Annotated in this window: 40 protein-coding genes; 32 read left to right on the top strand and 8 right to left on the bottom strand. The window is 51.2% G+C overall.

The window, feature by feature from the left end; genetic code table 11:
• Positions 1-203 precede the first annotated feature (203 nt).
• Positions 204-749: an oligoribonuclease gene (gene orn, locus NHN17_RS15205; RefSeq protein ID WP_255043419.1), complete on the bottom strand. Its 546-nt coding sequence runs from the start codon at positions 747-749 to the stop codon at positions 204-206.
• 138 nt (positions 750-887) lie between these two features.
• On the opposite strand from orn, the gene rsgA reads away from it, so the two are divergent.
• From rsgA to NHN17_RS15175, 6 genes are all read left to right on the top strand, one after another.
• A complete protein-coding gene (rsgA, locus tag NHN17_RS15200; protein WP_255043418.1) occupies positions 888-1,940 on the top strand; it encodes a small ribosomal subunit biogenesis GTPase RsgA in 1,053 nt (350 codons plus the stop codon).
• 146 nt (positions 1,941-2,086) lie between these two features.
• Positions 2,087-2,968, top strand: coding sequence for an archaetidylserine decarboxylase (gene asd / locus NHN17_RS15195; RefSeq protein ID WP_255043417.1), 882 nt, complete (start codon positions 2,087-2,089; stop codon positions 2,966-2,968).
• Positions 2,969-3,102: 134 nt separating this feature from the next.
• On the top strand, positions 3,103-4,518 hold the full coding sequence (locus NHN17_RS15190) for an SLC13 family permease (RefSeq protein WP_255043416.1): 1,416 nt from the start codon (positions 3,103-3,105) through the stop codon (positions 4,516-4,518).
• A gap of 242 nt (positions 4,519-4,760) precedes the next feature.
• On the top strand, positions 4,761-6,644 hold the full coding sequence (locus tag NHN17_RS15185) for a methyl-accepting chemotaxis protein (protein WP_255043415.1): 1,884 nt from the start codon (positions 4,761-4,763) through the stop codon (positions 6,642-6,644).
• 271 nt (positions 6,645-6,915) lie between these two features.
• Positions 6,916-7,605, top strand: coding sequence for a carbonic anhydrase (locus NHN17_RS15180; RefSeq protein WP_255043427.1), 690 nt, complete (start codon positions 6,916-6,918; stop codon positions 7,603-7,605).
• A 217-nt stretch (positions 7,606-7,822) separates the two neighbouring features.
• The gene (locus NHN17_RS15175) at positions 7,823-8,719 is read left to right on the top strand and encodes a DMT family transporter (protein WP_255043414.1); all 897 of its coding nucleotides are present in this window, start codon (positions 7,823-7,825) and stop codon (positions 8,717-8,719) included.
• A gap of 269 nt (positions 8,720-8,988) precedes the next feature.
• Here NHN17_RS15175 and epmA read toward each other — a convergent pair whose 3' ends face one another.
• Positions 8,989-9,960, bottom strand: a complete 972-nt coding sequence (gene epmA / locus NHN17_RS15170) for an elongation factor P--(R)-beta-lysine ligase (RefSeq protein ID WP_255043413.1) — start codon at positions 9,958-9,960, stop codon at positions 8,989-8,991.
• Positions 9,961-10,595: 635 nt separating this feature from the next.
• On the opposite strand from epmA, the gene frdA reads away from it, so the two are divergent.
• From frdA to frdD, 4 genes are read left to right on the top strand one after another with little or no spacing between them, the layout of a single operon-like run.
• On the top strand, positions 10,596-12,410 hold the full coding sequence (gene frdA, locus NHN17_RS15165; RefSeq protein WP_255043412.1) for a fumarate reductase (quinol) flavoprotein subunit: 1,815 nt from the start codon (positions 10,596-10,598) through the stop codon (positions 12,408-12,410).
• The gene (locus NHN17_RS15160; RefSeq protein ID WP_107351012.1) at positions 12,410-13,150 is read left to right on the top strand and encodes a succinate dehydrogenase/fumarate reductase iron-sulfur subunit; all 741 of its coding nucleotides are present in this window, start codon (positions 12,410-12,412) and stop codon (positions 13,148-13,150) included. The genes frdA and NHN17_RS15160 overlap by 1 nt, the downstream gene beginning before the upstream one ends.
• 2 nt (positions 13,151-13,152) lie before the next feature.
• Positions 13,153-13,536: a fumarate reductase subunit FrdC gene (gene frdC / locus NHN17_RS15155; protein WP_107351011.1), complete on the top strand. Its 384-nt coding sequence runs from the start codon at positions 13,153-13,155 to the stop codon at positions 13,534-13,536.
• Between the two features lie 10 nt (positions 13,537-13,546).
• Entirely contained in the window at positions 13,547-13,909 is a 363-nt protein-coding gene (frdD, locus tag NHN17_RS15150) for a fumarate reductase subunit FrdD (protein ID WP_107351010.1), read from the top strand.
• A 184-nt stretch (positions 13,910-14,093) separates the two neighbouring features.
• On the opposite strand, the gene efp is transcribed toward frdD, so the two are convergent.
• Complete coding sequence (gene efp / locus NHN17_RS15145) at positions 14,094-14,660, bottom strand: elongation factor P (protein ID WP_255043411.1); 567 nt, start codon at positions 14,658-14,660, stop codon at positions 14,094-14,096.
• Between the two features lie 33 nt (positions 14,661-14,693).
• Here efp and epmB point away from each other — a divergent pair, with 33 nt between their 5' ends.
• The 3 genes from epmB (at position 14,694) to NHN17_RS15130 (ending at position 17,853) form a co-directional block, all read left to right on the top strand.
• The gene (gene epmB / locus NHN17_RS15140) at positions 14,694-15,716 is read left to right on the top strand and encodes an EF-P beta-lysylation protein EpmB (protein ID WP_255043410.1); all 1,023 of its coding nucleotides are present in this window, start codon (positions 14,694-14,696) and stop codon (positions 15,714-15,716) included.
• Between the two features lie 576 nt (positions 15,717-16,292).
• Positions 16,293-17,198 (top strand): 30S ribosomal protein S6--L-glutamate ligase, encoded by a 906-nt coding sequence (gene rimK / locus NHN17_RS15135; protein ID WP_255043409.1) that lies wholly within the window; start codon positions 16,293-16,295, stop codon positions 17,196-17,198.
• Positions 17,199-17,298: 100 nt separating this feature from the next.
• Complete coding sequence (locus tag NHN17_RS15130) at positions 17,299-17,853, top strand: MgtC/SapB family protein (protein ID WP_255043408.1); 555 nt, start codon at positions 17,299-17,301, stop codon at positions 17,851-17,853.
• Positions 17,854-18,493: 640 nt separating this feature from the next.
• Here the strand turns inward: NHN17_RS15130 and groL are convergent.
• Both groL and NHN17_RS15120 read right to left on the bottom strand, forming a co-directional pair.
• Entirely contained in the window at positions 18,494-20,140 is a 1,647-nt protein-coding gene (gene groL, locus NHN17_RS15125) for a chaperonin GroEL (protein ID WP_255043407.1), read from the bottom strand.
• Positions 20,141-20,181: 41 nt separating this feature from the next.
• A complete protein-coding gene (locus tag NHN17_RS15120; RefSeq protein WP_107351003.1) occupies positions 20,182-20,472 on the bottom strand; it encodes a co-chaperone GroES in 291 nt (96 codons plus the stop codon).
• A gap of 207 nt (positions 20,473-20,679) precedes the next feature.
• On the opposite strand from NHN17_RS15120, the gene NHN17_RS15115 reads away from it, so the two are divergent.
• Entirely contained in the window at positions 20,680-22,071 is a 1,392-nt protein-coding gene (locus NHN17_RS15115) for an MATE family efflux transporter (protein WP_255043405.1), read from the top strand.
• 144 nt (positions 22,072-22,215) lie between these two features.
• On the opposite strand, the gene NHN17_RS15110 is transcribed toward NHN17_RS15115, so the two are convergent.
• Positions 22,216-22,767, bottom strand: coding sequence for an FxsA family protein (locus NHN17_RS15110; protein WP_255043404.1), 552 nt, complete (start codon positions 22,765-22,767; stop codon positions 22,216-22,218).
• 459 nt (positions 22,768-23,226) lie between these two features.
• Here NHN17_RS15110 and aspA point away from each other — a divergent pair, with 459 nt between their 5' ends.
• The 7 genes from aspA (at position 23,227) to NHN17_RS15075 (ending at position 32,620) form a co-directional block, all read left to right on the top strand.
• Positions 23,227-24,690: an aspartate ammonia-lyase gene (gene aspA / locus NHN17_RS15105; protein WP_255043403.1), complete on the top strand. Its 1,464-nt coding sequence runs from the start codon at positions 23,227-23,229 to the stop codon at positions 24,688-24,690.
• Between the two features lie 106 nt (positions 24,691-24,796).
• Positions 24,797-26,104, top strand: coding sequence for an anaerobic C4-dicarboxylate transporter (locus NHN17_RS15100; RefSeq protein WP_255043402.1), 1,308 nt, complete (start codon positions 24,797-24,799; stop codon positions 26,102-26,104).
• A gap of 486 nt (positions 26,105-26,590) precedes the next feature.
• On the top strand, positions 26,591-27,523 hold the full coding sequence (locus NHN17_RS15095; protein WP_255043401.1) for a LysR family transcriptional regulator: 933 nt from the start codon (positions 26,591-26,593) through the stop codon (positions 27,521-27,523).
• Positions 27,524-27,690: 167 nt separating this feature from the next.
• Positions 27,691-29,556 carry a protein-disulfide reductase DsbD gene (locus NHN17_RS15090; RefSeq protein WP_255043400.1) on the top strand — a complete coding sequence of 622 codons (1,866 nt, stop codon included), beginning with the start codon at positions 27,691-27,693 and terminating at the stop codon, positions 29,554-29,556.
• A 238-nt stretch (positions 29,557-29,794) separates the two neighbouring features.
• Positions 29,795-30,430 carry a response regulator transcription factor gene (locus tag NHN17_RS15085; protein WP_255043425.1) on the top strand — a complete coding sequence of 212 codons (636 nt, stop codon included), beginning with the start codon at positions 29,795-29,797 and terminating at the stop codon, positions 30,428-30,430.
• Between the two features lie 208 nt (positions 30,431-30,638).
• Positions 30,639-30,905 (top strand): DUF4212 domain-containing protein, encoded by a 267-nt coding sequence (locus tag NHN17_RS15080; protein ID WP_255043399.1) that lies wholly within the window; start codon positions 30,639-30,641, stop codon positions 30,903-30,905.
• Positions 30,906-30,916: 11 nt separating this feature from the next.
• A complete protein-coding gene (locus NHN17_RS15075) occupies positions 30,917-32,620 on the top strand; it encodes a sodium:solute symporter family protein (protein ID WP_255043398.1) in 1,704 nt (567 codons plus the stop codon).
• Between the two features lie 97 nt (positions 32,621-32,717).
• On the opposite strand, the gene NHN17_RS15070 is transcribed toward NHN17_RS15075, so the two are convergent.
• Entirely contained in the window at positions 32,718-36,185 is a 3,468-nt protein-coding gene (locus NHN17_RS15070) for a hybrid sensor histidine kinase/response regulator (RefSeq protein ID WP_255043397.1), read from the bottom strand.
• A 140-nt stretch (positions 36,186-36,325) separates the two neighbouring features.
• A complete protein-coding gene (locus NHN17_RS15065) occupies positions 36,326-37,510 on the bottom strand; it encodes a 3-phenylpropionate MFS transporter (RefSeq protein ID WP_255043396.1) in 1,185 nt (394 codons plus the stop codon).
• Positions 37,511-37,739: 229 nt separating this feature from the next.
• On the opposite strand from NHN17_RS15065, the gene NHN17_RS15060 reads away from it, so the two are divergent.
• From NHN17_RS15060 to fis, 11 genes are all read left to right on the top strand, one after another.
• Positions 37,740-39,542 carry a putative nucleotidyltransferase substrate binding domain-containing protein gene (locus NHN17_RS15060; RefSeq protein ID WP_255043395.1) on the top strand — a complete coding sequence of 601 codons (1,803 nt, stop codon included), beginning with the start codon at positions 37,740-37,742 and terminating at the stop codon, positions 39,540-39,542.
• A 24-nt stretch (positions 39,543-39,566) separates the two neighbouring features.
• Positions 39,567-40,190, top strand: a complete 624-nt coding sequence (locus tag NHN17_RS15055; protein ID WP_255043424.1) for a 3'-5' exonuclease — start codon at positions 39,567-39,569, stop codon at positions 40,188-40,190.
• A 266-nt stretch (positions 40,191-40,456) separates the two neighbouring features.
• Positions 40,457-42,406 carry an acetate--CoA ligase gene (gene acs / locus NHN17_RS15050; RefSeq protein ID WP_255043394.1) on the top strand — a complete coding sequence of 650 codons (1,950 nt, stop codon included), beginning with the start codon at positions 40,457-40,459 and terminating at the stop codon, positions 42,404-42,406.
• Positions 42,407-42,755: 349 nt separating this feature from the next.
• The gene (gene aroQ, locus NHN17_RS15045) at positions 42,756-43,211 is read left to right on the top strand and encodes a type II 3-dehydroquinate dehydratase (RefSeq protein ID WP_107350990.1); all 456 of its coding nucleotides are present in this window, start codon (positions 42,756-42,758) and stop codon (positions 43,209-43,211) included.
• Positions 43,212-43,230: 19 nt separating this feature from the next.
• Positions 43,231-43,680: an acetyl-CoA carboxylase biotin carboxyl carrier protein gene (accB, locus tag NHN17_RS15040; RefSeq protein ID WP_255043393.1), complete on the top strand. Its 450-nt coding sequence runs from the start codon at positions 43,231-43,233 to the stop codon at positions 43,678-43,680.
• A gap of 12 nt (positions 43,681-43,692) precedes the next feature.
• Positions 43,693-45,036 (top strand): acetyl-CoA carboxylase biotin carboxylase subunit, encoded by a 1,344-nt coding sequence (accC, locus tag NHN17_RS15035; protein WP_255043392.1) that lies wholly within the window; start codon positions 43,693-43,695, stop codon positions 45,034-45,036.
• Between the two features lie 190 nt (positions 45,037-45,226).
• Positions 45,227-45,508, top strand: coding sequence for a YhdT family protein (locus tag NHN17_RS15030; protein WP_255043422.1), 282 nt, complete (start codon positions 45,227-45,229; stop codon positions 45,506-45,508).
• Positions 45,501-46,958 (top strand): sodium/pantothenate symporter, encoded by a 1,458-nt coding sequence (gene panF / locus NHN17_RS15025; RefSeq protein ID WP_255043421.1) that lies wholly within the window; start codon positions 45,501-45,503, stop codon positions 46,956-46,958. The genes NHN17_RS15030 and panF overlap by 8 nt, the downstream gene beginning before the upstream one ends.
• Before the next feature lie 106 nt (positions 46,959-47,064).
• On the top strand, positions 47,065-47,949 hold the full coding sequence (prmA, locus tag NHN17_RS15020; RefSeq protein ID WP_255043391.1) for a 50S ribosomal protein L11 methyltransferase: 885 nt from the start codon (positions 47,065-47,067) through the stop codon (positions 47,947-47,949).
• A gap of 149 nt (positions 47,950-48,098) precedes the next feature.
• Positions 48,099-49,064, top strand: coding sequence for a tRNA dihydrouridine synthase DusB (gene dusB / locus NHN17_RS15015; RefSeq protein ID WP_255043420.1), 966 nt, complete (start codon positions 48,099-48,101; stop codon positions 49,062-49,064).
• A gap of 22 nt (positions 49,065-49,086) precedes the next feature.
• Complete coding sequence (gene fis, locus NHN17_RS15010; RefSeq protein ID WP_005372656.1) at positions 49,087-49,383, top strand: DNA-binding transcriptional regulator Fis; 297 nt, start codon at positions 49,087-49,089, stop codon at positions 49,381-49,383.
• Positions 49,384-49,584: the final 201 nt, after the last annotated feature.

The following is a 49,584-nucleotide window of genomic DNA, read 5'->3' as shown; positions in this document are numbered from 1 at the left end:
CGGGGGCCGGATTTGAACCGACGACCTTCGGGTTATGAGCCCGACGAGCTACCAAGCTGCTCCACCCCGCGTCCGTATTTTATTGAAAGGCAAACTAAAGTAAGAATTGCCTTTCGAGGCTGCGCATTATACGAGGAAATGAGACGGATGCAATAGTTCTCAAAAAAAATTTGTCCTTTCCTTTCCAACCGTCTATTTACTCATCAAATTTTCATTATTTGCTCACGATAGTACCGTAATTCAGCAATCGAATCGTGAATATCATCAAGTGCCAAGTGGCTACCTTTCTTGCTAAAGCCATCAAGCACTTCCGGTTTCCAGCGACGAGTCAGCTCTTTGAGCGTACTGACATCCAAATAACGATAGTGGAAGTACTGCTCTAGTTCCGGCATATGCTTATAAAGGAAACGTCGATCCTGGCCAATACTATTGCCACAAATTGGCGATGCCCCTTTCGGTACCCACAACTCCAAGAATGCGATAGTTTGACGAATTGCCTCTTCTTCGCTCACATTGCTCTGGCGGATCCGCTCAACTAAGCCGCTGTTGGTATGAGTCGTGGTGCACCAATCATCCATCTTGGCCAGTTCAGCTTCAGGCTGGTGTATCGCAAGTACTGGCCCCTCAGCCAACACATTGAGCTGCGCATCAGTAACAACTGTCGCAATTTCAATGATTTTATGGGTTTCAGGATCCAACCCGGTCATTTCTAAGTCGATCCAAATTAGGTTCTGATCGCTGATCATCATCGGATATTGCCTATTCTATGAGTAAACCATGTATGATAATACCAAACTAGCGCCAATGCCGAGATTGCAACTGCAGGTTTTTCGGCGGACTATGCATCGGTATATTACCGTAAGCCAACTTAACTGAATGATATTCTTGTGGCAAAAAAGAAAAAGCTTACTAAAGGTCAGAGTCGCCGTGTGCGCTCAAACCAAAATAAACGCCTGAAACGCGAAAAAGATGACGTCCAGTGGGATGAAGCCCTACTGGAGTCTGCTCGTGAAGGCCTCGTAATCACCCGCTTCGGTCAGCATGCTGATGTTGAAGACCCTGAAACAGGTATTATCCACCGCTGCAATCTACGCCGTAGTATTCAGAGCCTGGTGTCTGGCGATCGCGTTGTCTGGCGACCGGGTGTTGAAGCACTCCAAGGTATTAACGGTGTCGTCGAAGCCGTCCATGAACGCGAGTCAATGCTTACTCGCCCAGACTACTATGATGGCGTCAAAGCCGTGGCAGCCAATGTCAACCAAATCATCATTGTATCGTCCGTACTGCCCGAGCTATCGCTAAACATTATTGACCGCTACCTAATCGCAGCCGAAACCGTTGGTGTTCCACCACTAATTGTTCTCAATAAAGTCGATCTGCTTGAACCAGATGAGCGCACCCATGTTGAAGAGACCCTCGCCTTGTACCAAGAGATTGGCTATCAAGTTCGTTTGGTCAGCTCGGAAACAGGCGAGGGACTTGATGGATTGCGTGATGATCTCAAAGGCCACATCAGTATTTTTGCCGGCCAATCAGGCGTGGGGAAATCAAGCTTGGTGAACGCCCTGATGCCAGAGGTGGAGGCCGAAATTGGTGATGTATCAGAAAATTCCGGCCTGGGTCAGCATACAACGACAGCAGCCCGGTTGTACCACTTCCCTGATGGCGGTGATCTTATCGACTCGCCAGGGGTACGTGAATTTGGCCTTTGGCACCTGGAAACAGACCAAGTCACCGAGGCATTCGTCGAGTTCCGCGATTACTTGGGTGGCTGCAAATTCCGCGACTGCAAACACGGTAATGATCCGGGCTGTATCATCCGTGAAGCTGTTGAAGAAGGTAAAATCCACCAAGCCCGCTATGATAGCTACCATAAGATAATCGATAGCATGTCTGAGAATGTCGCCAACCGCCAATTCTCACGCAACAAACCTGATTGATTGCTTTACCGCTCCCCGTATCGACGGGGAGCTGCAGTCTCGACAGCAAGTAACTGACTTTACTCAGCAAGTTAGGTATCATTACAGGCCAAGGTTACAGATAAGTAACTATCTTGTTGAAAAACCTATTGTTTCTGGAAGGCACCGTGCACGACAATTTCAAAATCGGCTTGCAGTACTGCGCGCCAAAGCAAACCCTGACCCAGCTAGCAGGCAAACTTGCCTCAATGAAAGCTGGCAAGTTAACGACCGCAGTTATCCGCTGGTTCATCCGCCAGTACGGCATTGATATGAATGAAGCTCGTAACCCAGATCCAGCAGCTTACGACACCTTCAATAACTTCTTTGTTCGCGAGCTGAAAGACGGTGCCCGCCCAATCAATGACGAGGCAGCGATCATCAGCCACCCTGCCGATGCTTGTGTCAGCCAACTAGGCCCCATCACTGGCGGCGAGCTGATTCAGGCCAAGGGCCACACCTATGAAGCGGTTGAACTGCTAGGTGGCGATCAAGCTCTGGCTGATCAGTTTCAAGACGGCCACTTTGCGACACTTTACCTGTCACCAAAAGATTACCACCGTGTTCATATGCCATGTGACGGCACCTTGCGCCATATGGTCTATGTGCCAGGCGAGCTATTTTCGGTTAACCCACTGACCGCGAAGAATGTACCGAATTTGTTTGCCCGCAATGAGCGCGTGGTATGTATCTTCGATACCGAGTTCGGCCCAATGGCACAGGTACTGGTTGGCGCCACAATTGTTGGCAGTATTGAAACCGTATGGGCAGGTACCATTACGCCACCGCGCAGCCCGCAAATTCATCGCTGGAATTACCCAGCCGACGGCGAGCAAGCGATTACCCTGAAAAAAGGGGATGAGATGGGCCGCTTCAAACTAGGGTCCACCGTGATCAACCTGTTCCCCAAAAATGCCATTGAGTTTGTTGATGGTTTGGAAGCCGGTATACCAACCAAGATGGGCAGTGCCTACGCAAAGCGTGTTGCAGCGGAGCAGCCAGAAGTCTAAACGGTTAACATTTTTGAACAAAAAGGGCCTTTTACGGCCCTTTTTTTATGCAAAAAATTGACCATGTCGAGGAAAAAATCAATACCCAAATAGTATGCTGGAGTCAGTCAATAATATAAGCAAACCAACATACTATGAAAAAACTCCCTATATCCCAACTAGTTAAATTACTGGTCGCGTTCGGGATCCCACTCGGGATCCTGATGCTGCCGATTGATGCTATCCCTATCGCGGAATTAACCGTTTCCCAACATCGCCTCCTTGCTATCTTTGCGCTTGCGGCCCTGCTTTGGGTACTGGAGCCCGTCCCGGTCTTCGCCACCTCGATCTTGATCATTACCTCGCAGTTAATAATGATCTCCGATAGTGGGCTACATACTTTCCGAACACCTCCAGCGGGCCATGAGATGGGGGAAGTGCTCAAATACACCGACATCCTCGGTTCATTCTCATCACCTATCATCATCCTGTTCATGGGGGGCTTTGCCCTCGCAATAGCTGCATCAAAATATGAGCTGGACAACAACTTGGCACGGGTACTGCTAAAGCCGTTTGGCACCCAGCCCAAATTCATCATGCTCGGCCTGATGTTGATCACTGCAGTGTTCTCGATGTTCATGTCCAACACCGCGACCACCGTAATGATGCTGGCCCTGCTGGCGCCCATCGTCGCTTCGGTACCCAAAGGCGATATCGGCATCAAGGCATTGGTACTGTGTATCCCTATCGCAGCCAACACCGGTGGTATTGCCACGCCAATCGGTACCCCGCCCAACGCCATTGCCTTACAGTATCTAACTGGCGAGAATGCCATCAGCTTCCTTGGCTGGATGGTGATTGGTCTGCCGTTTGTGATCCTGCAGCTGGCCTTTGCCTGGTGGCTGCTGCAGAAGATGTTCCCATCAACCCAGACCCACATGCAGCTCGATCTCAATGGCCAGTTCCAGAAAAGCTGGCAGGCTATTGTGGTGTACATTACCTTCGGCCTGACCATCCTGCTGTGGATGACCAGCTCACTGCACGGTATGAATGTCTATGTGGTGTCCATTATTCCGCTCGCCGTATTCACCCTGACCGGGATCATGGGTAAAGAAGAAATCAAGCTGATTAACTGGGAAGTGTTATGGCTGGTTGCCGGTGGTATTGCCATTGGCCTCGCGCTGGATAAAACAGGCCTTGCTAGAGCGCTGGCCCATGCTGTGGATTACGATGCCCTATCACCCATTGCTGTGGTACTGACCTTGTCGATTATCTGTTGGCTGATGGCGAACTTCATGTCCAACACAGCTACTGCCAACCTGTTGATCCCAATCGCCGCAGCTGTCGCCGCATCCATGGAAAGCCTAGCATCAATCGGCGGCCTGCAAGGCGTACTGGTCGTTGTCGCGTTCTCGGCCTCGCTCGGTATGATCCTGCCGGTTTCGACACCACCGAACTCACTGGCTTATTCAACCGGGTTAATAGAAAGTAAAGACATGGCCAAAACCGGCCTTATTATCGGTTTGGTCGGCCTCGCTGTGGTCTACACCGCCGCGCTGATAATCACCTAACGGGCACCCATCCCAAAAGTGTGAAGGCAGCTAATGCCGCCTTCACACAACCTTACTATTCCGACACTCTAGAAGCATAACTCTGTTAACTAGATCACTTTAATTATATGAATTATCGATAATTATCATTCACCTTCTGCCATGGGTCTTTTCGCTTTGCCCAAGGTACACACCGCTCCGCTAAAACACACCGGAAATGCCACTTATATAAAACCAACATCTGGCTGCCGAGAGAGATAACAATGAACCTAACGATCAAACACAAAATACAACTGGCGATTGCAGTGATTATCGCTACCGTCAGCGCCGTCCAAGCCTGGATATCCATCTCCCAGCTTCAGCAGGAGACCACCAGCGCCATCAACAATCAAATGCGCGATATTGCCCAAGGTACCAGCAGCAATATCAGTGATTGGCTCGCCATACGCAGTGATATGATGCTGGCCAACGAGAGCCTGATTGCCAACCAGAACAATGTCGACCGCGAACTGCTGCTCACCAAGCGTGCCGGGCAGTTCCTGTCGGTCTATGCCGGTTTCAATGACGGTACCATTGCCTACGGTGATAAGACCGAAGATTGGCCTGAGGGCTATGATCCCCGCACCCGCCCTTGGTATCAGGATGCGATGCGCCAAAACGGCCTGATCCTGACCGCACCCTACGAGGATTTCGATGGCAGTATGGTGGTTAGTTTTGCCAAAGCCTTTCAGGGCCAACACCGTGGGGTACTGGCGGCCGACTTAACCATTACCGATATCATCGATCAAGTACTTAACCTACAACTGGACAACAACGGCTTTGCCTTTTTGGTCGATGGTAATAACAACATCGTGGCCTACAGCGATGAGTCTCTGAGCCAGCAACCACTGACCCAACTGGATAGCGATTTATCACCGCAGCTGCTCCAGCGGTTGGTTGCCAACCCAGCAATCCACACTTTCCATCTCGATAGCGACGGTCAGGATAAGCTTATTTATGCCACGCCTATCGCAGGAACAAACTGGACACTGGCTTTGGTGGAAGACAAAGATCTGGCCTTTGCCTCTATCGGCGAGCAAATCAAATTTATCCTGCTAGCCTCTGTCGGCCTATACATTGTGATTTCGGCGATCGCCACACTGACCATCAATAATTTGCTGCGCCCGCTATCACGACTCAGCGAATCTGTAGCCCAGCTGGCCCAAGGTCAAGGTGACCTTACCCAACGCATTGATATTGAACGCATGGATGAGATCGGCATGCTGGCCGATAACATGAACCGTTTCCTCGGCCAGCTGCAGACCATGATCAAAGGCGTGGTCACCCAATCTGACCGCCTTGGCGAGCAAGCCGAGCTGTCCGCCCAGCAAACGCTGCAAGCCAACCAGAAGGTCAACGAGCAGCAAAACGACATCAACCAGATTGCTACCGCCATCCATGAAATGTCCGCCACCTCTGCCGAAGTGGCCAGCCACGCCGAAATGACCGCCGCCGCGGCACAGGCCTCAACCAGTTCCTGTGAGCAAGGCCAAGGCGTTATCAGCCAAAACCGCAATGCCATTACCTCACTGGCAACACAGGTAAGCGATGCTGCCAGCGTGATCAATAAACTGGAAAGCAATGCCCAGAACATCAATCAAATCCTGTCGACCATCCAAGGTATTGCCGAGCAAACTAACTTGCTTGCCCTCAATGCCGCCATCGAAGCAGCACGGGCAGGCGAGCAAGGCCGCGGGTTTGCGGTTGTCGCCGACGAGGTACGAGTACTGAGCAAACGTACCCATGACTCGACCGAAGAAATCCGCGCGATGATCGAAACCCTGCAGCAGAATACCCGCCAAGCGGTCGACAGCATGCAGGCGAGCACCAACCTAGCCGGTGAGAGTGTCGGCTTTGCCGAGGCCGCCAGTGACAGCCTAAGCCAAATCACCCAGGCGATCAGCGAGATCTCGGACATGGCGACTCAAATTGCCAGTGCCACCGAAGAGCAGCGGGCGGTCAGCGAAGATATCAGCCGCAATACCCAAGCAATCAAGGATGTGTCAGATCACCTGTCGGTGCAAACCGATGCGGTAACGGAGAACGCCAAGGAAATGCACAGTACCGCAGCCAGCATGTGCCGCGACGTTTCACGCTTTAAGGTCTGAGGCCCATAACCTGACAGCACCTCCTGTGCAAAGCCGCCCAACTAAGGGCGGCTTTTTTTTGGGGGGGAGGGGAAAGCCCTCGCAAAATCAATAACTAGGTTTTCAATAACGACCTGTTCTTTTATCTATAACTGGATATGGCTGCCAATTCCACTCCCTTCTTCTTCACAGCGACGTCCCACCCACTACACTAAAAAGGTTGGCTAATTAAATAAGAATAGAAAGAGGAACGAAAGTGAAATCACAATCTTTCAACGTGTTACTACTCACCATGGCGGCGGCATCCATGTCTACCGCTCAAGCGGCCGAATGGAGCTATGAAGGCGAGCATGGCGCCGATAACTGGGGCAAGAGCTTTGTCACCTGTGGCGAAGGAGTCAACCAAACTCCGATCGACATCAAGCACACCGTCAAAGCCGAGCTGACCCCACTGCAGCTCGATTACCAAGGAAAGGTCCACGAGGTAATTAACAACGGCCATACTGTGCAAGCCAATGTCGAGGGCAAGAACCAGCTGGTTATCGATGATCAAATCTTCGACCTCAAGCAGTTCCATTTCCATACCCCGTCAGAAAACTATATCGCCGGCAAGCAGTTTCCGCTCGAAGTACATTTTGTCCATGCCAATGCCAAGGGACAACTGGCCGTCGTGGCAGCAATGTTCAAGACTGGGCCGCGTGGTAATGAGGCCTTCAATACCTTACTGACCACCGTACCGGAAAAAGATCAGATCCTGCCACTCAATAAGGCCTTGAACCCAGCGGATCTGCTACCGAGGGAGCGGGAGTATTACCGTTTCAGCGGCTCGCTGACGACTCCTCCATGCAGCGAGGGGGTACGCTGGTTTGTCATGCGCGAAGCCCAAGCCGGTACCGAGCAGCAAATCGACAGCTTGCATAAAGTGATGGGTAACAATGCCCGTCCGCTACAACCCCTCAATGCCCGGGTCGTCTTGGAATAAAGACGGTTGAATGGTCCTAATTGATAAACCTGATACCTGGCGCTTCTGTTGACTGCTGAGGCGCCGCCTTTTTCCATCCCCGCGTTCCAGCAACAAATCCCTTGCCTCTTCTCACTGATATACCGCAAGATATTTCCCCAATATAAGGATATTGCACGATCGCCGCCTACCGCAAAGCAACCTTCAGGGTAGAAGGTAGCGGCCATAAAGGATAAGCATGAACTACGAATGGCTGGCACTGGCTGCTGCATTACTGTGGGCTGTCAGCAGCCTGATTTCCATCACCCCTTCTCGTCATTTGGGCGCCTTTGCCTATAGCCGCTGGCGGATGGCCTGTGTCACGGTGATGCTCTCTAGCATGGCATGGCTCAACGGTGGCTGGTCGAGCATGCAGTGGGATTATGCTACCGTGATGTTGCTATCTGGTGTGATCGGGATATTTATCGGTGATACCGCCTTGTTTGCCTGTTTCAATCGCATCGGCCCGCGTCGCGGAGGCTTGCTTTTTGCCTGCCATGCGGTATTTTCGGCATTGCTTGGCATGTGGCTATTCGGTGAAGTGTTACAAGGCTGGAAGCTTGTCGGCAGTGTCGCTGTTTTTTCCGGCGTGGCTATCGCGATCGTTTTCGGCCAACGTCCAAGCGATGACCGGCAGCAACACTGGGAAGGCACCCATGGTTCGCTCGCATTCGCCGTCCTACTCGGGCTGACAGCGGCCCTATGCCAGTCCCTCGGTGCCATTATCGCCAAACCCGTCATGCAGACTGCAGTCGACCCTATTGCGGCATCAGCGGTCAGAATGGCCAGTGCCTTTGCCGCCCATTCGCTATTGCGTCTAAGCGGAGCCCGACTCGCCCTGCCCATACAATCAATCAACCTTCGAATATTCCTACAGGTCGCCCTCAATGGACTGCTTGCCATGGCGATTGGCATGACCTTGATCCTCTATGCCCTGCGTGATGGCGATGTCGGCATGGTTGCCCTACTTTCTTCAACCTCGCCGATCATGATCCTGCCATTGCTCTGGCTGCATACCCGCCAACGCCCTCCTGTGACGGCCTGGGTCGGTGCCGTGGTCGCGGTATTTGGTACAATGCTGATATTAGCCAACTAAAGAGCAAATGATAATTATTTGCATTTGAGCTGTGATTTGATTATCCTTTGCCTGTTGGTTAAGGCGCCTTGGAATCCTACCCTGCGACAAAACCACACCCTGTACTAAAACGACTGGCTGTTCCCCCTCAGCTTTTTGGCCGCGGCAGTGATACCCTCCTGCCACCAGATGTATGAACCGTTTCTGCAGGCAGAAACAAACAGCGCGGCAACCTAGCCGCGCGGTTCATTGGTCAAGTGTGCTTTAACGCCATAGGTTAGGATCGACAATCAGGCGATCGTGATCGGAAATGCGCTGACTTGATCTATATGATCCACACCCAGCGATAACATGATCAAACGATCCACCCCCAAGGCCACACCAGCGCAATCCGGGAAGCCAGCACGCAGTGCCTCGATCAAGCGCATGTCGATAGGCTGCGGGGCTAGCCCCATTTCCTCACGCTTGCAGTTATCAGCTTCGAAGCGGGAGAGCTGCTCATCCCCATCGGACAGCTCGTGGAAGCCATTGGCTAGCTCAACCCCCCTGAAATACACCTCGAAACGTTCTGCGACACGGCTATCTTGCGGGTTGATCTGGGCCAAGGCCGCCTGAGAAGCTGGGAAGTCGTAGACAAAAGCAGGTACCTGTTGACCTATTTTCGTCTCGACACCGACACTAAACAGCAGCTGTAACAAGGTATCGCGATCCTGCTCAGGTTCGGCGATATCGGCCAACCCCAAATGTGCCGCCACAGACTTGAGCGCCGCCATACTACCTTCCAGCGGGCAGACACCCAGTACATCAATAAATGCCTGCTGGTAAGTCATTCGCTCAGCAGGCCCGCTACCCAGTACCAATTGCAGTAAGTCATCCATCTCATCCATCAAGGCATGGTGATCAAAGTCAGGGCGGTACCATTCCAGCATAGTAAATTCAGGGTTGTGAAAACGGCCAGATTCTTCGTTACGAAAAGACTTACAAACCTGATAGATTGGACCACTACCAGCAGCGAGCAAACGCTTCATGTGGAACTCAGGGCTGGTCATCAGGTAAAGCTGCTGGCCATCGGCAAAGCCCGGGCCGACAAAGGTCGTTTGAAAGGTATGAAGATGAATGTCTGTCACTGTTGCCTGGCTCATCGCCGGAGTATCGACTTCCAGTACCTCTCGTTGCGCAAAAAAGTGTCGGATCATCGCCAGTATCGCAGCACGCTGCTTAAGTTGGGCCAGGGGAGCGGTCGGTTGCCAGTGGATAGTCATAGCCAGTAATCATCAAACATTGAGGGAAAGTGAAGTCAATATTTTACCCCATTTTGTCCAAATACCCATTACCGAAAAACGCCCCAAGGAACATACCCTTGAGTAGACCCCCGAATATGTGAAGACCCACCATCCGGATCTAACCCCATATCAGCCAAGCCCTAATACCAGCAGATTTCAACAACAAAAATACTTATGAAAGATTATGAAAAAATCATGATCAGCAAGCATTCAGCTTGGACTCATTTTTAACACGAAAAACAAATAAAAGATTAACAAAACAACCACAGAGCCGGCATTTACACAACAGTCCGAATGAAAGCACTCATTTACACCCTACATAAACTGTTCTTTATTAGTGACTTGGTTACATACACCGAAACACGCCATTAACGAGCCAGAAGCAAACAACACATTTCACTTCGATTAATTAACAACCGTAAAGCATTACAATTTGTGACAATAATCACACTTCCTATAATCGCCTTATACTTTTGGGCTATTTCGTTTAAAAAGTCGCGTCTAAATCAACTTTTCTATCGATATTGTTTCATAGAATGCCTCTAGGATTTCAAGGTTAAGTACGCTCAGGCGTACTTTTTTAAATTTTATCGTCTTACCTCCGGAGGATAGCTGTGAAAACAATTACCACAGATATCGCTGTAATCGGCGCAGGTGGTGCAGGTCTTCGTACTGCCATCGCTGCTGCAGAAGCAAACCCAGACTTAGAAATTGCTCTTATTTCTAAAGTTTACCCAATGCGCTCTCATACCGTAGCTGCAGAGGGTGGCTCCGCTGCCGTCATCAAGGATGAGGATAGCTTGGACAACCACTTCAACGACACCGTTGGCGGTGGTGACTGGCTATGTGAACAGGACGTTGTTGAATATTTCGTAGAAAACGCGACACGCGAGATGACCCAGCTAGAGCAATGGGGTTGTCCGTGGAGCCGTAAAGAAAATGGTGACGTGAACGTACGCCGCTTCGGTGGTATGAAGGTTGAGCGCACATGGTTTGCCGCAGATAAAACCGGCTTCCACATGCTGCACACACTGTTCCAAACGTCTATCAAATACGATCAGATCAAGCGTTTCGACGAATACTTCGTTGTCGACCTACTGGTTGAAGAAGGTGAAGTACAGGGTCTTGTGGCTATCCACATGGCCGAAGGTGAGTTGATCTGCATTAAAGCGAAGTCTGTTGTACTTGCAACAGGTGGTGCTGGCCGCGTTTACAACTGTAACACCAACGGCGGTATCGTAACCGGTGACGGTATGGCTATGGCCTTCCGCCACGGTGTCCCTCTGCGTGACATGGAGTTCGTTCAGTACCACCCAACTGGCCTACCTGGCACAGGCATCCTGATGACCGAAGGTTGTCGTGGTGAAGGCGGTATCATGCTGAACAAAAATGGTTACCGTTACCTGCAAGACTACGGCATGGGCCCAGAGACACCAATCGGCCAACCAAAGAACAAATACATGGAACTGGGTCCTCGTGACAAAGTTTCTCAGGCATTCTGGCACGAGCAGCAAAAAGGCAACACCATCAAGCACCCACTGGGCGATGTTGTACACCTTGACCTGCGCCACCTAGGTAAAGAATACCTACACGAGCGTCTACCGTTCATCTGTGAGCTTGCAAAAGCCTACGTGAACGTTGATCCGGCAGAAGAGCCAGTGCCAATTCGCCCAACGGTTCACTACACCATGGGTGGTATCGAAACTGACAAGCATAACGAAACACGCATCAAAGGCCTATTCGCAGTTGGTGAGTGTTCATCTGTTGGCCTGCACGGTGCAAACCGTCTAGGTTCTAACTCTCTTGCAGAGCTTGTTGTATTCGGTCGCCTAGCTGGTGAAGGTGCGGCTAAACGCGCTGAAGAATTCAAAGGCTGGAACGAAGCCGCTATTACTGAGCAGGTTCAGGCGGTTCAAGACCGTATTGACACCCTACTGTCTCAAGAAGGCGACGAAAACTGGGCTGATATCCGTACTGAAATGGGTCACTCCATGGAAGCCGGTTGTGGTATCTACCGCCAAGAAGATTTGATGCAAGCAACGGTTGATAAGCTAGCAGAACTTCGCGCTCGCTTTAAGAACATCAGCATCAAAGACAAGGGCAAGGTATTCAACACTGACCTACTTTATGCAATCGAAATTGGTTACGGCCTAGAAGTTGCTGAAGCAATGGCTCACTCTGCGATTCAGCGTAAAGAATCTCGTGGCGCCCACCAACGTCTTGACGATGGTTGCACAGAGCGTGACGACGTGAACTTCCTGAAGCACACGCTAGCCTTCTACAACGGTGATGACGCACCTCGTATCGAGTACAGCGACGTAACAATCACCAAGTCTCAGCCAAAAGCACGTCTATACGGTGCAGCGGCAGAAGAAGCTGCAGCGAAAGAAGCAGCTGAAGCGGCAGCGAAGAAAGAGGAGCAGGCATAATGTCAGACAACCGCATCCAAAAAGTAGAAATTCTGCGTTATGACCCAGCAAAAGATGCAGAACCATACTTCGAAATGTTTGAAGTACCGTTTAACGAAACCATGTCTGTGCTTGATGCGCTAGGTTACATCAAAGATAACCTAGACAAAGACCTGGCTTACCGCTGGTCTTGCCGCATGGCAATCTGTGGTTCTTGCGGCATGATGGTCAACAAGGTGCCAAAACTGGCCTGTAAGACTTTCTTGCGTGATTACCCGAACGGTCTGAAAATCGAAGCGCTGGCTAACTTTGCTATCGAGAAAGACTTGGTCGTCGACATGACGCCATTCATCGAGCGCCTAGAAGCTATCAAGCCGTACATCATCGGTAACGATCGCAAGCCTGAAGACGGTCCAAACAACCAGACGCCAGAGCAAATGGCGAAGTACAAGCAGTTTGCTGGTTGTATCAACTGTGGTCTGTGCTACTCAGCATGTCCTCAGTTCGGCCTGAACCCTGAGTTCATCGGCCCTGCAGCGCTAACCCTAGCGCACCGCTACAACCTAGACAGCCGTGACAACGGTTCTGATGAGCGAATGAAGCTGATCAATGGTGAAAACGGTGCATGGGGCTGTACTTTTGTTGGCTACTGTTCTGAAGTGTGTCCGAAGAGCGTCGATCCAGCAGCAGCGGTTAACCAAGGCAAAGTGGAATCATCTAAAGATTTCGTTATCGCCATGATGAAGCCTCAGGAGGCATAAGGATGAGCAATCGTAAACCTTACGTTCGCGAAATGAAGCGCACCTGGTGGAAGGATCACCCTTTCTACCGCTTCTACATGGTTCGTGAAGCAACTATTTTACCGTTAATCTTCTTCACTATCTGTCTGACTTTCGGTCTAGGTAGCCTAGTGAAGGGCCCTGAAGCATGGGCGGGCTGGCTAGAGTTTATGGCTAACCCAGTAGTTGTAATTCTGAACGTGCTGGCATTGGCGGGTAGCCTGTTCCACGCACAGACTTTCTTCAGCATGATGCCTCAGGTAATGCCTATCAAATTGAAAGGCAAGACACTGGACAAGAAAGTTGTTGTTCTGGCTCAGTGGGCTGCAGTTGCTGCAATCTCACTGTTCGTACTAGTTCTAGTTTAAGGAGAACCACGTGGTTAATCTAAATCCTAAACGTTCTGACGAACCAGTATGGTGGGGTCTGTTTGGTGCTGGCGGTACTTGGTTTGCAATGCTAACACCTGTGACTGTGCTGGTACTGGGTATCATGGTACCACTGGGTATCCTAGACGCTGATTCAATGAGCTACGAGCGCGTTGCCGGCTTCGTCACCAGCATCATCGGTGCACTATTTACTATCGCGACTCTGGCTCTGCCAATGTGGCACGCGATGCACCGTCTGCACCACGGTATGCATGACCTGAAATTCCACACTGGTGTGGTAGGTAAAATCGCATGCTACGCAGCAGCATTCCTTGTGTCTGCACTGGCTGTAATTTTCGTATTCATGATCTAATCGTGATACGAAGCAAAAAAAGCACCGCATCGCGGTGCTTTTTTTATGCCTGCTCGGTCGATTAAGGCCCAGACCCAAGAGACTTAATCAAGCAGATAAACGAGCAAAAAAAATCCCTCGAGTAAATCGAGGGATTTGTGTATAAAGCCAGGCCTAAGCGACCTTTTTTACAACCGGAAGTGAATTACTTCACACGGCCTACGTACTCAGCTGAGCGCGTATCAACTTTAATCACTTCACCGATAGCGATGAACAATGGTACACGTACGACTGCACCAGTGGTTAGTGTTGCAGGCTTACCACCGGTACCCTGAGTATCACCTTTTAGGCCAGGATCCGTTTCGGTTACTTCTAGTTCAACGAAGTTTGGTGGTGTTACGGCAATTGGGTTACCGTTCCACAGTGTTAGCGTACAAGTGTTGTTTTCTACTAACCACTTCGCGTTTTCGCCTACCGCTTTAACGTCTGCCGCAATTTGCTCAAACGTTTCATTGTTCATGAAGTGGTAGAATTCACCGTCGTTGTAGAGGTAATCAAGCTCAGTATCGATTACGTCTGCAGCTTCAACGCTTTCACCAGACTTGAAAGTCTTCTCCAGTACCTTGCCTGAAAGCAGTTTACGGATTTTAACGCGGTTGAACGCCTGGCCTTTGCCCGGCTTAACAAATTCATTTTCGATAATGACACATGGTTCATTATCTAGCATAATTTTCATTCCGCCGCGGAATTCATTGGTGCTGAAAGACGCCATTTCTATCCTCTTAACATCTTCGAGTTGTATTTAATGCCGCATATAATAACCCGAAACGCCTCATCTGTTGAGCAAAACTGGCTGAATGATCTTGCTAATGCGATTTCTGATCCGATTCAGCTGCTAAATAGCCTTAAAATTGATCCCGCCCCTTGGGCAGAAGGCTTAGCGGCCCGGAAATTATTTGCGCTGCGTGTCCCTAAGAGCTTTGTCGATAGAATGGAAGTTGGCAACCCTTACGACCCGTTATTGCGACAGGTTTTGCCTCTGGCAGAGGAATTCGAGGTGCACCCGGGCTATTCCCAAGACCCCTTAGAAGAGCAAGACAATGCCATTCCTGGTCTACTGCACAAATACAAGAACCGGGCCCTGCTGATCGTCAAAGGCGGCTGTGCCGTTAACTGTCGCTATTGCTTCCGTCGCCATTTTCCCTATCAGGAAAACCAAGGTGGCAAACGTAACTGGCAGCTTGCACTGGACTATATCGCCAGCCAACCGGACATCAATGAAGTTATCCTATCCGGTGGCGATCCATTGATGGCCAAGGACAATGAAGTGGCCTGGCTGATCGATGCCATCAGTGCTATTCCGCATATCAAGCGGCTGCGTATCCATTCCCGCTTACCGGTGGTCATGCCATCTCGCATTACCCCCGAGCTATGCCAACTGCTGGCTCGCAGCCGTTTGCAAACGGTGCTGGTCACCCATATCAACCATGCCAATGAAATCAACGAGGAGCTGGCTCAGGCGATGCTGGCGCTCAAGCAGGCTGATGTGACACTGCTGAACCAAGGGGTATTGCTCAAAGGCGTCAATGACTCCGTCGAGGCCCTGACCCACCTCAGCGAATCCCTGTTCGATGTTGGTATCCTTCCCTATTACCTCCACGTGCTGGATCGGGTCCAAGGCGCAGCGCACTTTATGGTCGACGACCACACTGCCCGCCAGCTAATGGCCGGCCTGATGGAGAATGTGTCGGGCTATATGGTGCCGAAACTGACCCGAGAAATCGGTGGCCGCCGCAGCAAAACCCCGCTGGATTTGCGCCTCGAATAGTTCCCCCCGAGTCTACTTTACGGGGGTCATATCCCCCCCAGCCTCAACGTACAGCAAACAACAAAATAAACACCCTTTAGGTGCTCAACACGACACTCAAGGGTAAACATCAGCCAGGTTAACCTAAACCATTGTTTTTAAGTGGATTAATTATGTTCAGCTTTTTGAGCTTTTTCCCCTGTTAGCTCACAGCAAGCAAAAAGGTATCATTTACGATCAGGACACACAACACGAACAGCAAATACCCTCTTGTTCAGATAAAACCTGAACAAGTATTTATCCCATCATGGGCAACCCAAAAACCAACAAGTAAATCATTGATATAAAGTAACTTAAACTCACGTTCAGCTTTTCAGGCTTTTTACCGAGTAAGCCTAAAAAACCAAAAAAAACACGACAGGCCATAAAGTTAAAACACCAGCAAAATATTTGTTGGACTCAATCAAAAAATATCATCGCCAAATCGCTCGCATTTAGAACCAAGTAAGCGCATAGTCGCGCTCCGATCTGCAGGCTAAGAAGGCAGCCAAACTTCACGCCTGCACACTATCCATCACCTTATTAATGAGTAACGCAATGAAAATTGGCATTCTCTCCCAGAACGAAAACCTGTACTCAACCCACCGCCTGCGTGAGGCCATCGAACAGCGCGGCCATGAAGCTGTAATCATCAACGCTTTGCGTTGTTATATGAATATCAACTCGGTCAAGCCATCGATTCATTTCGAAGGCCAAGATCTGACGGGCTTTGATGCCATTATTCCGCGTATAGGTGCGGATATTACATTTTACGGCTGCTCGGTATTGCGTCAGTTCGAAATGATGGATGTGTTCTCCGTGAACCCGTCCATCGCGATTTCGCGTTCTCGGGACAAGCTGCGTTCACTCCAGTTACTCAGCCGCAAAGGGGTGGGCATGCCGATCACAGGTTTTGCCAGCAAGCCCGATGATGTGCCGGATTTAATCAAGATGGTCGGCGGCGCCCCACTGGTGATCAAACTGCTCGAAGGCACCCAAGGTATTGGCGTGGTATTAGCCGAAACCCAAACAGCGGCCGAGAGCGTGATCGAAGCCTTCATGGGGTTGAAAGCCAACATCATGGTGCAGGAATTTATCGAGGAAGCCGGTGGTGCCGATATCCGCTGTTTTGTCATCGGCGACAAAGTGATCGCTGCAATGAAGCGCCAAGGGGCAGAAGGCGAATTTCGTTCCAACTTGCATCGTGGCGGCAGTGCCTCATTGATCCGCATTACCCCTGAAGAGCGTAAGACTGCGGTTGCCGCGGCAAAAGCGATGGGACTGAGCGTTGCTGGGGTTGATTTACTGCGATCCAAGCGCGGACCACTGGTTATGGAAGTAAACTCTTCCCCCGGTCTGGAAGGCATTGAAGGTGCAACAGGCAAAGATATTGCCGGAATGATTGTCGAGTACATCGAAAAGCATGCAGGCAAGCGCAACAGCCGTCGCAACTCTCACCAATAGCCACACCGCTATGAAGACGTGAAGCAAACGAAAAACCATAAGCAGCCAAGGGCTGCTTTTTTCATCCACCAAAGCCGTCTTAATAATAGGAGCAACAGCCATGTTATGGCTTGATATCACCCCGTTCACCTGGCCCGCCCTACTCCAATGCGCCATTTGTGGCGCGGTTATCGGGGTGGAGCGCCAAGTTAGAGGTAAACCGGTCGGGATCCGCACTTCGACGTTAATTATTATGGGGACCTACTTTTTCATTACCCTCGGCGAAACCCTGTCGAGTAACAATGCCGATATTTCCCGGGTCATGGCACAGGTGATCACCGGGATAGGCTTCCTGGGAGCCGGGGTGGTGATGACCAGAGACGGACAAATCCATGGTGTCACCTCCGCCGCAGTGGTCTGGATGCTGGCCGCTCTCGGAATCACTATCGGTTTGGGCTATGGCCAAACCGCAGTGATCATGACAGGTGTCGTGGTGTCTATTCTGCTCGGCGTCGACAAGTTAGAAAACAGCCTGCGTATTCTGCGCAAGGGGGTTCATGCCCACTTGAGTGATCGCCGCCAGTTAAAAAAGGTAAGACGACACAGCAGCGAGAAGCAAGCAATCACGGAAGAGTCAAACACCGAAAAAAAACAGGCGTACAGCGACAAGGGATAAAGGTGGCTTTTTGGTGACCATTCTGACCACCTACATTCAAAAGCGTCAATGACAAGTATAAGTGATTGATTAAAAACAACTAAAGTATTGTTCAGCTTTTTCGGCTTTTTTCCTGACAAACTCAGTTCTGCTCCTTTAGCCATTTTCCGGCAGACGTTCAGGGAAAGAGCCACCCTTCGTACAGCTTTATCCTGGAATTACAGCTAAAAGCAAACCAAACCCAAGCATTGCGTCAACCCATCAATATTGACACCTAAGCCTATGATTTTAAACACATTGAATGGCGTACAGCTTTTCATGCTTTTTACCAAGTGAGCTGCCACAATCTATTTACTGTCATTTTTTCCCTATAACTGGCTCACCCGCTCGCTAACCGCCAGACAGTACAGCTTATCAGTCGATATACAGGAAAAAGCCGACCAAAATAAAAACTTGGTGCCAGGGGCGTTCTTACAAGCGTAAGTGGCTGATACTAAAGTAAATATCAAGCGTGCAGGTTTTTAAGCTTTTTTCCTGACAAGCCTGCCATAGGACAAGTAGCCTCCAAGCCGCTCCCTTATTGCTATTTCTCAGGCACAAAAAACGGAGGCGTAAGCCTCCGTTTATATGTTTTGTCAGCTACCTCAGTGAGATAGGGGTATCACATCATACCACCCATACCACCCATGCCACCCATACCGCCCATATCAGGCATTGCAGGAGCATCAGCTTGTGGCTTATCAGTGACCATCGCTTCGGTTGTGATCATAAGACCAGCAACAGAGGCAGCAAACTGAAGTGCAGAACGCGTTACTTTCGTTGGGTCTAGGATACCCATCCCGATCATATCGCCGTACTCACCCGTTGCCGCGTTGTAACCGTAGTTACCTTCACCTGCACGTACGTTGTTAGCAACAACAGACTCTTCATCACCCGCATTCTTGGTGATTTGACGAATTGGTGATTCCATTGCTCGTAGTGCAACACGGATACCGACATTCTGCTCTTCGTTATCGCCTTCAAGGCCAACAACTTTAGACGCAGCGCGGATCAGGGCAACACCACCACCCGCAACCACGCCTTCTTCTACCGCTGCACGTGTTGCGTGTAGGGCATCTTCAACGCGGTCTTTCTTCTCTTTCATTTCAACTTCAGTCGCAGCACCCACTTTGATCACTGCAACACCGCCTGCTAGCTTAGCAACACGCTCTTGTAGTTTCTCTTTGTCGTAGTCTGATGTTGCGTCTTCGATTTGCTGGCGAATCTGGGCTACACGACCCTGGATCATCTCTTCCTCACCCATACCATCGATGATAGTGGTGTTTTCTTTAGTGATCGTAATACGCTTCGCTTGACCTAGGTCTTCTAGCTGAACTTTTTCTAGCTCTAGGCCAATCTCTTCAGAAATAACCGTACCCGCAGTTAGCACCGCGATGTCCTGAAGCATAGCTTTACGGCGGTCACCGAAACCAGGCGCTTTAACCGCAGCCACTTTCACGATACCACGCATGTTGTTCACAACTAACGTTGCCAGTGCTTCACCTTCAACGTCTTCTGCGATAATAAGCAGTGGACGAGATGCCTTAGCAACACCTTCTAGCGCAGGAAGAAGTTCACGAATGTTCGAGACTTTCTTGTCGATAAGCAGGATAAATGGACTTTCCAGATCAACGGAACCCGCTTCCTGGTTGTTGATGAAGTAAGGAGACAGGTAACCGCGGTCAAACTGCATACCTTCAACAACATCTAGCTCATCATGCAGAGCTTGGCCTTCTTCAACCGTAATAACACCATCACGGCCTACTTTTTCCATTGCTTCAGCAATGATGTTACCAACCGTTGCGTCAGAGTTAGCTGAGATAGTACCAACCTGAGCGATCGCTTTGGTGTCTGCACATGGCACAGAAAGCGCTTTTAGCTCTTCAACCGCGGCAACAACCGCTTTGTCGATACCGCGCTTAAGATCCATTGGGTTCATCCCCGCAGCAACAGCTTTCAGGCCTTCAGTAATAATTGACTGAGCCAATACTGTTGCTGTTGTGGTGCCGTCACCCGCCGCATCGTTTGCTTGAGATGCCACTTCTTTAACCATCTGTGCGCCCATGTTCTGGAATTTATCTTCCAGCTCAATTTCACGCGCAACAGATACACCATCTTTAGTAATAGTTGGTGCACCAAATGATTTGTCGAGTACCACGTTACGGCCTTTAGGACCCAGCGTTACTTTTACTGCGTCAGCCAGAACGTTGACACCTTCTAGCATTTTAATTCGTGCGTCGTTACCAAATTTAACGTCTTTAGCAGCCATTTCAGTATTCCTTTCTTAATTCTAGATTCGAGGTGATCGGATTATTCAACGATTGCCATGATGTCGTTTTCAGACATGATCAGGACTTCTTTACCGTCAATCTTTTCAGTCTTGGTGCCGTAGCCTTCTGCAAAGATCACAGTATCACCAACTTTAACGTCCAGTGGTTGTACCGTACCGTTTTCTAGAATGCGACCTTTGCCTACTGCCAGCACAACACCGCGAGTAGATTTTTCAGCTGCAGAGCCAGTTAGAACGATGCCGCCAGCAGATTTTGATTCAACTTCTTGGCGCTCAACGATAACTCGGTCATGTAAAGGACGAATGTTCATCGGTCGTCTCTCCTGATTGGTAATATCCATACTAATAAAAAGATAAAAGGCCTGTGACCCTTACTTTTTCTGATACATAAACATGTTGGGTCGTTTTTCTAGAACCCAAGCCCCAGAGACGTTTTTTTTACAAAATATCTCAGAGAATTTTTGCCCGATCACACTCTTTGCATTAGGGTAAGCGGGCATACTTTTCCCGAGACGAACATGGCAGATAACAACAAGCCAGATATAAATAGGGCTGACACCAGTCGGCCGGATAAACACGGGCTACTGTCCGAGCCTATTCCTGATGTCCTCAAACGCCTAACCGTACCGATGATCTTCGGCATGGTGGCGATTTTGATGTTCAATCTGGTCGATACTTTTTTTATTTCTCTACTAGGTACCGAGGCACTGGCGGCGGTCAGCTTTACCTTCCCGATCACCTTTGCCATCAACTGTATCACCATGGGGATCAGCGTCGGGATTTCGACCAGCATCGGCCGCCTGCTCGGCAGCGGCAATACCCGCAGTGCTGCCAGGTTAACCACCCACGGCCTGATACTGGCGCTGCTACTCATGGTGCTCGCCTCGACATTGGGTGTGCTGACCATCGAGCCACTATTTAGCTTGATTGGCGCACGGGCCGATTTACTGCCAATTATCAACGACTATATGTCCATCTGGTATCTGGCGATCCCGCTGCTGGTGATCCCAATGGCAGGCAACAGTGCTATCCGGGCAACAGGAGATGCCAAAACCCCAGCCAAGATCATGATCCTCGCTGGCGCAATCAATGGCGTTTTGGATCCTGTCTTGATCTTCGGTATCGGTCCGTTTCCGGAACTTGGGGTGAAAGGGGCGGCCATTGCCAGCGGAATAAGCTGGGCTTTTGCTCTGGCTGGCTCGCTGCATGTACTTATCAAGCGAGAAAAGCTGGTAGCGCCGCCACAACTGGCTCGCCTTGCCAACGATTGGCAGCAAATTATGCAAATCGGCACGCCAGCCGGCTTATCCAATGCGCTTAACCCATTATCAGGCGCATTGCTGATGTCACTGTTGGCAGTTCAGGGAACTGCGTCAGTCGCCGCCTATGGGGCCGCGATGCGCATCGAGTCCATTCTGATCACGGTCATGATGGCTATGGGTTCAGCATTGATGCCATTCATGGCGCAGAACCTGGGCGCCGATAAACCGCAGCGCGCGTTTGCCGCACTGTTCACGGCAATGCGCTTTGCCATCCTGTTCCAGCTGTTGATCTTCATTATGATGGTGCCACTGAGCTGGCCACTGTCTTCCCTGTTCAGCCAAGACCCAGCGGTACAGTCACAGCTATGGCATTACCTGGTGGTCGTCCCGGTCAGTTACGGCCTACAGGCGGTTTGTATGTTACTGATCAGTGCCCTCAATGCCATGCATCGCCCAATGGATGCCTTGGTCTGGAACCTATTTCGGCTATTTGCCTTGCTGCTACCCATCGCTTGGCTGGGTAGCCAGCTGTACGGCACCGAAGGGTTATTTGTTGGGATCGCGATAGCCAATGCCCTCAGCGGGGTCGCCGCCTATCTGTATGCGGTCAAGCTACGTCGCCGCTGGCAAGCAGTGCCCATGAACTAATGCATTCACACGCCGTAACTAATACCAGCCTACATAAATACTTGATCAACTACTTATCCAGATTGGTATAATATGAACAGCATTAACAAAAAAGGCAGCCTCGGCTGCCTTTTTTATGTCCGTCATTTCTATAAGCCAATATGCTTAAGGTAGTCGCGGTGAATCATTGTCTTTATTTTTGTCGTCTTTACGCTCAAATTCACCATCAAATACATCACCATCCTGCTGGCGGCCCTGAGAGCTATCACGATATGGACCACGTTGTTGCTCGAAAGGATCATGTTGTTCAAAGCCCTGCGGACCAAATCCGGCACTGAACCCCGCCCCTGATGACATACCCTGAACCGTCACCCGGCTCATCAACTGCTTGGCTAACCACGCACGCGGCCCCGGCAGCAACACCGCCATCCCCATCGCATCGGTCATAAAGCCCGGTGTGAGCAGCAATACGCCACAAACGGCAAGCATGACACCTTCAAGTATTTGCTGGGCGGGCATTTCCCCTTTCTGCAAGCGGCCTTGCACCGACATCAAGGTGGCAATGCCCTGACTACGTACCAACGACGCACCGACTACCGCCGTGACCAGCACAAGTCCCATTGTCGGCCACAGGCCAAGGAAACCACCCACCTGAATAAACAGGGCGATTTCGACAATCGGCACGACAATAAACATAAACAGTAATATCGGAAACACGGCTTTCCCCTTGCTGGTAGGCGTTAATTGGAGCCAGGCTGTAACACGCGGGTGTCACACTACAGAAATTTCTCTTACATAATACAAATATTGGGAGCAGATAGACATTTTTCAACTCTTTTCTATCGGGTTTCTATGTAACGATTGGTTACAATAAGATTGCCGTAACATAGAAACACCGCGTTCACATTTTGTCATAAGTGGTCATTTTTGCACATGACCCCCAGAGTAGTTGTTAACAGTGCTTGTGATCAACATCTCATTCCAGTGCAAATGTTTTCACTACATTTAAAAAAGTGATCTGGGTTATGTTTTTACCCCTAAAGGGGAGTATTATCGGCAGCAGACAATAGGTGTCAGGTACGATCATCTAGCCAAACTCTCTGCGGAATGGACTCTAAAGTTTCAGAATTGGCTCAATATTTGAATTTAATTAGCAGATTCCACTAAGGCTACGTCATGTCTCAGATGATTGATCTAGAAAAAAATGAAGCAATGGTAAACAACGTTGCAACTCGTATCGAAGAAGATCTACTAGGCGAACGCCAAGTTCCAGCCGACGCTTACTGGGGTATCCACACCCTACGTGCAGTAGAAAATTTCAATATCTCTAAAACTACAATCTCTGACGTTCCAGAGTTCGTTCGCGGTATGGTTTTCACCAAGAAAGCTGCTGCAATGGCGAACAAAGAACTGGGCGTTATCCCATCAGAGGTTGGTGAATACATCATTCAAGCATGTGATGCGATCCTTGATACAGGTAAGTGCATGGATCAGTTCCCGTCAGATGTATACCAAGGCGGTGCCGGCACGTCGGTAAACATGAACACCAACGAAGTTATTGCAAACCTTGCTCTTGAGCTTATGGGCAAAGAAAAAGGCGAGTACGACATCGTTAACCCGAATGACCACGTCAACAAGTCGCAGTCGACTAACTGTGCGTACCCTACCGGTTTCCGCGTAGCGGTATACAACAGCATCATGAGCATGCTGGAAGCACTTGAGTACCTCAAAGGTGCTTTCGATGCGAAAGACAAAGAATTCGCCTCTGTTCTGAAAATGGGCCGTACCCAGCTTCAGGACGCAGTACCAATGACTGTTGGCCAAGAATTCCACGCGTTCGGCGTACTTATCAAAGAAGAAATCAAGAATCTTCACTACACCGCTCAGCTGCTTCTAGAAGTAAACCTAGGCGCAACGGCAATCGGTACTGGCCTGAACGCAGCCACTGGTTACCAGGAACTTGCGGTACAGCGCCTAGCTGAAGTAACTGGCCTACCTTGTGTACCAGCGGAAGACCTAATCGAAGCAACCTCTGACTGTGGTGCTTACGTAATGATTCACGGTGCACTTAAGCGTACCGCCGTTAAGCTATCTAAGATCTGTAACGACCTGCGCCTTCTATCTTCAGGTCCTCGTGCTGGTCTTAACGAGCTAAACCTTCCAGAAATGCAAGCTGGTTCTTCTATCATGCCAGCTAAAGTAAACCCCGTTATCCCAGAAGTGGTTAACCAGGTTTGTTTCAAAGTTATCGGTAACGATACAACAATCACTTTCGCGGCAGAAGCCGGTCAGCTTCAGCTGAACGTGATGGAGCCAGTGATCGGTCAGGCACTGTTCGAGTCTATCGACATCCTGAAGAATGCATGTATCAACCTACGTGACAAGTGCATCGACGGTATCACTGTCAACAAAGAAGTATGTGAGTACTTCGTGTTCAACTCTATCGGTATCGTTACTTACCTAAACCCATTCATTGGCCACCACGAAGGTGACATTGTTGGTAAGATTTGTGCTGAAACAGGTAAGAGTGTCCGTGAAGTTGTTCTAGAGCGTGGTCTTCTAACTGAAGAGCAACTAGACGACATCTTCTCGGTACAGAACCTAATGCACCCAGAATACAAGGCTAAGCGTTACAACTAAGTTGTGAACACTAAACAGCCCGGCGGATTTTCAGGATGAGGATCCGCCTTTTTTTGCTACAGATTTCCCCCTTTTATATTTTTTAACTTTAAGACAGGACAATCATATGGTTGGTGTAGAACTATTAGTCGTTCTCGCGTTCATTTTCTTGGGCGCTCGAATTGGTGGTATTGGTATTGGTCTGGCAGGTGGTGCCGGTGTTATCGTACTTTCTTTGATATTGGGCATGCCAACAAGCCAAAGCTATATCCCAATTGACGTAATCCTTATTATCATGTCTGTTATCACTGCGATTGCTGCTATGCAAGTTGCCGGTGGTATGGATTGGCTGGTTGAACTCGCCGAAAACTTCCTGCGAAAGAACCCGAAACGTATTACGTTCTACGCACCTATCGTGACATACCTGATGACCCTAATGGCAGGTACTGGCCACACGGCGTTCTCAACGCTTCCAGTTATCGCAGAAGTAGCCAAAGAGCAGGGTATCCGACCTTCACGTCCGCTATCTATCGCTGTTGTTGCTTCTCAAATCGCGATCACCGCATCGCCTATCTCCGCAGCGGTTGTCTTCTTCTCTGGCATTCTTGAACCGCTCGGAGTGGGCTACCTAACCCTGTTGGCAGTCTGTATTCCAACCACCTTCATTGCATGTATGGTTGGTGCATTCGTTGCTAACTTCCTAGGCTGTGAGCTAAAAGACGATCCTGTTTACCAGGATCGCCTAGAAAAAGGCCTAATCAAACTTCAAGGTTCAACTAAGCGTGAGATCCCTGCAACAGCGAAGAAAGCGACCTTTATCTTCCTAGCCGCTATCTTGATCGTTGTTGCTTATGCAGCGGCTATTTCTGGCTCTGTTGGCCTGATTGAAAACCCTGCACTAGGCCGTAACGAAGCTATCATGACCTTCATGCTGGCAGCTGCGGCGGCTATCGTATTCACTACCGGTATCGATGCTGCGAAAATCCCAGCCGCTCCAACATTCCGCTCTGGTATGACTGCGTGTGTGTGTGTACTCGGTGTCGCATGGCTTGGTTCTACGTTCGTTAACGGTCACGTTGACGGCATCAAAGAAGTGGCTGGCTCACTACTGAGCGACTACCCATGGATGCTGGCACTGGTATTGTTCTTTGCTTCTATGCTGCTGTACTCACAGGGCGCAACCACTACCGCTCTGATGCCTGCGGCATTGGCTATCGGTGTTGCACCGCTAACAGCAATTGCTTCTTTCGCAGCAGTAAGTGCGCTGTTCGTACTACCAACTTACCCAACGCTACTTGCAGCGGTTGAGATGGATGACACAGGTTCAACCCGTATCGGTAACCTAGTCTTCAACCACCCATTCTTCATTCCAGGTGTGGTAACTATCAGTACTTCTGTCGCCCTTGGCTTCGTATTCGGTGGCATCATCCTGTAATTCAGGACATTTGCTTCCTATTAAGGTCGCCTTCGGGCGGCCTTTTTTATTGCTAGAGGCTAGAGGCTAGAGGCTAGAGGCTAGAGGCTAGAGGCTAGAGGCTAGAGGCTAGAGGCATTGTGAGCACCCACCAACAACAATCAAAAAAACAAATGAATTTAGTCAGGAAGTATATGGTTTAGGCGCACGAAAATAACTCGGTTTTGACAACCAAGAGAAGCGAAAATATAGGATATGAAAAGTATGGTTCAGGATTCGAACCGAGAAGAAAGGTTACAATAGATATTTAATGTCTCCGCCCCATCCTAGGGCGAAGACAGAGAACAAATACGGATTCCCGACGTATTTGCTCATTCCGGCGGTAACGTCAATCCCAACATCCCGACCGGATTCATGTCTCTTTTTGCTACAGAGCAGACCAAGACAGGAAAGTCTGCCCCCTAATAATAGTCATTGAGGCGACTTGGTAATAGAGGTAAAAGCGTTATGCAGAGATGCAAAAATGGTATGAAGTTAGATGACCTGCGCACCCTGATTGCGATTGCCCAACATGGAAGTTTCAGAGCAGCCGCCAGTGCGTTAGATATTCCACCCACCACCCTTAGTCGGAGGCTGCAGCGGTTGGAAGATACCCTCGGTAGCCAGCTGGTGATCCGGGATAGCCGTAATGTTTCCCTGACCCCGCTAGGTAGAAACTATTTCGAACGTTGCCAGCCATTGCTGACCCAACTGGAGACGGCAACCGCTGAGCTACACGACAGTAGCCACAGCGAACCACGGGGGGCATTGCGGATTTCTGCCCCGGTTGGCCTACTGACTTACCGCTTGATGCCGTTGTTTAATCAGTTTCTCGCGCTATACCCAGAGATCAGCCTGTCGTTGACTCACCTGTCCAACCAGCACCATGACTACAGCCCCGAGCAGTATGATGTAGTCTTTCGTGTTGGCCAGCAGCCTGACTCCAGTTTTGCCGCCGCCAATATCGGTGCATCTCAGCGGGTATTGGTTGCTAGTCCTGACTACCTCACAGGTCATGGCTCGCCCATTCACCCCGACGAAATCAACGAACATTCCCGCTTGGCCAGTGTTCCTGAGTTTGAGTGGGCACTAACTAATAAAATGGATAGCCAAGAGACTATCTGGATCAATTCACCGGTCAAAATGGCTATCGCTGATCTCAACAGCATCAAGCAAGCAACCATCGAAGGGCTGGGGATCGCCTGCCTGCCAAACTATGTGGTTGCCGATGCCCTTGCTACTGGCCAGCTCTCATCGATGATGGACAACTGGTACTCGCCGCCACGGCCGATTTATATGCTCTACCAGCGCCTGGGGTATGTCCCTGCTCATATCCAGATCTTCACTGATTTCATGCGTGATGCGCTCGATAATGGCAACCAAACAATAAAAGCCAAGTGAAACCAAACACTGATTAACTCGGTCTGACAGAGTATAGTTATACCAATTGCACTAAAAATTTTATGTAATTGGTATTAGTCCATGGCGCACGATTTCGCTGCGCCAAACTAGCTGTTCTTTCCCTGCCGCCACTTTTGGCAGGGCAACTCATAGACGAGCCAGATTTAATGACACTATTACAAATACTTCAGTGTGCAACAGGCCAATTCGCATTACGGCGAACCCTGTCCCTGCTTGCCATACTCAGCCTGCTGGTGATCAGCCTGCCCGCTTCCGCCTTGAAGCTACCGGGCTTCAACAGCCCTTCCAATACGTTCGTGGCAGTTGATGAAGCCTTCAGTTTCAACTTTACCCAGCAGGGCGAACAGGTCTTTCTCGACTGGCAGATCAAGCCCGGTTATTACCTCTACCAGCACCAGCTTTCGGTGAGCTCCGAGTCAGCCACTCTGGGTAATGTCAACATACCTGCCGGCAAACCCTACCAAGATGAATTTTTCGGTGAGGTCAATATCTATACCGAGCCGCTGACCCTGACAGTGCCTATTGTTGAAGCCGCCAACAGCGATATGCTGATCGTACGCTACCAAGGCTGTGCCGAGGCGGGTTTTTGCTACCCACCGGAAATCCGCCAGATCCCTCTCAGTGCAGTCATGGTAGCTACCAATGCCGCACTACCAACGACAGGCAGTCAACCAGTACAACTAACGGATACTCAAAGCAATGTGAGTACATACTCACAAAAGACACTCGAAAGCAGCATTCCAGCCTCTGAGCAAGACAAACTGGCGAGCGATCTGGCCGAGCAATGGTGGACCCCGCTTGTTTTCCTCGCACTGGGGATCGGATTGGCCTTCACCCCCTGCGTGCTGCCGATGTACCCTATTTTAAGCGGCATTGTGCTGGGTAACGGCCAGCTCAGCCATGGTCGGGCTTTCCGCCTTGCCTTTATCTATGTGCAGGGAATGGCCCTGACCTATACCCTGCTCGGGTTGGTCGTCGCTTCCGCCGGGATGCAATTCCAGGCCGCCTTGCAGCACCCTTATATTCTCATTGGCCTGAGTATCCTGTTTGTCGCGTTGGCACTATCGATGTTCGGTGTCTACACCTTGCAATTGCCAAGTGGTTTCCAGACCTGGCTCAACGGCCTGAGTAACAAGCAACAGGGTGGCAGTAGTGGTGGTGTGTTTGCTATGGGGGCGATCTCCGGACTGGTGTGCTCGCCATGCACCACGGCTCCCTTATCCGGAGCACTGATCTATGTCGCCCAGAGCGGTGACTTGCTGACCGGTGCCGTGGCACTCTATGCCTTGGCGATCGGCATGGGGATCCCGCTGATTTTAGCGGCTATGTTCGGCAATAAGCTGCTGCCCAAAGCAGGCAGCTGGATGAACCACGTCAAAGCCTTGTTCGGCTTTGTCCTACTGGCCGTGCCGCTGTTCTTGCTTGAGCGTATCTTGCCTGCACACCTGATGCCTTACCTGTGGTCACTGCTCGGTATTGCCGCCTTTGGTTGGCTTTACCATGTCAAAAATACCCTTGCGGTGTCATGGCGCAGCAGTGCCTTGGCGGTGGTGGCAATTGTCGGACTGTTTATCTCGGTTCAACCGCTCTATCCGTTGTTGACCGGCTCCACCGCCCAACACACTACCGAACAAGCAACCCGTGTCGAGTTCAAGCGCGTCAGCAGTATCGATGACCTGACTCTGGCACTGGAAGAGGCCAAGGCACTGCAATTACCAGTAATGCTGGATTTCTACGCCGACTGGTGCGTGGCCTGCAAGGAGTTCGAGAAATACACTTTCCACGATCCAGCCGTCGCCAAGCAACTCGGCAATTTCGTTCTGCTTCAGGCTGATGTCACCCAGAGCTCACCAACTGATATCGAACTGCTGCAAGCAATGGACGTACTCGGCCTGCCGACGTTAGACTTCTGGGACAGCAGTGGTAACCGGATGGAAGGCGCACGGCTGACCGGCTTTATGAAATCGGAACCGTTTCTAGCCCATTTGGCCAATCATCAACTGATCCGTTAAGCCTCTATCGCGGCAACTCGGCGCGTCGATTTCCAACCCGGAAGGCGCGCCATTGCCCCGCTCTTTTCTGGTCACTGTCATTGCTCGCCCCCCACCGCTTTCATGCTCACGCGGTTACCCAACAGATTACACAATAGGAACACGCTGGTCTGATCCAGTTCAGATCTTGAGTGTTAACAAATTGATCTACTCCCAAGGCAGTGATAGCGTTATTAAAAACAACAATAATGTGATTGCCATGGACGCTCAGTACACAATAGTGATTGCCGATGACCACCCGCTGTTCCGTAATGCACTGTTTCAGTCCGTGCATATGGCAATCAGTGGGGCCAACCTGCTTGAAGCCGATTCGCTAGATAGCTTGCTTACCTTGCTCGACAAAGAGGACGATGTCGACTTACTGCTACTCGATCTCAAAATGCCCGGCGCCAACGGAATGTCTGGATTGATCCAGCTCCGCAGACAATACCCCGATTTACCGATAGTCGTTATTTCCGCCAGCGAAGAAACCAGCGTGATCCGCCAGGTACGCAGCCACGGGGCGTTTGGTTTTATTCCCAAGTCCAGCGATATGCGATCGCTGATCAGCTCGCTCAACCAAGTCCTTGACGGTGAGCCGGTGTACCCGGAAGGACTGGGGGAAGGCAATGATCAACTCACAGAGCTGACCGATAGGATCGCCGCCCTCACCCCCCAGCAATATAAGGTCTTGGGGATGCTGTCCGATGGCCTACTCAACAAGCAAATTGCCTACGAACTCAATGTGTCAGAGGCCACCATCAAGGCACATATGACCGCTATTTTCCGCAAGTTAGGAGTGAAGAACCGTACCCAGGCAGTCATCCTGCTCCAGCAAATGGATATCAATCCGTAATATTTTATTTTCCTGTTAGACTTTTGGCTAACGTAACATTTCCACAACATCTTCAATTTCCGCCTGACTTCACAAAATCGCTGCTGAGCCAGCGATTTTGCCGTTTTTCCCTCGACTAAAGTTGCACTGCTTCCTTAACCATTCATTGCTATTGTCATTGCGTAACATTTTATTAACGCGATTTATGACGACGTGAAAGGAGATAACAATGGCGTTTGAATCCAAGGAAATGGCGCAAGCCTACTGGAAAGAGAACCTCGCAACGATGGGCTCCTTATTAGCCATCTGGTTTGCGGTGTCTTATGGCGCAGGCATTCTATTTGTCGAAGCCCTTAATGCGATTCAATTCGGAGGCTTCAAACTCGGGTTTTGGTTCGCCCAACAAGGGTCTATATACACCTTTGTCGCCTTAATCTTTATTTACGTTGTGCGTATGAACGCGCTCGACAAAAAATATAACGTACAGGAAGACTAGAGGTTTAGAGCATGGAAATTCAAACGTGGACGTTTATTCTCGTCGGTATCACATTCGCCCTGTATATCGGTATTGCTATCTGGGCTCGTGCCGGATCAACCAGTGAATTCTATGTCGCGGGGGGCGGTGTTCACCCAGTCGCGAATGGTATGGCGACAGCCGCTGACTGGATGTCGGCAGCATCATTTATCTCTATGGCGGGTATCATCTCATTCGTGGGTTATGACGGTGCGGTTTACCTGATGGGTTGGACTGGGGGCTATGTCCTACTGGCACTGTGTTTAGCCCCTTACCTACGTAAGTTCGGTCAGTTTACCGTGCCTGATTTTATCGGTGAGCGCTACTACTCCAAAACGGCCCGCATGGTCGCGGTATTCTGTGCCATCTTCGTCTCATTTACCTATGTTGCCGGTCAGATGCGTGGGGTCGGCGTAGTCTTCTCACGCTTCCTTGAAGTCGATATCAATCTCGGTATCATCATTGGTATGGGTATTGTGTTCTTCTACGCCGTACTGGGTGGCATGAAAGGCATCACTTATACGCAGGTTGCTCAATTCTGTGTGCTCATTTTCGCTTTTCTTGTACCAGCTATCTTCACCTCAATCATGATGACAGGTAACCCACTTCCACAAATTGGTATGGGGTCGACCATCTCAGGCACTGACGTTTACCTGTTGGATAAATTGGACGGGTTAACCGAAGAGCTCGGGTTTACCGCCTATACCGAGGGTAACAAGAGCATGGTCGATGTGTTCTTCATCTGTGCCGCTCTAATGGTCGGTACAGCCGGTCTGCCACACGTCATCATTCGCTTCTTCACCGTACCCAAAGTACGTGATGCGCGTATCTCGGCAGGTTGGGCACTACTGTTCATCTCATTGCTTTACACCACAGCACCCGGTGTTGCCGCGTTTGCGCGAGTCAACATGATTGAGACTATCAACGGTCCTGACATGCAGGGTGTCGCTGCGGCAGATGCACCAAGCTGGTACAGAAACTGGGAAAGCACCGGCCTAGTCGGCTGGGAAGATAAGAACGGCGATGGCAAAATGTTCTACTCGGGCGATGAGCGCAACGAGATGAAGATTAACCGTGACATCATCGTACTGGCGTCTCCTGAGCTAGCAAAACTGCCAAACTGGGTGGTAGCACTTCTTGCCGCTGGTGGCCTAGCAGCAGCACTATCAACAGCTGCGGGTCTGCTATTGGTAATCTCTACGTCTATTTCGCATGACCTACTGAAGAAAGGCTTCAGGCCAAACATGACCGACAAGCAGGAGTTATTAGCCGCTCGTTTAGCCGCGATGGTCGCGATTGTTGGCGCCGGCTACTTGGGTATCAACCCACCAGGCTTCGTGGCGCAGGTTGTCGCATTTGCCTTCGGCTTAGCTGCAGCGTCCTTCTTCCCAGCCATTATTCTGGGTATCTTCTACAAGAAGATGAACAAGGAAGGCGCAATTGCCGGTATGTTGACAGGTATCGCCTTCACAGCAAGCTACATCATCTACTTCAAGTTCATTAACCCAGCCGCAAGCACACCAGAAAACTGGTTGTTCGGTATCAGCCCTGAGGGCATCGGTACGCTGGGTATGTGCCTTAACTTTGTTGTTTCCATTGTGGTCAACAAGTTCACGGCTGAAGTACCAAAAGATGTACAGGACATGGTTGAGTCAATCCGTTACCCGAAAGGTGCGGGTGAAGCGCACGACCACTAACAGAAGCTCGCCCTAACGCGAATACGCAACGCAAACCAAAACGGAGCCTTGATTGGCTCCGTTTCTTTTTCGGCCTTTGCCCAATACTCCCTGTGGCTTAACTGCTCCCGCTCACCTTTTGGTGCTGGTTAAGCAACGCCCTGAGCTTCAGTGGCTTGACCGGCTTGCTGATAAAGCTGAAGCCATGCCCTTCGATCATCGCCTTGGTCTGCTCGGTTCTGTCGGCACTGATCACCGCACCACGAAAGCACTTGCCGAGTTTCAGGGTGCATTGTTGCAATACCTGCAGCCCAGTTTCCCCATTGGTCAGGTGATAATCACTCAAGATAAAATCAGGCTGCCAGCCATCATCGAGCTGCTTCATCGCCGCGGTGACCGTTTCAGCCAAGCGAATTTCACACCCCCAGCGGGTCAGCAAGGTCTCCATGCCCAGTAATATATCCGGCTCATTATCGACACAGAGTACTTTCAGATCAGCCAGTGGGGCAGACGGCTTGCCGGCAAATATGGGTTTATCAACCGACGCCACCAAAATGCCTCGCCGCACCCCCAGGGAAAAGACCGTTCCCTTGCCCGGCCAAGATCGCAATGACAGGGAGTGATCCAGTACCCGGCTGATCCCGCGGGCAATCGCCAGTCCCAAACCGAGGCCATGATCGACACCGCTGCGTTCAATGCGGGTGAACTCATCGAAAATATGGGCCTGCTTTTCCTCGGGGATCCCGGGGCCGTTATCCCACACCTCAATCTGAAGTTGGCTACCACGGCGACGCACGCCCAGCACCACTTTACCTTGCGGATTATAGCGAAAGGCATTGGTCAAAAAGTTTTGTAACGCCCGGCGCAACAGTTTGGGATCAGACGTTATCACTGCATGGCAAGGAACCACTTTAAAGATAATACCCTGCTGTTGGGCCAAGGCACCAAATTCGGCAGCGAGGGTATCTAGCACCTCACTGATCCGGAACGCATGAACATTAACCTGTAATTTGCCCGACTCAAGTCGCGACACATCCAGCAAGTCACCAATCAAATCCTCCGCGGCACCCAACGCACTTTCAATATGGCGAGCCAGCTTGGCCGCTTCCGCCTCCTTGGCCACTTCCGCCAACGAGGACGAGAACAACCGTGCGGCATTGAGTGGCTGCATCAAGTCGTGACTGACCGCCGCCAAGAACCGGCCTTTGGAATGAGCCTGCAATTCAGCTTGCTGGGTGGCACTGACCAGCTGACGGTTGAGACGTTCCAGTTCGCTGGTCCGTTGCCGTACCCGCTCTTCCAGGGTTTCATTAGCCTCTTTCAAGGCCTGCTCAGCATTCCGGAACTCGGTGATGTCGGTAAAACTCATCACAAACCCACCGCCGGGCATCGGGTTGCCCTGCACTTCAATCACCAGACCGTCAGGGCGGATCCGCGAAGAGGTGTGCGCGGTACCACGCTGGAGATGCTCGACCCGCTTGGCAACATGACCTTCAGGATCGCCCGGGCCGCATAATCCCTGCTCGGCATTATGGCGGATCACATCGGCAATCGGCCTGCCCACCTGGATCAACCCAGGCGGGAAGGTAAAGAGTTCGGTGTAGCGCTGATTCCAAGCCACCAACCTCAGCTGTTTGTCGACCACCGCAATTCCCTGACTGATGTGTTCAATCGCGCCTTGCAGCAGACCACGGCTGAAATCAAACAGCTCCGACGCCTCATCAACAATCGTAGCGACTTCTTCCAGTTGCATCTTGCGTCCCTGCAAGGCCGAAGTCAGCACCAAGCGGGCTGAAGACGCGCCGAAGACCCCAGCCAGCACCCGCTCGGTATGGCGGATCAATGTCGAGGGAGCCTGCTGCTGCGGCAACAGGGCTTCATGCCGCTGCTCACCAAACTGACGGAAGGCATAACGGATCCGCTTGCGGCCAACAAACCGTGACGCCAACATCTCTAGCTCTGCCACTGTTACCCGGGTCTGATACACACTGCTGTCACCGCTTTCCGGTAGCGGGGCACCAACAAAGGACGCAGCCTGCAGACGCTCTGTCAGGGTAGAGCGCGTAAGTAAGGACACACTGACATAGAAGCCGATATTGACCAACAAGCTCAGCAACATCCCCCAATCGACACTGGACAGTTTGCCGAGCAATGGCCAATTAGGCGGGGAAAGCAACCACAGCAGCACGTTGGTTTGCGCCGTACCAGCCAGCATATTGGTCTGCCCCATCATGGTAACGCCCCACACCGCGATCCCACCTAGCAAACCGGCATAGACCCCGTTACGGTTACCTTCCCGCCAGTAGATCCCGCCAAGTAAGGCGGGTGCAAACTGGGCAATGGCCGCGAACGACAGCAAACCGATCGCCGAGAGTGATGGAATGTCACCGAGAACTTGGTAGAACCCCCACGACGCCAGCAACAGAAGCAGGATCAAGCCACGGCGGATATTGAGCAGCAGCCCTGAAAAGGCATTGTAGTTGCGGCCAGAAATGCGTAAACGCCGCAGTAACATCGGCAGCACCAGATCATTGGAGACCATAATGGCCAACGCAATAGTTGACACAATCACCATCCCACTGGCAGCAGAGGTGCCACCGAGGAAAGCCAACAAAGCTATACCTTCCGCCCCATGCGTCAAAGGCAAATTGATCACGTAGGTATCAGCCGCAATATGGGGGAGCCACGCTTGGCCAGCCAGCGCCAGCGGAATGACAAAAATCCCCATCAACAGCAGGTAAATCGGGAATACCCAACGGGCCCGGTGTAGATCTTGCGCCCGTTCATTCTCAACCACTGTGGTATGGAACTGGCGCGGCAGACAAATGATCGCCGCCATAGTAAACAAAGTATGGATCAGCAGGCTGCCAATATGAGGGGTGGCCGGTTGGAGCAGTTCGCGACTGACTGCTTGCAAGTCAGGCGTATCGAACAACAATACCACCGCAAATATGCCAACCACCAAAAAGGCCACCAGCTTGATGATCGACTCAAATGCCACCGCCATCATCATTCCACGGTGATGCTCAGTACTGTCAATATGGCGGGTACCGAACAACACGGTAAATATCGCCAGCGCCATCGTCACTACCCAGGCGGTATCGGTGGAACTCTTCCCGCCGAGACTCGCCATATCTTGGCCCAACCCCGGTGCGACCAACTCCAGCCCCATGGTGATCCCACGTAGTTGAAGGGCGATATACGGCAAGATCCCGACCACGGCAATCAAGGTAACCAATACCGCTAGTCCCTGTGATTTGCCATAACGGGCAGCAATAAAGTCAGCAATAGAAGTGATGTGTTCGCGTTTAGCGATCAAAATCAGTCTGGCCAGCACCCGCCAACAAAACGTAAACACCAAGATAGGGGCGATATAGATAGGTAGAAAGGACCAGATATTTTGACTGGCTTGACCCACCGTTCCGTAGAAGGTCCAAGAGGTGCAGTACACGGCAATCGACAGGCAATATATCCATGGTCGCCAGCGTGCCATCCACTGTTTTTTTCGGTCTCCGTACCAAGCTATCCAGAACAACAGCCCTAGGTAGGCCAATGTGACCGGCACGACAATCCATCCCTGTGCCATGTGTTATCTCCAACTGACTGATTATATCCAAATGATTTGAATATATTGTGAGCACCAGTGTAACCAAACCACTGGCACTCACCAATCAGCAGGATCACAGTTCTTGGCTGTAGCGTGCTACAACCAAGACTGTAGCCATATTATTTGCTCGCGGTGACCTCATCCTGTTGAGCAAACCGGCGGCGGGCATTTGGCTCAACCTTCATCAGCAGCGCCGGGATCCCCATCGCCGCCATCAACCAGAATATATTGGCACCCCACAGGCCATATAGCCAACCGCTCAAGGCGGTCATCAACGCCATGAAGGCCCCCATCGGCAACGCATTGTAAAGTGCCTGCAAGGCTACCATCTGGTTATTCTGGGCCTTTTGGATATAACGGATAGTCGCCAGATGGCAAGCCGCAAACGTCACACCATGCAAGGCTTGGGAGGCGACCAGCAAAGGTAGCTCGGTCATGCTGGCCGTGATCCCCCAGCGGATCATGACTCCGACCGCAGCCAAACGGAACATCCCCATGATCGACCAGCCAGCAAACAGCCGCTTACTCAAGGCAAACACTGCGACTTCCGCCACCACCGAGAAACTCCACAAGTAACCAATCACATCCTCGCTGTAACCGACCTCTTTCCAGTAAATCGCACTGAAGCTGTAATAGGCCGCATGGCTGCCTTGCAGCAAGGCGATAATGGTTAAGAAGCGAAGTACTTCAGGTGCACGCAATAGTTCCAGCAAGGCCGGCCGCGGTTGATCATGGCTGCCCGGATCGGATACCGGCAAAATGGTTGGCTGGCGCATCGCCAACAACAGCGCCCCCACCAAACCTGCCGCCGCCACCCAGGGGATCACCTCTGGGCTATATTTGGTCGCCAACAGACCCACCACGGTAGAGCCGGCAATAAAAGCAATCGAGCCCCACAGGCGAGTTCGACCATAGTCGAGGAGCCCTTCCTTGGCATAGTGGTTAGCCACCGCATCGGATAGCGGCACAATCGGCCCAACCATCATGTTGTAAGTAACCGTCATGATAGTAAGTGCCCACAAACTTCCACCACAATAGATATAGGCGATACAACTGATCAACGCCGCCAAAGCGAAACCGCGCAGGGCTGGAATAAGGTGTTCGACTTTGTGGATACGGGGAGTGATCACCAAATTGGCCAGACAGCGGACACCAAAGCCCAACCCCAGCAACAACCCGATATTGGAAGCACTGACCCCCAGATGCGCTAACCACAACGCCCAGAACGGAAGATAAACACCATAATTGAAGAAAAACCCCAGCAGATACTGCGAGGTCCAACCGTAAGGGCTGCTACGAAACATGCCTTGTCCTATCGTACTGAAAAAACCAGGCGCTATTATGCCCCCAATAGAACATAGCCCCAATGAAATTATCCGCCCTTTTTCCTTCCCCATTTCTCTTTGCGTGTGACATGTCCCCCCTCCCCCTAAAGCTGGGCCACAGATTGGCGATAGTAGACTAAAGTCGTCTGGAGCTTTTGCGCCATCAGGCAGACACTGAATACAGTGCCTATCGATCCGGAGAGCCGCCATGTCTGACAGCTTTGATACCTCCCTCCCTCCCTTTGATCGCCTGAGCGGCGAGCAACAGCGGCGTCTGGTCGGCTCCCTGGATGTCGCCTATTACCGCCACGGTGATATCCTGATCGAAGCAGGAAAACCCAGCGAGCAACTGTACATCATCATTAAAGGCAGTGTAGAAGAGAGTGCCGCCGACGGCAGTGAGATCTATGCTCATTACACCAGTGACGATCTGTTCGATGTTCGATCGCAGCTCGAATCCTCCAGCCGCCACCGTTACACCGCGCTTGAGGACACCTTATGTTATCTGGTACCCAAGCAGCTATTTCTTGATCTCTACCGTGGCAACAGCCAGTTTGCAGCCTATTTTGACTCCAGCTTGGCCCGCCGCCAGCAATTGCTGGAAGAGGCCCAGCGCCAACAGAATTTAGCCGAGTTCATTCTCACCCGGGTCGATGACAGCAATATCCAACCCTGCCTGATCCTGCCCCGCAATTGTGATTTGCATGCCGCTACTGTGAAATTGCAGCAGCAAGGCATGGATGCCGCCTTGGTCGAGGCCGGAGACAACCAGCCCTATGGCATTATTACCCGTACCAACCTGCTCCATGCGGTGATGCTCGATAACCGGCCAGCTTCAACGCCAGTCGGCGAGGTCGCCACTAGCCCAGTGATCAGTGTCAGCAAGGGGGACTATCTGTTCAATGCCATGCTGTCGATGACCCGCCACAAGGTCAAACGAGTATCGGTCACCGACGGTACGCAATTGGTCGGGATGCTGGATCTGACCCAGGTACTGAGCCTATTTTCCACTCATTCCCATGTGCTGACCTTACGCATTGCCCGCGCCACCACGGTTGAAGAATTATCACTGGCCGCCAGCAGCCAATCTCGGCTTGTGGCGACGCTGTTCAACAACGGTATCCATACCCGCTTTGTGATGGAACTGATCGCGGCAGTCAATGAACAAATTATCGAGAAAGCCTTTCGCTTGATTGTCCCCCAAGCAATGCAGAACCACTGCTGCTTCGTGGTGATGGGATCGGAGGGCCGTGGCGAACAAATTCTCAAGACCGATCAGGACAACGCCCTGATCATCGAAGACGGTGTCAACTGGCCGGGACTGAGCGACACCATGGAAGCCCTAACTCACACCCTGCATCAACTGGGCTATCCACTGTGCCCGGGGAAAGTGATGGTTAATAATTCCAAATGGGTCAAGCACCAAAGTGAGTGGTTACACACCCTCAAAGAGTTCGCCCGCAAAGGAACAGAGAATGAAATGATGGATATGGCGATCCTCGCAGACAGCCATGCGGTAGCTGGAAACCACGAACTGCTCGCCCCTATCAAACAACAGCTCCACAAACAAATGGCTGAGCAGGAATTATTACTAACCACCTTTACCCGGCCAGCTCTGCGCTTTAGCGTTCCCCTTTCGTTGTTCGGCAAATTGAAAGCCGGCAAGGACGGACTCGATATTAAGCGCGGAGGCATATTCCCCATCATCCACGGTGTACGGGCACTGGCACTGGAGCACGGTATCGAGGACAACAACACCTTCATCCGATTGGAACAATTGGCCCAGCGCCAAGTACTAGAAAAGGACACCGCATCCAACCTCAGCGAAGCGCTGAAGCTGTTCATTAAATTGCGGCTGCGCCAGCAATTAGATCTCCCTGCCGGCGGTTTGCAGCAGCACCTCAATGTCGAACGGCTCAACCGCACTGACCGCGATCTGCTGCGCCACAGTTTGCACGTGGTGAAAAAATTCAAGGAATGGCTCGGGTATCACTACCAGATCCGCGATTAATACCAGCCAAGGAGCAACCCGATGATCAATACCCTAAAACGCTGGTGGTACCGCCATAAATTTAAGGACAGCGAGTTTCACGACTTGTTTTCCCGCTACCGGGGAACGGAACTGGTATCGCTCGACTGTGAGACCACCAGCCTTGATCCGCACAGTGCAGAGCTGGTCACCATTGCCGCCACCTGTATCCAAGACAACCGGATCCTGACCAGCCAATCAATCCACCTGACATTGCGCGCACCGGCCAGTCTCGATGCCGGATCGGTCGCTATCCACCGAATCCGCCACCAAGATCTCAACCAAGGGCTGGAAGAAGTAGAGGCGCTGGAAAAATTGCTGGCCTTTATCGGCAATCGGCCTCTAGTCGGCTACCATATTCGCTATGACAAAACGATCCTCGATCGCTATTTCCACCGTCACTTCGGATTTCCTCTGCCAAACCAAACCGTCGAGGTCAGCCATCTCTACCACGAACAGCTTGAACGCCAACTGCCCAATGCCTATTTCGACCTCAGCCTCGAGGCGATCAGCCGCCACCTCGACCTTCCGGTGCCGCCACGCCACGATGCCCTGCAAGATGCCATTGCCGCAGCGATGATCTACGTTCGGCTAAAGCATGGCGACCTGCCTCACCCGATTGCTCGCTAGGCACCAATGAAAACTGAAGAAAGCAGACCATTCAATACCTTACAGAGTTTTTTGTTACGCTTTATTATTAACGATAAAGCGCAAAATTTTGACTGCAACAGCACTGCAAGACAAACCATTGCCCCGCATTTTCCCCGCTATCATCCTAAAGTCTAATTGAGACCTGCCGCGATCTGTCGGAAGTTAGTACGACGCAAGCAGAACACACCTGCATACAGAATAGTCCGGTCCAGTAAGGACAAAAACGGAACATCAAGGAGAATAGGATGAGCGAAGTTCACGTGTATCCAGTAAATCAGGACATTGCCGCTAACGCACACATTACTGATGAGCAATACCGCGAGATGTATCAGCAATCAGTCATTAACCCAGAGGGGTTCTGGCGTGAGCACGGCCAGATTGTCGATTGGATCACCCCTTTTTCCAAAGTAAAGAGCACATCTTTCGATACTGGCCATGTCAGCATTAACTGGTTTGAAGACGGTGAACTTAATGTCTCAGCAAACTGCCTTGACCGTCACCTTGCAACACGAGGCAATCAGCCTGCGATTATTTGGGAAGGCGACGACCCAACGGACGATGCCACACTGACTTATAACGAGCTTTATGAAGAAGTTTGTAAATTTGCCAATGCACTAAAAAGCCAAGGAGTACGTAAAGGTGATGTTGTGTGCCTGTACATGCCAATGGTTGCTGAAGCTGCAGTCGCCATGTTGGCCTGTACTCGAATCGGGGCCGTTCACACCATCGTCTTTGGTGGCTTCTCTCCGGAGGCACTGGCAGGCCGTATTATTGACTCTAACGCCAAAGTGGTTGTAACCGCTGACGAAGGTGTCCGTGCTGGTCGCGCGGTTCCTTTGAAAAAGAACGTGGATGATGCCCTTGCAAATCCTAACGTCACCTGCGTCGAAAAAGTGCTGGTACTAAAGCGTACTGGTGGCAATGTTGAATGGGATAGCGAACGTGACGTCTGGTGGCACGATGCAACAGCTGTTGCTTCAAGCCATTGCGAACCAGAGGCAATGAATGCAGAAGATCCTCTTTTTATTCTTTATACCTCAGGGTCAACAGGTAAACCTAAAGGTGTGCTGCATACCACTGGGGGATATTTGGTCTACGCGACCATGACATTCAAACATGTTTTTGATTACCAAGAAGGTGAGGTGTACTGGTGTACCGCCGATGTTGGCTGGATCACTGGCCACAGCTACTTGGTTTATGGACCACTCGCAAACGGCGCCACTACCCTGCTATTTGAAGGTGTACCCAACTACCCATCAACCAGCCGCATGAGCGAGGTGGTTGATAAGCACCAAGTTAATATCCTTTATACCGCTCCAACCGCCATCCGCGCTTTAATGGCGAAAGGCGATGAGGCAGTAGCAGGAACAAGCCGTAGCTCATTGCGCATCATGGGTTCAGTCGGTGAACCAATTAACCCAGAAGCGTGGGAATGGTATCACCGCACCATTGGCGACAGCCGCTGTCCAATCGTGGATACTTGGTGGCAAACAGAAACTGGTGGCATTTTAATCACCCCACTACCTGGTGCGACAGCCTTGAAACCCGGCTCTGCTACTCGTCCATTCTTTGGTGTACAACCAGCCATCGTTGATAACATGGGCAATATTCTCGACGGCGCAACAGAAGGCAACCTCGTGATGGTCGACTCTTGGCCGGGGCAGATGCGAACCCTATGGGGCGATCACGAGCGCTTCGAGCAAACCTATTTCTCCACCTTCAAAGGCATGTACTTTACCGGTGACGGTGCCCGCCGCGATGAAGATGGCTACTACTGGATCACCGGTCGTGTTGATGACGTGCTGAATATTTCCGGCCACCGTATGGGGACAGCCGAAATTGAATCAGCCCTCGTCGCATTCGATAAAATTGCTGAAGCCGCTATCGTTGGTGTTCCTCACGATATTAAAGGCCAGGCTATCTATGCGTATATCACGCTCAATGATGGCGAGATCCCAAGTGCCGAACTGCACAAAGAAGTAAAAAATTGGGTACGTAAAGAAATCGGCCCGATTGCCACACCAGACTTCTTGCACTGGACAGAGGCTCTACCGAAAACCCGCTCAGGCAAAATCATGCGCCGCATCTTACGTAAGATTGCCACTGGCGATACTGCGACACTGGGTGATACATCAACCCTTGCCGATCCAAGTGTGGTTGAGAAGCTGATCGCAGAAAAACAAAAAATACTATAAACCCTCACGGGTCGATAAAAAGCCGCCCAAGTCCTGCTTGGGCGGCTTTTTTGATCCAGTGCTAAAAGTTACAATTCCGGCGCCACAGACTATTGTCTATAGCGTGCAGGTCACGCATAGTGCTAGTGACTCAATTTCCCATTCTCAGCTCCCGATCGCCAAACAGTGCACATATGCACTAAGAAAATGTGGTGATTAGACCAGTATTTTGCTGCGATTTGCTGCGAATTCTCTATAATTGCACATCAAGCATGTTTTGGCAGACAACAACGGAACACAGGGAAGCAACTTTTTAGCTTTTTTCACGTTGCTAGAGTAAAACCTCAAATACAAGTGATATAACGTCAAGATGTCGACCGTTCAACGAATTTTACTGATCAATGGCCCGAACCTGAACCTACTGGGTTTACGCGAGCCGGGACATTATGGCCAGCAGTCTCTGGCCCAGATAGTGACGCACTTAACTGCCAAAGCGACCGAGTTAGGCGTGACGCTAGACCATATCCAATCGAACGCGGAATACGAGATCATCGATGCGATCCACCAAGCCCATGGCACGGTCGATTTCATCCTGATCAATCCAGCTGCTTTTACCCACACCAGTGTCGCTATCCGTGATGCACTCTTGGGGGTCAGCATCCCGTTCATTGAAATACACCTGTCTAATGTTCATGCCCGGGAACCATTCCGCCATCACTCCTACCTGTCAGACAAAGCTGTCGGGGTGATCTGCGGGCTAGGCCCAGATGGTTATGAATTCGCCCTGCAAGCTGCGGTACGCCGCCTGCAAGCAGACGCCAACTGAACAAATAAGAGAAAGATAAATGGATATTCGTAAAATCAAAAAACTGATTGAGCTAGTTGAAGAGTCAGGTATTGCTGAGCTGGAAATTTCTGAAGGTGAAGAGTCTGTACGCATCAGTCGTGCAACCGTGCCAGCACAAGTTCTTGCAGCACCTATCGCAGCTCCAGTTGCAGCTCCTGTCGCTCCGGCTGCAGCACCAGTAGCCGAGGCCCCAACAGCACCTGCAACGCCTGCTGGCCACCAGGTTCTATCGCCGATGGTAGGTAGCTTCTACCGTGCGCCGAGTCCTGATGCGAAACCATTTGTTGAAATCGGTCAGACTGTCAATGCCGGTGATACTCTATGTATCGTCGAAGCAATGAAGATGATGAACCAGATCGAATCTGATAAAGCCGGTACTGTAGTAGCAATCCTGGCAGAAGACGGTGATGCCGTTGAATTTGACCAGCCGCTAGTTATCATCGAGTAACCGGGGCCTCTTATGCTAGATAAAATTGTTATTGCCAACCGAGGCGAGATTGCACTGCGTATCCTGCGTGCATGTAAAGAGCTCGGTATCAAGACGGTTGCGGTGCACTCCACTGCAGACCGCGATCTCAAGCACGTATTACTAGCTGACGAATCGATCTGTATTGGTCCTGCCAAGAGTACAGAGAGCTACCTGAACATCCCTCGCATCATCAGTGCCGCGGAAATTACCGGCTCGGTGGCTATCCACCCAGGCTATGGCTTCCTGTCTGAAAATGCGGACTTTGCCGAGCAAGTAGAGCGTTCAGGCTTCATTTTCGTTGGCCCAAAAGCAGACACCATCCGTCTGATGGGCGACAAAGTGTCAGCAATCACCTCGATGAAAAAAGCCGGCGTTCCTTGTGTTCCTGGTTCTGACGGTCCACTCGATGACGACGCAGCCAAGAATAAAGCCTTTGCCAAGCGCATCGGCTACCCGGTGATCATCAAGGCATCGGGCGGCGGTGGTGGCCGAGGTATGCGCGTCGTTCGCAGTGAACCTGATCTGATCGAAGCGATCGCGATGACCCGTGCCGAAGCGAAAGCAGCCTTCAGTAACGATATGGTTTACATGGAAAAATTCCTGGAAAATCCACGCCATATCGAAGTGCAGGTTTTGGCCGATGGTCAGGGTGGTGCTATCCATCTGGGCGAGCGTGACTGTTCAATGCAGCGTCGCCACCAGAAAGTAGTAGAAGAAGCCCCGGCCCCGGGTATCACCGAGGAAATGCGTAAGTACATCGGTGAACGCTGTACCCGTGCTTGTATCGAAATCGGCTACCGCGGTGCCGGTACGTTCGAATTCCTGTATGAGAATGGCGAGTTCTATTTCATCGAAATGAACACCCGTATCCAGGTTGAGCACCCAGTGACCGAGATGGTAACCGGTATCGACCTGATCAAAGAGCAGCTACGCATTGCCGCAGGCCAGCCGCTGTCCTTCACTCAGGACGATATCAAGATCAAAGGCCATGCGGTTGAGTGCCGTATCAACGCCGAGGATCCAGAGCGCTTCCTTCCTTGCCCTGGCAAAATCGCCCGCTTTCATGCTCCAGGTGGTATGGGGGTTCGTTGGGAATCGCACATCTACAGCGGCTACACCGTGCCGCCTTACTACGATTCAATGATCGGTAAGCTGATCACCTTTGGTGAGAACCGCGACGTGGCCATTGCCCGCATGAAGAATGCCCTGGGCGAGATGATCATCGATGGTATCAAGACCAATGTTCCACTGCAGCAGGAAATCATGGCTGACGAGAACTTCCAGCACGGTGGTGCCAATATCCACTACCTCGAGAAGAAACTCGGTCTCCAGTAAGGTTGACACCTTCAAGTAAAAAAAGCTGCTTCGGCAGCTTTTTTTTATCTCTATATTATGCAATTTCACTCCCTTCCTAGCGCTACCTGCTAAGTTTTGCCACAATACCCCCCCTAAATTTGTATGAAGAATGAGCGTGGCGCCCGCCGTCATCCGCTCCTTTACCCGCACCTCAACCGGAAACAACACCATGAAAACGCTGTCTGCGCGCTATCGCCAGGCCCACAAAGAAGCCAAATGGGCTGTCGGCCTGGCCTTGGCCTACTTCGCCTGGTGGTATTTCTCGGCCTATGCCTTCGCCCCGGCCGGCATAGACGAAGCCCTGCCGACCCTGTACTGGGGGTTTCCCCTATGGTTTTTACTGGCCTGCATTATTGGCCCCATTCTGTTCACTGTGCTCTGTGGCCTGATGGTGAAATATATCTACCGCGACATGTCGCTCGAGATCGAACCGGAGGCCAATGATGAATAGCCAACTGTTGATCCCGCTCGTGCTGTATCTGATGGCCGTATTCGGTCTGGCGATTTATACCCGGCGCCACCGTGGTAATGGCAACGGCTTCCTCAATGAGTATCTGGTCGGCAACCGCAGCATGGGCGGTTTCGTGCTGGCCATGACCCTTGCCGCCACCTATGCCAGCGCCAGCTCGTTCATCGGCGGACCGGGCGCCGCCTATAAAATGGGCCTCGGCTGGGTATTGCTGGCCATGATCCAGCTACCGGCAGCATGGCTGACCCTTGGGGTCCTAGGCAAAAAATTTGCCATCGAAGCTCGTCGCCACAACGCGCTGACGCTAAACGATATTCTCTACGCCCGTTATAAAAACCGCGGCGTGGTGATCTTTGCCTCATTGGCACTGCTACTGGCCTTCTTCGGTACTATGGTGGTGCAATTTGTCGGCGGCGCACGCCTGCTGCAAACCGTAACAGGGCTGTCTTACCAACACGGACTGATCCTGTTTGCCACGACGGTCGGCCTCTACACCACGATTGGTGGCTTCCGCGCTGTAGTCATGACCGATACCGTCCAGGGGATCATGATGATCATCGGTACGATTGCCCTGCTGATCGGTATCGTCCATGCTGGCGGTAGCATCGGCGAGATGATGGGGGAACTGCACCGCATCGACCCTGCACTGGTCACCCCATTCGGCCCGGACAACTTCCTCAACCAACCTTTCATGCTCAGTTTCTGGGTGCTGGTGTGTTTCGGGGTCATTGGCCTCCCCCATGCCGCAGTACGTTGCATGTCCTATAAGTCAACCGGTTCATTGCACCGAGGCATGGTGATCAGCACCGCCATGGTGGCCTTCCTGATGCTCGGTATGCACTTGGCCGGCGCGCTGGGCCGTGCCATCGTGCCGGATATTGCCAGCCCGGATCAGATCATGCCGACCTTGATGATGACTGTACTGCCTCCCGTGATCGCTGGCGTGTTCCTTGCCGGGCCGATGGCGGCCATTATGTCGACCATCGACTCCCAGCTGATCCAGGCCTCTGCAACACTGCTCAAGGACTTGTACCTCAACTACATCAACCCCAAAGCCGCTCAAGGGCCGGAGGCTGAAAGCCGCCTGCCGAAACTGTCGCTTTGGGTGACGGGTATTTTCTCGCTGTTAGTCTTCGTCGCAGCAACTAACCCACCGGATATGATCATCTGGCTCAACCTGCTGGCCTTTGGCGGCATGCAGGCGGTGTTCCTGTGGCCATTGGTGCTTGGCCTGTACTGGAAAAAGGCATCAGCCACCGGCGCCTTTGCCTCTATGGTCAGCGGACTGGCCTGTTATATCGCCTTATCGCTACTCAAGCCCGATTTAGGCGGTATCCATGCCATCGTACCAACCTTGCTGATTGGCCTTGTCACCTTCGTCTTGGGGAGCCTTGCACGGCCGGTTCCACAGCAGACCCTCCAACAGGTTTAAAAGCGCCTTCAGATAGCACCTTCGGGTGCTATCTTTTTTTAAACTGTCTAAAAATCATGCTAGACTCCGCATCCTTGAATTTAGCAAACCAAAAAGCGAATTAACCATGCCTTGGATTCAAATCAAACTGAACGCGACGGCTGAGAATGCTGAAGCTATCGGCGATATGCTGATGGAAGAGACGGGCGCAGTCTCGGTTACCTTCCTTGATGCCCAGGACACTCCGGTATTCGAACCCCTGCCAGGTGAAACCCGCCTGTGGGGTGATACGGATGTGATCGGCCTGTACGATGCAGAGACGGACATGAATTTTGTCCTGGAAATGCTAAAAAACAGCCCGCTGATTGCCGATGATTTTGCCCACAAAATCGAGCAGTTAGAAGACAAGGACTGGGAACGTGAATGGATGGATAACTTCCACCCGATGCGCTTTGGCCGCCGCCTGTGGATTTGCCCAAGCTGGCGAGAAGTACCTGAGCCAGACGCGGTAAACGTGATGCTGGATCCAGGTCTGGCATTCGGTACCGGTACCCACCCAACCACCTCGCTTTGTCTTGAGTGGCTAGACGGTCAGGATCTGGCTGGCAAAACCATCATCGACTTCGGTTGTGGTTCGGGCATCTTGGCAATTGCCGCCCTGAAACTGGGTGCCAAGAAGGTGATCGGTATTGATATCGACCCACAGGCGATCCAAGCTTCCCGTGACAATGCAGAGCGTAATGGCGTGTCCGAAAACCTTGAACTATATCTGCCGCAAGACCAACCGGAAGGTCTCTTGGCTGATGTCGTGGTTGCCAACATTTTGGCTGGCCCACTGCGCGAGCTATCGCCGGTGATCAAAAGCCTGGTCAAAGACGGTGGCCTGCTGGCAATTTCAGGTGTACTGGAAAGCCAAGCGGAAGACGTCGCGACCTACTACGGCGACGAGCTTACACTTGACCCAATTGCGGCCCGAGAAGAGTGGTGTCGCATCTCTGGACACAAAGCGTAATCGACTTTTTCCTCTTCTAAACTGCGCCAATTGATTGAAAATCGTACAGTTTTGAAAATCAAAACCTAAATGCTCAATTATTGGCCTTTTCAGATGGGTAAAAAATGCGTAAAATGCGCGCCCTTACTGGCATAGTCAGGAATAGACGTTTGAAGATCGGTCCTTATCAACTTAACAACCAGCTGATAGTCGCCCCAATGGCAGGTGTGACCGATCGGCCATTTCGCGAATTATGCCTGCGCTACGGGGCAGGTATGGCTGTGAGCGAAATGATGTCGTCTAACCCAGACCTGTGGAAAACAGCCAAATCCCAGAACCGCATGGTACATGAAGGCGAGTCAGGGATCCGCTCGGTGCAAATCGCCGGGGCAGATCCTAAACTGATGGCCGAGGCAGCTCAGTTCAGCGTTGAAAACGGTGCGCAAATCATCGATATCAACATGGGCTGTCCAGCCAAGAAGGTCAACAAGCGCCTGGCAGGCTCTGCCCTGCTGCAGTATCCCGAGCTGATCGAAGATATCCTTCGAACAGTGGTTAATGCAGTTGATGTCCCGGTTACGCTGAAAACCCGTACCGGTTGGGATCTTGATAACCGAAACTGTGTCGATATTGCCAAACGTGCCGAACAATGTGGCATTCAGGCCCTGGCCCTACATGGTCGGACCAAAACCTGTATGTACAAAGGCGAGGCAGAATACGATTACATCAAGACAGTGAAAGAAGCGATCTCGATTCCGGTGATTGCGAACGGTGATATCGACTCACCGGAAAAGGCACGCTTTGTACTGGATTACACCGGTGCCGATGGCTTGATGATTGGTCGCCCTGCACAGGGTCGACCGTGGATTTTCCAGGAAATCCACCATTACTTAACAACTGGCGAACACCTGCCGGCTCCATCATTTGATGAAGTTGGTAGCATCATGCTAGGCCACGTTCAGGAACTTCACCGTTTTTACGGCGAGTACCTGGGCTTGCGTATCGCACGCAAGCATGTGGGCTGGTATTTGAAAGAGCATGCCCCAGCAGGTGATTTCCGCCGGACCTTCAACGTACTCGAGGATGCCCAACAGCAACTCGATGCGCTGCAAGGCTACTTCGACAACGTTGCATAAATACGAGAAGAGCTTACAGAATATGTTCGAACAAAATCTGACTTCCGAAGCATTGACAGTAACTACTGTTACTTCACAGGACCAAATCACACAGAAGCCACTTCGTGACTCTGTTAAGGCGTCGCTGAAAAACTACCTGGCTCAACTAAACGGTCAGGAAGTCGATGATCTGTACGAGCTAGTGCTTGCTGAAGTTGAGCAGCCACTACTAGACACTATCATGCAGTACACCCGTGGTAACCAAACCCGCGCGGCAACCATGATGGGTATCAACCGCGGTACTCTTCGTAAGAAGCTGAAAAAATACGGCATGAACTAAAGCCATTCTCAGTTAATACTGATTATTGAAAGCCCAAACCAAGCAACTGGTTTGGGCTTTTTCTTTATCAATCACATGGAAAAAGGCATCCACTCGCGCTTAACATTATTTGTCTTCTCAATAATAATACCAAACTGGAAAATTAACTGGTCAGGTTGATCCACTCTCTTGAACACATTTTTGATACCCTTTGGGGACTCG

Source organism: Photobacterium pectinilyticum, assembly GCF_024357955.1.
Lineage (GTDB): Bacteria > Pseudomonadota > Gammaproteobacteria > Enterobacterales > Vibrionaceae > Photobacterium > Photobacterium pectinilyticum.
Note: the sequence above shows the minus strand (reverse complement) of the source record. Positions and strands in the feature narration are given on the sequence as shown.

What these genes read in the sequence shown, in the direction of transcription:
- orn (WP_255043419.1), bottom strand. Translation starts at nt 749, where the DNA reads ATGATGATCAGCGATCAGAACCTAATTTGGATCGACTTAGAAATGACC.
- NHN17_RS15190 (WP_255043416.1), top strand. Translation starts at nt 3,103, where the DNA reads ATGAAAAAACTCCCTATATCCCAACTAGTTAAATTACTGGTCGCGTTC.
- NHN17_RS15185 (WP_255043415.1), top strand. Translation starts at nt 4,761, where the DNA reads ATGAACCTAACGATCAAACACAAAATACAACTGGCGATTGCAGTGATT.
- NHN17_RS15180 (WP_255043427.1), top strand. Translation starts at nt 6,916, where the DNA reads ATGGCGGCGGCATCCATGTCTACCGCTCAAGCGGCCGAATGGAGCTAT.
- NHN17_RS15175 (WP_255043414.1), top strand. Translation starts at nt 7,823, where the DNA reads ATGAACTACGAATGGCTGGCACTGGCTGCTGCATTACTGTGGGCTGTC.
- epmA (WP_255043413.1), bottom strand. Translation starts at nt 9,960, where the DNA reads ATGACTATCCACTGGCAACCGACCGCTCCCCTGGCCCAACTTAAGCAG.
- NHN17_RS15160 (WP_107351012.1), top strand. Translation starts at nt 12,410, where the DNA reads ATGTCAGACAACCGCATCCAAAAAGTAGAAATTCTGCGTTATGACCCA.
- frdC (WP_107351011.1), top strand. Translation starts at nt 13,153, where the DNA reads ATGAGCAATCGTAAACCTTACGTTCGCGAAATGAAGCGCACCTGGTGG.
- efp (WP_255043411.1), bottom strand. Translation starts at nt 14,660, where the DNA reads ATGGCGTCTTTCAGCACCAATGAATTCCGCGGCGGAATGAAAATTATG.
- epmB (WP_255043410.1), top strand. Translation starts at nt 14,694, where the DNA reads ATGCCGCATATAATAACCCGAAACGCCTCATCTGTTGAGCAAAACTGG.
- rimK (WP_255043409.1), top strand. Translation starts at nt 16,293, where the DNA reads ATGAAAATTGGCATTCTCTCCCAGAACGAAAACCTGTACTCAACCCAC.
- NHN17_RS15130 (WP_255043408.1), top strand. Translation starts at nt 17,299, where the DNA reads ATGTTATGGCTTGATATCACCCCGTTCACCTGGCCCGCCCTACTCCAA.
- groL (WP_255043407.1), bottom strand. Translation starts at nt 20,140, where the DNA reads ATGGCTGCTAAAGACGTTAAATTTGGTAACGACGCACGAATTAAAATG.
- NHN17_RS15120 (WP_107351003.1), bottom strand. Translation starts at nt 20,472, where the DNA reads ATGAACATTCGTCCTTTACATGACCGAGTTATCGTTGAGCGCCAAGAA.
- NHN17_RS15115 (WP_255043405.1), top strand. Translation starts at nt 20,680, where the DNA reads ATGGCAGATAACAACAAGCCAGATATAAATAGGGCTGACACCAGTCGG.
- aspA (WP_255043403.1), top strand. Translation starts at nt 23,227, where the DNA reads ATGTCTCAGATGATTGATCTAGAAAAAAATGAAGCAATGGTAAACAAC.
- NHN17_RS15100 (WP_255043402.1), top strand. Translation starts at nt 24,797, where the DNA reads ATGGTTGGTGTAGAACTATTAGTCGTTCTCGCGTTCATTTTCTTGGGC.
- NHN17_RS15095 (WP_255043401.1), top strand. Translation starts at nt 26,591, where the DNA reads ATGCAGAGATGCAAAAATGGTATGAAGTTAGATGACCTGCGCACCCTG.
- NHN17_RS15090 (WP_255043400.1), top strand. Translation starts at nt 27,691, where the DNA reads ATGACACTATTACAAATACTTCAGTGTGCAACAGGCCAATTCGCATTA.
- NHN17_RS15085 (WP_255043425.1), top strand. Translation starts at nt 29,795, where the DNA reads ATGGACGCTCAGTACACAATAGTGATTGCCGATGACCACCCGCTGTTC.
- NHN17_RS15080 (WP_255043399.1), top strand. Translation starts at nt 30,639, where the DNA reads ATGGCGTTTGAATCCAAGGAAATGGCGCAAGCCTACTGGAAAGAGAAC.
- NHN17_RS15075 (WP_255043398.1), top strand. Translation starts at nt 30,917, where the DNA reads ATGGAAATTCAAACGTGGACGTTTATTCTCGTCGGTATCACATTCGCC.
- NHN17_RS15070 (WP_255043397.1), bottom strand. Translation starts at nt 36,185, where the DNA reads ATGGCACAGGGATGGATTGTCGTGCCGGTCACATTGGCCTACCTAGGG.
- NHN17_RS15065 (WP_255043396.1), bottom strand. Translation starts at nt 37,510, where the DNA reads ATGTTTCGTAGCAGCCCTTACGGTTGGACCTCGCAGTATCTGCTGGGG.
- NHN17_RS15060 (WP_255043395.1), top strand. Translation starts at nt 37,740, where the DNA reads ATGTCTGACAGCTTTGATACCTCCCTCCCTCCCTTTGATCGCCTGAGC.
- acs (WP_255043394.1), top strand. Translation starts at nt 40,457, where the DNA reads ATGAGCGAAGTTCACGTGTATCCAGTAAATCAGGACATTGCCGCTAAC.
- aroQ (WP_107350990.1), top strand. Translation starts at nt 42,756, where the DNA reads ATGTCGACCGTTCAACGAATTTTACTGATCAATGGCCCGAACCTGAAC.
- accB (WP_255043393.1), top strand. Translation starts at nt 43,231, where the DNA reads ATGGATATTCGTAAAATCAAAAAACTGATTGAGCTAGTTGAAGAGTCA.
- accC (WP_255043392.1), top strand. Translation starts at nt 43,693, where the DNA reads ATGCTAGATAAAATTGTTATTGCCAACCGAGGCGAGATTGCACTGCGT.
- NHN17_RS15030 (WP_255043422.1), top strand. Translation starts at nt 45,227, where the DNA reads ATGAAAACGCTGTCTGCGCGCTATCGCCAGGCCCACAAAGAAGCCAAA.
- panF (WP_255043421.1), top strand. Translation starts at nt 45,501, where the DNA reads ATGAATAGCCAACTGTTGATCCCGCTCGTGCTGTATCTGATGGCCGTA.
- prmA (WP_255043391.1), top strand. Translation starts at nt 47,065, where the DNA reads ATGCCTTGGATTCAAATCAAACTGAACGCGACGGCTGAGAATGCTGAA.
- fis (WP_005372656.1), top strand. Translation starts at nt 49,087, where the DNA reads ATGTTCGAACAAAATCTGACTTCCGAAGCATTGACAGTAACTACTGTT.